This window comes from Lentzea sp. NPDC054927, assembly GCF_053610285.1.
This window is the reverse complement of the sequence record NZ_JBSGXZ010000007.1, coordinates 246,710-293,373: the sequence shown is the minus strand read 5'-3', so window position 1 is coordinate 293,373 and position 46,664 is coordinate 246,710. Positions and strand designations below refer to the sequence as shown.

The 46,664-nt window shown below is 68.8% G+C and carries 38 protein-coding genes and 1 tRNA gene; 29 read left to right on the top strand and 10 right to left on the bottom strand.

What is annotated here, in order from left to right:
* Window positions 1-196: 196 nt before the first annotated feature.
* Entirely contained in the window at window positions 197-2,071 is a 1,875-nt protein-coding gene (locus tag ACWGE0_RS14655; protein WP_452261389.1) for an acyl-CoA dehydrogenase family protein, read from the top strand.
* A gap of 383 nt (window positions 2,072-2,454) precedes the next feature.
* Here the strand turns inward: ACWGE0_RS14655 and ACWGE0_RS14650 are convergent, their stop codons facing one another.
* Window positions 2,455-3,624, bottom strand: a complete 1,170-nt coding sequence (locus ACWGE0_RS14650; RefSeq protein WP_452261388.1) for an ROK family protein — start codon at window positions 3,622-3,624, stop codon at window positions 2,455-2,457.
* A gap of 153 nt (window positions 3,625-3,777) precedes the next feature.
* Between ACWGE0_RS14650 and ACWGE0_RS14645 the strand changes: the two genes are divergently transcribed.
* The gene (locus tag ACWGE0_RS14645) at window positions 3,778-8,004 is read left to right on the top strand and encodes a GH92 family glycosyl hydrolase (protein ID WP_452261387.1); all 4,227 of its coding nucleotides are present in this window, start codon (window positions 3,778-3,780) and stop codon (window positions 8,002-8,004) included.
* Window positions 8,005-8,266: 262 nt separating this feature from the next.
* Here ACWGE0_RS14645 and ACWGE0_RS14640 read toward each other — a convergent pair whose 3' ends face one another.
* On the bottom strand, window positions 8,267-9,175 hold the full coding sequence (locus ACWGE0_RS14640; RefSeq protein WP_452261386.1) for a cation diffusion facilitator family transporter: 909 nt from the start codon (window positions 9,173-9,175) through the stop codon (window positions 8,267-8,269).
* 149 nt (window positions 9,176-9,324) lie between these two features.
* Here ACWGE0_RS14640 and ACWGE0_RS14635 point away from each other — a divergent pair.
* Both ACWGE0_RS14635 and ACWGE0_RS14630 read left to right on the top strand, forming a co-directional pair.
* Window positions 9,325-9,399 (top strand) — tRNA-Arg (locus ACWGE0_RS14635).
* A gap of 474 nt (window positions 9,400-9,873) precedes the next feature.
* On the top strand, window positions 9,874-10,329 hold the full coding sequence (locus ACWGE0_RS14630) for a hypothetical protein (protein ID WP_452261385.1): 456 nt from the start codon (window positions 9,874-9,876) through the stop codon (window positions 10,327-10,329).
* 226 nt (window positions 10,330-10,555) lie between these two features.
* Here the strand turns inward: ACWGE0_RS14630 and ACWGE0_RS14625 are convergent, their stop codons facing one another.
* Complete coding sequence (locus ACWGE0_RS14625; protein ID WP_452261384.1) at window positions 10,556-11,398, bottom strand: alpha/beta fold hydrolase; 843 nt, start codon at window positions 11,396-11,398, stop codon at window positions 10,556-10,558.
* A 24-nt stretch (window positions 11,399-11,422) separates the two neighbouring features.
* Window positions 11,423-12,427 carry an NADP-dependent oxidoreductase gene (locus ACWGE0_RS14620; RefSeq protein ID WP_452261383.1) on the bottom strand — a complete coding sequence of 335 codons (1,005 nt, stop codon included), beginning with the start codon at window positions 12,425-12,427 and terminating at the stop codon, window positions 11,423-11,425.
* A gap of 189 nt (window positions 12,428-12,616) precedes the next feature.
* On the opposite strand from ACWGE0_RS14620, the gene ACWGE0_RS14615 reads away from it, so the two are divergent.
* The 14 genes from ACWGE0_RS14615 (at window position 12,617) to ACWGE0_RS14550 (ending at window position 28,795) form a co-directional block, all read left to right on the top strand.
* Window positions 12,617-13,429, top strand: a complete 813-nt coding sequence (locus ACWGE0_RS14615; RefSeq protein ID WP_452261382.1) for a tetratricopeptide repeat protein — start codon at window positions 12,617-12,619, stop codon at window positions 13,427-13,429.
* 99 nt (window positions 13,430-13,528) lie between these two features.
* Window positions 13,529-16,237 carry a BTAD domain-containing putative transcriptional regulator gene (locus tag ACWGE0_RS14610; protein ID WP_452261381.1) on the top strand — a complete coding sequence of 903 codons (2,709 nt, stop codon included), beginning with the start codon at window positions 13,529-13,531 and terminating at the stop codon, window positions 16,235-16,237.
* Window positions 16,234-18,909, top strand: a complete 2,676-nt coding sequence (locus tag ACWGE0_RS14605) for a BTAD domain-containing putative transcriptional regulator (RefSeq protein ID WP_452261380.1) — start codon at window positions 16,234-16,236, stop codon at window positions 18,907-18,909. Before ACWGE0_RS14610 ends, ACWGE0_RS14605 begins: the two co-directional genes overlap by 4 nt.
* Window positions 18,910-18,980: 71 nt before the next feature.
* Window positions 18,981-20,804, top strand: coding sequence for a type VII secretion-associated protein (locus ACWGE0_RS14600; protein WP_452261379.1), 1,824 nt, complete (start codon window positions 18,981-18,983; stop codon window positions 20,802-20,804).
* Between the two features lie 21 nt (window positions 20,805-20,825).
* Entirely contained in the window at window positions 20,826-21,215 is a 390-nt protein-coding gene (locus tag ACWGE0_RS14595; RefSeq protein WP_452261378.1) for a hypothetical protein, read from the top strand.
* Window positions 21,216-21,363: 148 nt separating this feature from the next.
* Window positions 21,364-21,672, top strand: coding sequence for a WXG100 family type VII secretion target (locus tag ACWGE0_RS14590; protein ID WP_452261377.1), 309 nt, complete (start codon window positions 21,364-21,366; stop codon window positions 21,670-21,672).
* Window positions 21,673-21,738: 66 nt separating this feature from the next.
* Window positions 21,739-22,026 (top strand): WXG100 family type VII secretion target, encoded by a 288-nt coding sequence (locus ACWGE0_RS14585; RefSeq protein WP_452261376.1) that lies wholly within the window; start codon window positions 21,739-21,741, stop codon window positions 22,024-22,026.
* A 263-nt stretch (window positions 22,027-22,289) separates the two neighbouring features.
* Window positions 22,290-22,733 (top strand): 50S ribosomal protein L13, encoded by a 444-nt coding sequence (gene rplM / locus ACWGE0_RS14580; RefSeq protein WP_452261375.1) that lies wholly within the window; start codon window positions 22,290-22,292, stop codon window positions 22,731-22,733.
* A 26-nt stretch (window positions 22,734-22,759) separates the two neighbouring features.
* Window positions 22,760-23,317: a 30S ribosomal protein S9 gene (gene rpsI / locus ACWGE0_RS14575; RefSeq protein WP_452261374.1), complete on the top strand. Its 558-nt coding sequence runs from the start codon at window positions 22,760-22,762 to the stop codon at window positions 23,315-23,317.
* A gap of 110 nt (window positions 23,318-23,427) precedes the next feature.
* On the top strand, window positions 23,428-24,762 hold the full coding sequence (glmM, locus tag ACWGE0_RS14570) for a phosphoglucosamine mutase (protein WP_452261373.1): 1,335 nt from the start codon (window positions 23,428-23,430) through the stop codon (window positions 24,760-24,762).
* Window positions 24,763-24,839: 77 nt separating this feature from the next.
* Complete coding sequence (locus ACWGE0_RS14565; RefSeq protein ID WP_452261372.1) at window positions 24,840-25,151, top strand: hypothetical protein; 312 nt, start codon at window positions 24,840-24,842, stop codon at window positions 25,149-25,151.
* A 147-nt stretch (window positions 25,152-25,298) separates the two neighbouring features.
* Window positions 25,299-25,604, top strand: a complete 306-nt coding sequence (locus tag ACWGE0_RS14560; RefSeq protein WP_452261371.1) for a type VII secretion target — start codon at window positions 25,299-25,301, stop codon at window positions 25,602-25,604.
* Between the two features lie 6 nt (window positions 25,605-25,610).
* The gene (locus tag ACWGE0_RS14555; RefSeq protein WP_452261370.1) at window positions 25,611-28,292 is read left to right on the top strand and encodes a WXG100 family type VII secretion target; all 2,682 of its coding nucleotides are present in this window, start codon (window positions 25,611-25,613) and stop codon (window positions 28,290-28,292) included.
* Window positions 28,289-28,795, top strand: a complete 507-nt coding sequence (locus ACWGE0_RS14550; RefSeq protein WP_452261369.1) for a hypothetical protein — start codon at window positions 28,289-28,291, stop codon at window positions 28,793-28,795. The genes ACWGE0_RS14555 and ACWGE0_RS14550 overlap by 4 nt, the downstream gene beginning before the upstream one ends.
* A gap of 47 nt (window positions 28,796-28,842) precedes the next feature.
* Here ACWGE0_RS14550 and ACWGE0_RS14545 read toward each other — a convergent pair whose 3' ends face one another.
* Both ACWGE0_RS14545 and ACWGE0_RS14540 read right to left on the bottom strand, forming a co-directional pair.
* A complete protein-coding gene (locus tag ACWGE0_RS14545; RefSeq protein WP_452261368.1) occupies window positions 28,843-29,556 on the bottom strand; it encodes a hypothetical protein in 714 nt (237 codons plus the stop codon).
* Window positions 29,557-29,566: 10 nt separating this feature from the next.
* Window positions 29,567-30,394 carry a dienelactone hydrolase family protein gene (locus tag ACWGE0_RS14540; RefSeq protein ID WP_452261367.1) on the bottom strand — a complete coding sequence of 276 codons (828 nt, stop codon included), beginning with the start codon at window positions 30,392-30,394 and terminating at the stop codon, window positions 29,567-29,569.
* Between the two features lie 134 nt (window positions 30,395-30,528).
* Between ACWGE0_RS14540 and glmS the strand changes: the two genes are divergently transcribed.
* Both glmS and ACWGE0_RS14530 read left to right on the top strand, forming a co-directional pair.
* On the top strand, window positions 30,529-32,388 hold the full coding sequence (glmS, locus tag ACWGE0_RS14535) for a glutamine--fructose-6-phosphate transaminase (isomerizing) (protein ID WP_452261366.1): 1,860 nt from the start codon (window positions 30,529-30,531) through the stop codon (window positions 32,386-32,388).
* Window positions 32,389-33,771 (top strand): NAD(P)H-hydrate dehydratase, encoded by a 1,383-nt coding sequence (locus tag ACWGE0_RS14530; protein ID WP_452261365.1) that lies wholly within the window; start codon window positions 32,389-32,391, stop codon window positions 33,769-33,771.
* A gap of 2 nt (window positions 33,772-33,773) precedes the next feature.
* Here ACWGE0_RS14530 and ACWGE0_RS14525 read toward each other — a convergent pair whose 3' ends face one another.
* Entirely contained in the window at window positions 33,774-34,397 is a 624-nt protein-coding gene (locus tag ACWGE0_RS14525) for a maleylpyruvate isomerase N-terminal domain-containing protein (RefSeq protein ID WP_452261364.1), read from the bottom strand.
* A 121-nt stretch (window positions 34,398-34,518) separates the two neighbouring features.
* On the opposite strand from ACWGE0_RS14525, the gene alr reads away from it, so the two are divergent.
* From alr to ACWGE0_RS14505, 4 genes are all read left to right on the top strand, one after another.
* Entirely contained in the window at window positions 34,519-35,604 is a 1,086-nt protein-coding gene (gene alr, locus ACWGE0_RS14520) for an alanine racemase (protein WP_452261363.1), read from the top strand.
* Window positions 35,601-36,698, top strand: coding sequence for an alpha/beta fold hydrolase (locus ACWGE0_RS14515; RefSeq protein ID WP_452261362.1), 1,098 nt, complete (start codon window positions 35,601-35,603; stop codon window positions 36,696-36,698). Before alr ends, ACWGE0_RS14515 begins: the two co-directional genes overlap by 4 nt.
* The gene (tsaE, locus tag ACWGE0_RS14510; RefSeq protein WP_245848330.1) at window positions 36,695-37,156 is read left to right on the top strand and encodes a tRNA (adenosine(37)-N6)-threonylcarbamoyltransferase complex ATPase subunit type 1 TsaE; all 462 of its coding nucleotides are present in this window, start codon (window positions 36,695-36,697) and stop codon (window positions 37,154-37,156) included. Before ACWGE0_RS14515 ends, tsaE begins: the two co-directional genes overlap by 4 nt.
* A gap of 63 nt (window positions 37,157-37,219) precedes the next feature.
* The gene (locus ACWGE0_RS14505) at window positions 37,220-37,561 is read left to right on the top strand and encodes a hypothetical protein (RefSeq protein WP_319967412.1); all 342 of its coding nucleotides are present in this window, start codon (window positions 37,220-37,222) and stop codon (window positions 37,559-37,561) included.
* A 61-nt stretch (window positions 37,562-37,622) separates the two neighbouring features.
* Here the strand turns inward: ACWGE0_RS14505 and ACWGE0_RS14500 are convergent, their stop codons facing one another.
* A complete protein-coding gene (locus tag ACWGE0_RS14500) occupies window positions 37,623-38,972 on the bottom strand; it encodes an acyl-CoA synthetase (RefSeq protein ID WP_452261361.1) in 1,350 nt (449 codons plus the stop codon).
* 129 nt (window positions 38,973-39,101) lie between these two features.
* Between ACWGE0_RS14500 and tsaB the strand changes: the two genes are divergently transcribed.
* From tsaB to tsaD, 3 genes are read left to right on the top strand one after another with little or no spacing between them, the layout of a single operon-like run.
* Window positions 39,102-39,782 carry a tRNA (adenosine(37)-N6)-threonylcarbamoyltransferase complex dimerization subunit type 1 TsaB gene (gene tsaB / locus ACWGE0_RS14495; protein ID WP_452261360.1) on the top strand — a complete coding sequence of 227 codons (681 nt, stop codon included), beginning with the start codon at window positions 39,102-39,104 and terminating at the stop codon, window positions 39,780-39,782.
* Complete coding sequence (rimI, locus tag ACWGE0_RS14490; RefSeq protein ID WP_452261359.1) at window positions 39,779-40,237, top strand: ribosomal protein S18-alanine N-acetyltransferase; 459 nt, start codon at window positions 39,779-39,781, stop codon at window positions 40,235-40,237. The genes tsaB and rimI overlap by 4 nt, the downstream gene beginning before the upstream one ends.
* Window positions 40,230-41,285 (top strand): tRNA (adenosine(37)-N6)-threonylcarbamoyltransferase complex transferase subunit TsaD, encoded by a 1,056-nt coding sequence (gene tsaD / locus ACWGE0_RS14485; protein WP_452261358.1) that lies wholly within the window; start codon window positions 40,230-40,232, stop codon window positions 41,283-41,285. Before rimI ends, tsaD begins: the two co-directional genes overlap by 8 nt.
* Here the strand turns inward: tsaD and ACWGE0_RS14480 are convergent.
* Both ACWGE0_RS14480 and ACWGE0_RS14475 read right to left on the bottom strand, forming a co-directional pair.
* Window positions 41,282-42,805, bottom strand: coding sequence for an alkaline phosphatase D family protein (locus ACWGE0_RS14480; protein WP_452261357.1), 1,524 nt, complete (start codon window positions 42,803-42,805; stop codon window positions 41,282-41,284). The two genes, tsaD and ACWGE0_RS14480, sit on opposite strands and share 4 nt — an antisense overlap.
* 46 nt (window positions 42,806-42,851) lie before the next feature.
* On the bottom strand, window positions 42,852-44,357 hold the full coding sequence (locus ACWGE0_RS14475) for an alkaline phosphatase D family protein (RefSeq protein ID WP_452261356.1): 1,506 nt from the start codon (window positions 44,355-44,357) through the stop codon (window positions 42,852-42,854).
* A 173-nt stretch (window positions 44,358-44,530) separates the two neighbouring features.
* Between ACWGE0_RS14475 and groES the strand changes: the two genes are divergently transcribed.
* Together groES and groL are read left to right on the top strand one after the other, a co-directional pair.
* Window positions 44,531-44,824, top strand: coding sequence for a co-chaperone GroES (gene groES / locus ACWGE0_RS14470; protein WP_030478362.1), 294 nt, complete (start codon window positions 44,531-44,533; stop codon window positions 44,822-44,824).
* 82 nt (window positions 44,825-44,906) lie between these two features.
* A complete protein-coding gene (groL, locus tag ACWGE0_RS14465) occupies window positions 44,907-46,529 on the top strand; it encodes a chaperonin GroEL (protein ID WP_452261355.1) in 1,623 nt (540 codons plus the stop codon).
* The last annotated feature ends 135 nt before the right edge of the window (window positions 46,530-46,664 follow it).

Below are 46,664 nucleotides of genomic sequence, written 5' to 3'. Positions count from 1 at the left end.
CAAGTACCACCAACACAACATCAACAAGCTCACAACTACACCCAACCTGTTCGGCGAACACCGAACAGGTTGGGTGTGGTTACAGGCGGTTCGATCATGGGTTGGTGGTACTTGCAGACGCCGTTTCACCCTCCGAGCAGGTGGACATCCGCCTACCGCTGAGTAACGTAGGTCACACCCCTACTCGGAGGTAACCATGACCGTCGACGAGCGCGCGGCCAGGCAGGTCGCCGAACAAGCACGGGAAACCCGCTGGCAGCGACCGAGCTTCGGCAAAGAGCTCTTCCTCGGTCACTTCCGCATCGACCTCATCCACCCGCACCCGAGTGGCACGCCGGAGGACCGCGAACGCGGTGAGGCGTTCCTCGCGAAGCTCCGCGAGTTCACCGAGTCCCAGATCGACAACACGGTGATCGAACGCGATGCCCAGATCCCAGATGAAGTGCTGAAGGGTCTCAAGGACCTCGGCGCGTTCGGCATGAAGATCAAGCCCGAGTACGGCGGCATCGGCCTCACCCAGGTCTACTACAACAAGGCCCTCATGCTGGTGGGGTCTGCCAGCCCCGCGATCGGCGCGATGTTGTCCGCGCACCAGTCCATCGGCGTGCCCCAGCCGGTCGCGATGTTCGGCAGCCCCGAACAGAAGCAGGAGTTCCTGCCGCGGTGCGCGAAGGGCGAGATCACCGCCTTCCTGCTCACCGAACCGGACGTCGGCAGCGACCCGGCCAGGCTCGGCACCACGGCCGTGCTGGACGGCGACGACTACGTCCTCAACGGCGTGAAGCTCTGGACCACCAACGGAGTCGTGGCCGACCTGCTGGTCGTCATGGCCCAGGTGCCGGACCGGGGCATCACCGCGTTCGTCGTGGAGGCCGGCGCCGAGGGCATCACCGTCGAGAACCGCAACGCGTTCATGGGCCTGAGGGGCCTGGAGAACGGCGTCACGAGGTTCCACAACGTCCGCGTGCCCAAGAAGAACGTGATCGGCAAGGAAGGCGCCGGGCTCAAGATCGCGCTGGCCACCCTCAACACCGGGCGCCTCAGCCTCCCCGCCCTCTGCGCCGGCTCAGCCAAGTGGTGTCTGAAGATCGCCCGCGAGTGGTCCACCGAACGCATCCAGTGGGGCCTTCCGGTCGGCAGGCACGAGGCCATCGCCGGGAAGATCGCCTACATCGCGGCCACGGCGTACGCGCTGGAGGCCGTGCTGGACCTCAGCTCCGAGCTCGCGGACGCGGGCAAGCACGACATCCGCATCGAGGCGGCGCTGGCCAAGCTCTACGCGTCCGAGAAGGCGTGGCTGGTGGCCGACGAACTGGTCCAGGTGCGCGGTGGGCGCGGATACGAGACGGCGGAAAGCCAGGCGGCGCGCGGAGAGCGTGGGATTGCGGCCGAGCAGGTGTTGCGGGATCTCCGGATCAACCGGATCTTCGAGGGCTCGACGGAGATCATGCACCTGCTGATCGCCCGCGAGGCCGTTGACGCGCACCTGTCCGTCGCGGGCGACATCATCGACCCGGACGCGGACCGCCAGCGGAAGATGAAGGCGGCGGCGAAGGCCGGTGGGTTCTACGCCAAGTGGCTGCCGACGCTGGTCGTGGGCAAGGGGCAGAGTCCGGCCGGGTACACGGAGTTCGGGCCGCTCGCCAAGCACCTGCGGTTCGTCGAACGGTCGGCGCGCAAGCTGGCGCGGCAGACGTTCTACGCCATGTCGCGGTGGCAGGGGAAGATGGAGCGCAAGCAGCGGTTCCTCAGCCGGATCGTGGACATCGGGGCCGAGCTGTTCGCGATCAGCGCCGCCTGCGTACGGGCCGCGCAGGACGAGAATCCCAACTCACAGCAGCTGGCCGACGCGTTCGCCAAGCAGGCGCGGGTCCGGGTCGACGAGCTGTTCGAGAAGTTGTGGAAGAACACCGACGACAGCGATCAGGTGCTGGCCAAGCAGGTCATGGACGGCAATTACACGTGGTTGGAGGAGGGCGTGATCGACGCGTCGATCCCCGGGGCGTGGATCGCGGATTCGGCGCATCGCGAGTCGACGGTGACGAACGTCCACCGGCCCACGCCACGCTAGTGGTGTGACCCGGAATGTTGGCGAGGTAGTCCACGCTCAGCAGGGCGCCTCGCGGCACCGCCCCCACGCCCCCGTACAACCAGTACGAGGACGTGGGGGCGGCACCACGACGCACCCGTCTGACCGCGAATTCCCCCGGCAACATTCCGCGCCACACCACTACCCGTTGCTGCACTGGGCAGGCTGATGGTGGTGCGGGCGCGGCACCTGCCCAGTGCACGGCCGGTAGGGGGCTACGTCCCCCGCATCCCCCTACCGACTCCCCTTGCAACGGAAGGACACAACACCCTCCAGGTGGAGGTTCCGGTAACGCTAAGCCACACGTCGCCGTTCACAGATACGACATATGAGTGAATTACCAGGTGAGACACGCTCAACTACTCTCAGAGAGTAACTTCGAAGACCAATTCACGAGCGGCTTCGAGGCCCATCGCGATGGCTCCGGAGAGCACGGCGCCGTCACCCAGTGAGCCGGCCACGATCGGAGGCGCGAGCGGCGTCATCGTGCGCAGCGCAGCCTCCAAAGGGGACAGCAGCAGGTCCACGTTCGACCCGACGCCGCCGCCCAGCACGACCAGTTCCGGATCGATCACCGCGGACACCGACGCCACGAGGAACGCGAGTCGTTCCGCCTCCACCCGCACGACGTCCAACGCCTGCACGTCCCCGGAACGCGCGGCGGAGAACACCTCACGGGCCGAGCGCGCCGACAGTCCACGTTCCCGTGCCAGCGCCACAACGGATTCAGCTGCCGCGGCGTCCTCGAACTGTCCACGTTGGACGTCCGAAGCGGACTTGCCGAACGGCAGGAAGCCGACCTCGCCCGCTGCCCCGTGCGCGCCGCGGAACAGCACGCCGTCGACGACGATCCCCATGCCGACACCGGTGCCGACCGTCGCGCACACGAACACGCGAGCGCCTTGAGCCGCTCCGTACACGTGCTCGCCCAACGCGGCCAGGTTCGCGTCGTTCTCCACGACCATCACCGGCCCGAGCGACGTCTCCAGCCCGTCCAGCACGCCGGCGGACTCCCAGCCCGGCAGGTTGGGCGCGTGCCGCACGACCCGCGAGCGCTGGTCGATCACGCCGGGACTGCCGATCACCTTCACCACGACGTCGGCCAGGGCGAGCCCCGCGTCGGCCACCGTGCGCGACGCCAGCTCGGTCACCGTGCGCACCAGGCCCGCGGCCGAGCGGCCGCGGTTGCGCTCGTCCACGCGGGCCACCACGGACCCGCCCAGGTCGGCCACGGCCGCCCGGATCCGCTCGCGGCCGATGTCCACGCCCAGCACGTAGCCCGCCGCCGGATTCGGCTCGTAGACCACCGCGGAACGGCCGGGACCGGCCGTCGTCCTGCCGATCGGGCGCACCAGCGCGTGGCGTTCGAGATCGACGAGAGCCTGCCCGACCGTCGGCTTGGACAACCCGGTGTCCTTGGCGATCTGCGGGCGCGTGGCGGCACCCAGACGGCGCAACCGATCCAGCACCGCGCGCTGGTTGAGCACGCGCATGCCCGCTGGTGTACCCACCTCTGGCGGCTTGCGGTCGGTCACCGACCGAGTCTAGATCTTGATCGGTGGTCCACGTGCGCAACTGTTGAGAGGACAGGTTCGAAGACAATTTCTGTCGGGTCCCTTGACAACGATGTCACGTGCAGAAACGCTCCCACGCAAATGGGGCAGGTGTAAGGCGGCGGAAGGGTTGCAATGAGGCAACTGGGGAAAAGACGAACCAGAACTCTGTTGAGCGTTGCGATCACTGCGACACTGGCGTGCGGCGTCACCAACGGCTATGCGGCCGCCGCACCAGAGGAGCAAGGCGTGGGCTTTTCGTCGTCCTTTGAGGACGGTCAACCGCAACCCTCGTGGGTCAGCACGGTCGAGACCGACGCGGCGGGGCAGCCGAAGTCGGCGGGCGTGATCGGTTCGAGCGGTACGGGTCTCCCCGGCAACGTCGCCGACAAGGCAACGGTGGCCGCCAACGGGGAGAACGCCCCGAACGAGGGCGTCGACATGATCAACGACGGCAGCGTCAACACCAAGTGGCTGGTCTTCGCCTCCACCGGCTGGGTGACGTTCGACTTCAAGTCCAGCCCGCAGACGATCAAGAAGTACACGCTCTCCTCGGCGAACGACGAGCCGGAGCGCGACCCGAAGGACTGGACGCTGCAGGGCTCGAACGACGGTACGAACTGGACCGTCGTCGACACCCGCACCGGGGAGAACTTCACCGAGCGGTTCCAGACCAAGGTCTACGACATCGCCTCGCCGGCGTCGTACCGGCACTACAAGGTCGACATCACGGCCAACCACGGCACGGGCATCGTGCAGGTGGCCGAGATCGAACTCTCCGACGGCACCACGACACCCCCGGCGCCGAACATGCGCAGCCTCGTCGGCGCCGGCCCCACTGGCGGCTACACGTCCAAGGCGCGGGTCGGCTGGACGGGCCAGAAGGCGTTCCGGGCCCAGGGCAAGCACACGACCGAGGGCCGGGCGTACAGCTACAACAAGGTCTTCGACGTCGACGTGAAGGTCGGGGCCAAGACCGAGCTGTCCTACATGGTCTTCCCGGACTTCGTGACCGACAACCTGAACTACCCGAGCACGTACTCGTCGGTGGACCTCGCGTTCTCCGACGGCACGTACCTGAGCGACCTCAAGGCCGTCGACCAGCACGGCGCGGTGCTGTCGCCGCAGGGCCAGGGCGCGGGCAAGTTCCTGTACGCCAACCAGTGGAACAAGGTGGCGTCGACGATCGGCGCGGTCGCGGCCGGCAAGACGATCAAGCGGATCCTGGTCGCCTACGACGGTCCCAAGGGCCCGACGGAGTTCGGTGCCTGGTTCGACGACATCAGGATCGGCGACGTCGTCACCAAGCAGTACGCGAAGCCGTCGGACTACGTGCTGACCACGCGCGGCACGAACTCGAACGGCTCGTTCTCGCGGGGCAACAACTTCCCGGCGACCGCGGTGCCGCACGGCTTCAACTTCTGGACCCCGATGACCAACGCGGGTTCGCAGAGCTGGCTGTACGAGTACCAGCAGCGCAACAACGCGCAGAACCTGCCGACGCTGCAGGCGTTCACCACGTCCCACGAGCCCAGCCCGTGGATGGGTGACCGCCAGACGTTCCAGGTCATGCCTTCCGACAAGGCGCCGACCCAGGACCGCGCGCTGCGTTCGCTGCCGTTCAAGCACGACAACGAGGTCGCGAAGGCGCACTACTACGGCGTGACCTTCGAGAACGGCATGAAGACCGAGATCGCGCCGACCGACCACGCGGCGGTCTTCCGGTTCACGTTCGCCGACACGGGCGAGAAGAACCTGGTGTTCGACAACGTGAACAACCTCGGCGGGGTCACCCTCGACGCCGCCAACGGTGTCGTGACGGGCTACTCGGACGTCAAGAGCGGACTCTCCACCGGTGCGACCCGCCTGTTCGTCTACGGCAAGGTCGACAAGGCGGTGACCGCGAGCGGCCGGCTGACCGGCGCGGGCCGTGACAACGTCGGCGGTTACTTCTCGTTCGGCGACAAGACCGTCGAGCTGCGCATCGCCACCTCGCTGATCTCGGTCGACCAGGCGAAGTCGAACCTGGAGCAGGAGGTCTCGGCGTCCGACACGTTCGACGCGGTGCGCGACCGTGCACAGGCCGCGTGGGACAAGATCCTCGGCATCATCTCGGTCGAGGGTGCGTCCGAAGAGCAGCTGATCACGTTGTACTCCAACATGTACCGGCTCTACCTGTACCCGAACTCCGGCTACGAGAAGGTCGGCGACAAGATCCAGTACGCGTCCCCGGTGGCGCCCGCGACCGGTCCGAGCACGCCCACGCAGACGGGCGCGAAGATCGTCGACGGCAAGATCTACGTCAACAACGGGTTCTGGGACACGTACCGCACGACCTGGCCCGCCTACTCGCTGTTCACGCCGTCGCAGGCGGGCGAGATGGCAGAGGGCTTCGTCCAGCAGTACAAGAATGGCGGCTGGATCTCGCGCTGGTCCTCCCCCGGTTACGCGGACCTGATGACCGGCACGAGCTCCGACGTGGCGTTCGCGGACGCGTACCTGAAGGGCGTGTCGAACTTCGACATCAAGGCTGCCTACGACGCCGCCGTGAAGAACGCGTCCGTGGTGCCGCCGAGCAACAACGTCGGCCGCAAGGGCATGGACAAGTCGATCTTCCTCGGCTACACCGGCAACGACCAGCTGGACGAGGCGTGGTCGTGGGCCATCGAGGGCTACGTCAACGACTTCGGCATCGCGTCGATGGCGAAGGCGCTGCACGAGAAGACGGGCGAGAAGCGGTACGCGGAGGAGTACGAGTACTTCCTCAACCGCGCCCAGAACTACGTGCTGACGTTCGACAAGCGGATCGAGTTCTTCCAGAACCGCAACGTCGACGGCTCGTGGCGGGTCGAGGACCCGGCGAAGTACAACCCGCAGGACTGGCGCTACGACTACACCGAGACGAACGGCTGGAACATGGCGTTCACGGTGCCGCACGACGGGCAGGGTCTCGCGAACCTGTACGGCGGGCGGGACAAGCTGGCGCAGAAGCTCGACTCGTTCTTCACCCTGCCGGAGACCGCGAAGTTCCCCGGCGGCTACGGCGGCGTGATCCACGAGATGATCGAGGCGCGGGACGTGCGGATGGGCCAGTACGGCCACTCCAACCAGCCGTCGCACCACATCGCCTACATGTACAACTACGCGGGCAAGCCCTCGGGCACCCAGGAGAAGGTGCGCGAGATCCTGTCGCGGCTGTACGTGGGCTCGCAGCAGGGCCAGGGCTACGCCGGTGACGAGGACAACGGCGAGATGTCGGCCTGGTACCTGTTCTCATCGCTGGGCTTCTACCCGTTGCAGATGGGCAAGCCCGCCTACGCGATCGGTTCGCCGCTGTTCACCAAGGCGACCGTGAAGCTGGAGAACGGCAAGAAGCTCGTCATCAACGCGCCGAAGAACAGCGCGAAGAACATCTACGTGCAGGGCGTGAAGGTCAACGGCAAGACGTGGAACAAGACGTCGCTGCCGCACGACGTGCTCGCGGCCGGTGCCACGATCGACTTCGACATGGGCCCGAACCCGTCGAAGTGGGGCACGGGCGTCAACGACGTGCCGGACTCGATCACCACCGGTGACGCGGTCCCCACGCCGCTGCGGGACGTCTCGGCCGGTGTCGCCACCGCTGCTCTGGTGGACAACACCTCCGCGACCTCCGCGACGGTTCGCGCGTTCGACTTCAAGGCGGCGGACGCCAAGGAGAAGGCGGAGTTCTACACGCTGACCAACGCGAAGACCGGCAAGTCCCCGTCGTCCTGGGAGCTGAAGGCCTCCTACGACGGCAAGACGTGGGCGACGGTCGACAAGCGTTCCGGCGAGAACTTCCAGTGGCAGCAGTACACCCGGTCGTTCAAGATCGCCTCGCCGGGCCGCTACAACTTCTACCGGCTGGAGTTCTCGGAGGACGTCGCACTCGCGGAGTTCGAGCTGATGTCGAAGCCGCTGGCAGCTCCCGCCACCACGGTGACGGGCACGGTCAACGGTCCGCTGCAGGTCAAGGGCGTGACCTATGTGGACGGTGCCACGATCAACGGCCCGGTCACGGTCACCCGCGGCGCCACGCTGTACGTCTTCGGCGGCGAGATCAAGGGCCCGATCTCGGCGGCGGACGCGGCGTCCGTGGTGCTGGTCGGCACCAAGGTCGGCGGTCCGGTGACGGTACACGGTTCCGCCACCGAGGTGGCGATCGAGAACACCTCGGTCGGTGGCCCTGTGTCACTGACGTCGAACAAGACCAGGTCAGTGGTGGCCTTCTCCACGGTCGGCGGGCCGTTGTCCTGCACGGGCAACAACCCGGAGCCGTCGAACAACGGCTTCAAGAACGACGTGAAGGGGCCGAAGGCAGGACAGTGCGCTGGTCTGTAATGGCTAACTGATCCCCGGCCGAACCGGAAAGGCCGCGTTCCGTCACGGAGCGCGGCCTTTCCCGTTCACCTGAAAGGATCTATCCCTTTCAGACATACTTCGATGAGATCTTGGCAATTCATCTGCGGTGACTGGGGAGGCGTTTGTGGTGCCGTTCGAACGAGGCCGTGTGTGGGTCACCGTGCCACAACCCCGTCAAGAGGTTGTTCCGTCACGGACGGGTGCCCCGTCCACTAAGGACGGGATCCGCGACCTGCCGGCCTCACCACGAAAGCTCCCGGCACCGCTGCGCTGACGAGCCGCCCTCGACCTGCAACGTCGCGTGCTCGATGTGGTACTTGGTCGCCAGCAACGACTGCGCGGCCTTGAGCACGTTCTCGTGATCGACGTCCTGCGCGGTCGTGAGGTGCGCCGAAGCCACCTCCATGCCGCTCGTGAGCGTCCACACGTGCAGGTCGTGCGCCTCCGTGACACCGGGAATCCGGGTCAGTGCCGCCTGCATCTCCGTCACGTCCAACCGCTCCGGCGCGTGCTGGAACAGGATGTGCAACGCGTTCTTGGCCAGGCTGTACGTCCGCGGCAGCACCCACACGCCGATCAGCACACCCATGATCGGGTCCGCGTACTTCCAGCTGGTCGTGAGCGTGACCAGGGCGGAGATCAGCACGCCCACCGACCCGATGAGGTCGGCCAGCACCTCGAGGTACGCGCCCTTGACGTTGATGCTGTCCTTAGCACCCTCCTTGAGGATGCTGAAGCTGACGAGGTTGGCCACCAGCCCGAGGCTCGCCGCGACGAGCACCGGAAACCCCGGCACCGCGGGCGGATCCTGGAACCGGCCGACCGCCTCGTAGATCACGTAACCGGCCACGCCGAACAGCAGAACGGCGTTGGCCAGCGCCGCCAGCACCTCGGCCCGGTAGAACCCGAACGTCCGGTTCCGGCCGGCCTTGGCCCTGCGCGCCACCATGATCGCGGCCAGCGCCATGCCCACACCCAGCACGTCGGTGAGCATGTGGGCGGCGTCCGAGATCAGCGCGAGGGACGACGTCGCGAACCCGACGATGAACTCGACCACCATGAAGACCGCGCCGATGCCGAACGCGATCCACAGCTTGCCGGCGTGCCGCCCGCTCGCCGACGCCGATCCATGTCCATGACCGTGGCCCATGTCCAGGAACATATAGCGATATGCGCATGAGTGCAATCGGGGGTATTCCTGGTCGACCGTGAAGGTGACGGACACCACCTTGGGCTGTCCGGCTGGGGTACGTGTCAAACCCGGCTCGAACGTGCGCTAGGATCTTCCACGTAGCTACGGCCCCCGTAGCTCAGGGGATAGAGCACCGCCCTCCGGAGGCGGGAGCGCAGGTTCGAATCCTGCCGGGGGCACCAAAGCCGAAGGCGATTCGTGTTCGCGGAAAGCGCGAACCGGGTCGCCTTTGGGCGTTTTCTGGGGGCCGAGCCCCCAGATCCCAGCCGGGGGCAAGCCCCCGGACCCCCGCAGGTGGCTGGGACCGTCTGCGCGTCGCCCTGCCGGGGGCACCACGCAGACCTGCTCACTACGAGCAGAGCGTTGCTTCGGAAGGGCCGCGACCGCCTCGGTTGCGGCCCTTTCTGCTGCTCCGACCGTGTCTCCGGTCAGCGTGATGCGACACACGGCAGTCCTCGTTTCGTAGTCGTAGTGGATCTCTAGCCGAAGCGCCTCGAACAGCGGTCGCGACACCTCGTCGGGCAGCAGGTCGAGGTCGACAGTGGTGTCGGACTTGACGGCCGGAGCGATGCTTCCCGGCCCACTCGCCACCACTGACTGAAGTCAGAAGGGAATGCCGGCACCGAGCGAGGTGATCGTTTGGTATGTATCACCTCATGCAGATGCAGGTGTGGGTCTCGATCCTCTCCCTGATTGGTGTGGTGCTCGGCGGCGGCCTGTCCTATCTGGTCCAGGCCAGCGTGCAGCGCCGCTCCGACCGCACCGATCAGCGTCGGCAGGCCAATGAGCGGGCCGAGGCCCGCCGAGTGGAGCAGCTGGAGTTGTTGCGTCAGTTCATCCGAGTCGCTCAGCAGGCCGAGCGCGCCGCCGAGGATCGGGACGACACGCCTGCGTGGAAGGCGGCCGCACTGGATGTCGTCGATGAGCTGTGGGTCTGCGAGCGGATGATCCACATCCTGTTCATCACACCCCTGCATGAACTGGCTCGTGCATACGTACGCGCCCTCGAGCACGTTCTCTGGCAGGAGCCAGAGGGCGTCTCGATGTGGGACTACCTTCAAGGACCCAAGGTCGCGTTTCTCGCCGCTGCCCGCGAGGAGCTGAACAGCTGAGGCTGATACCGCCAGGCCCACCCGCGCTGAACCGCACCGCAGGCACGTGCACTGGCAGCCAGCGGCAGTTCGCTGTTCACAGCTACCACGACCAACCGGCTGCTCGTCCGCCCTGCGCTCTGGCCAAGTGGCCGGGCCAGCTCGCGCGTTGGCTCACCGCCGAAGCTCTCGACACACCGACGCCGAGGACGCTTGTTGCTTTCGGCGATCGTTCGCCGAGCCGCGGTCACGACGCGAGGAACTCGAGGGCTTCGGCGACGAACTCGTCGTGGTGCTGGAAGATGCCGCCGTGCCCGGCATCGGGGTACAGCGTGAGCCGGGCGTTGGGCAGGCGCCGGGCCAGATCGGCGGAGTTGCTGCTCGGCACCATCCTGTCGTGGTCACCGTTCGCGACGAAGACCGGCTGCTGGACGACCGTCAGGTCGGAGGGTTGCTGGACGCCCCACGCGTGGATCGCTTTGAGCTGGTTGCGGAATGTCGTCACGGAGATCGAGCGGTCCCGGTCGTCCGTTCGCTCCTTCAGCCGGTTCACGAACTGCCGGGCCGCCGCCCTGCCGTTGGCCGTGCTGGTGAAGAACAGGTACTCCTTGGGGTCGTTGAAGGTGAGTGCGGCTTTCAGGCTGTCGAGCAGGGTGACGGAGGTGACCTTGTCGATGCCCTCGCCACCTGCCGGGCCGGTGCCCGCGAGGATCATCCTGCGCACGAGTCGTGGTTCCTGCGCGGCGATCACTTGGGCGACGAAGCCGCCCAGGGAGAAGCCGAAGAGGTCGGCCTGGTCGTGGCCCAGTGCGCGGATGAAGGCGATGGCGTCACGTGCCATGGCGTCCACCGAGCGTGGTGTCCTGCCTTGCGAGGCGCCGACTCCCCGGTTGTCGAAGGTGATCACCCGGTGCCTGGTGGCGATGCCGTCCACGACACGGGGGTCCCAGTTGTCCAGCACGGCGGCCAGGTGGTTCAGGAAGATCACCGGCGTGCCGGTGTCCTGGCCGAGTTGCCGGTAGGCGAACGTCGTCCCACCGACGTCCACGGTCTGCGTCGGCGTGTCCTTGTAGGCGGTGATCACGGTCATGACGGCTCCTTCTCGCACGAGCTCCTACCTGACCTTCACGACGACCTTGCCCTTGGCGCGTCCTGTTTGGACGTACGCCATGGCCTCGTTGGTCGCCTCGAAGGGGAAGACCCGGTCGACGACCGGATCGATGATTCCGGCGTCGATGAGCGAGGTGATCTCGCCCAGCTGCTCCCCGTTCGCCCTCATGAAGAGGAACGAGTAGCTGATCTGGCGGCGCCGGGCGGCTTTCCTGACCCGGTGGCTCAGGACGCGCATCACCGGCCGCAGGATCCAGGGCTTGCCGATCTCCCTGGCGAAGGCCGGGTCCGGCGGGCCGGAGATCGAGACGAGCTTTCCGCCTGGCTTCAGCACGCGCAGTGACTTCTCGAGCGTCTCGTTGTCCAGGCTGTTCAGCACCACGTCGTAGTCGCGCAGGACGGTTTCGAAGTCTTCCTCGCGGTAGTCGATCACGACGTCGGCGCCGAGCCGCTTGACCAGATCGACGTTGGCCGCGCTCGTCGTGGTGGCCACGGTGGCGCCCAGGTGTTTCGCCAGCTGGATCGCGAACGTCCCGACGCCGCCGGCGCCGGCGTGGATGAAGACCTTCTGTCCCTTGCGCAGGTCCGCGATCTCGACCAGCGCCTGCCAGGCGGTCAGGCCTACCAGGGGGACGGCGGCCGCCTCCTCCATGGTGAGCCGCCCCGGCTTCAGCGCCAGGTCGTCCTCGCTGATGGAGATGAGCTCCGCGAAGGTGCCGATCCGGTCCTTGCCCGGTCGCGCGTAGACCTCGTCGCCTGGCTGGAACTTCCGCACGCCGGCCCCGGCCCGGAGCACGACACCGGCGACGTCGTTGCCCAGGACGAACGGCGGGCGGTAGGGCAGGACGAGCTTGAACTCCCCGTCCCTGATCTTGACGTCCAGGGCGTTGACGCCCGCGGCGTGGATCTGGACCAGCACGTCGTGCTCACCCACCCGCGGTTCCGGCACGTCACCGGCCCGAAGGGTGTTGCCGCTCTTGCCGTAGCGGTCGACGATGAACGCCCGCATGTCAGCCGACCATCCGGTTGAGCTTGCGGACGCTCCGGTCGAAGGCCCACGCGGGGGCGACGCGACGAAGCACACTGGCGCGCGCAGCGGTCGAACCCGCGGTGTAGCGCCGCTTCGGCTTCTGATCGGTGGCCGCCGTGACGATCACGCCGGCGGCGGCGTGCGGAGTGGCCCAACCTCAGAGCGATCATGTTCGGGGCGATCAGCCGGGGCTGGCACCGGCTCGCCTGGCAGGTCCCGATGCACCTCCACGGATACCTCAACATCCAGCAGGACCACCGGCACGAGGCCGTCGAGATGTTCGAGGCGGTGCTGGGCTTCGGCACTTCCCGGGAGCAGGTGCTCCTGCAGCTCAAGCTGTCCTCGCTCTACGAGGACGTGGGCCACCTGGATGACGCGTTGCGCACCTTCGAGAACGCCCTGCCGCTCGTGCACGCGGTGGAGGAGCCGTACGTCGCGGCCGCGGTTCTGATCAACGCGGGCCAGCTCTACCAGAAGCTCGGCCGGCCGGACGTCGCCGAGAACGTCACCCGGCAGGCCCTGGCCATCGCTGTCGAGAGCGGCGAGCGCTATCTGGAAGTGGCCTGCCTGATCAACCTCGCTGCCGACCACAACAACCTTGGCCGGCACGCCGAGGCGCTGGAGTGCGCAGAACGGGCTGTCGAAGCAACCGCGTGCCTGGACGAGGAGTACATGACGAACCGGGCGCACGGGATGAGGGCTGCGACCCTCGCTCTGTGCGGGAGGTACGACGAGGCACTGCCGGAACTCCAGGTAGCGCTTGCCAACGCGCGGCGGTTCGGTGACGCCGCGGGCGAAGCCGGGGTGCTGGAAGAGATCGGTCGCGCGCTGGCGGGCCTCGGCCGGAGGGAAGAAGCCGTCGCCGCATGGCAACGCTCGATCGATCTGTGGCGTGAACTCGGTGATGATCGGGCGGAGAGGGCTGCCGGGTTGCTGGCAGCGCTGGAGCAGACGCCGGGTGACAGCGGCCCCCCAGGCTGAAGACCTCGCCGCTGTCGTCCCCGGCTGATGACCACCTTGGCGACTGGCAGTCACACTTCGCTCACACGACGTCCGAAGTGGACGAACCGGAGAGGGCCCATGAACGTCGAGTACCGCGTCCTCGGACCACTGGAGGTGCTGAGCGACGGCGTGCCCGTCGCGCTGCCGGCCGGTCGGGTGCGCGTGCTGCTGGCGACGTTGTTGTTGCGGCCCAACCAGTTCGTGTCCGTCGATGAGCTGGTCGACCGGCTCTGGGACGGCGAACCGCCCACCGTCGACCGCGCCCACAAGACGTTGCAGATGGTCGTGCGGCGGCTGCGGATCGCGCTGGGGGACGCCAACTGCGTGCGCACGGCCACCGGTGGCTATCTGGCCGAGCTCGACCCGGAGCGGCTGGACCTGACCCGGTTCCGGCGTCTCGCCGCCGAGGGCGAGTTCGCGGCTGCCTTGGAGCACTGGCGTGGTGAGGTGGCCTCGAACGTCGGCTCGCCGCACCTGCACCGCGAGGACGTGCCACCGCTCGTCGAGGAACGGCTCGTCGTGCACGGGCGGCGCATCGAGGCCGACCTGGCGCGCGGGCGCGGCGCCGAGCTCGTCGGCGAACTCCGGGAGCTGACTCGGGAACACCCGCTGCGCGAAGGGTTCTGGGCGCAGCTCGTGCAGGCGCTGCACCAGGCGGGCAGGCCGCAGGAGGCGCTCGCGGCGTACGAGCGCATTCGCGATCACCTCGCCGACGAACTGGGTGTGGAGCCCGCACAGCCGTTGCGCGAGTTGCACGAACGGTTGCTCGACCCGGCCTCGCGCGTACCGCGGCAGCTGCCCGTTGCGGCCGCGTACTTCATCGGGCTGGACGCGGAACTGGCCAGGCTGAGCACAGCCGCCACGGGAGGCGCGGCCGTGGTGATCACCGCGGTCGACGGCACCGCGGGCATCGGCAAGAGCGCGCTGGCCGTGCGGTGGGCGCACACGAACTCCGGCCGCTTCCCGGACGGCGGGCTGTACGCCGACCTGCGCGGGTTCGACCCGTCCGCGGCCCCCGCCGATCCGGCCGACGTGCTGGCGGGGTTCCTCGGCGCGTTCGGGGTGTTCGGTGGCAGGGTGCCGGCCGACCTGCCGGAACGCGCTGCGCTCTACCGCAGCGTCGTCGCCGACCGGCGCGTGCTGGTGCTGCTCGACAACGCCCGTGACGTCGAACAGGTCCGCCCGCTGCTGCCGGCCGGTCGGGGCTGCCTGGCCGTGATCACCAGCCGCAACCGCTTCACCGGGCTGGTGGTCCGCGAGGGCGCGGTCCCGGTCACGCTGGACCAGCTGGGCGACGAGGACGCCGTCGCGCTCCTCACCGCCCGGCTCGGCGCCGACCGCGTGGCAGCCGAACCGGACGCCGTCGCCGACCTGGTGGCGTTCTGCGGTGGCCTGCCGCTCGCACTCGCCGTGGCCGCGTCCAGGGCGGCCGACGAGCCTGCGCTCTCCCTGCGCTCGCTCATCGGCGAACTCACCACCGCGGGCGAGGTGATGGGCAGCGTGGAGGCCGTCTTCGCCACGACCTGCGATCAGCTCGACGAGGAGACGGCCCGGCTGTTCCGCTTGCTCGGACGGACGCCCGGCCCGGACATCTCACTGGACGCCGCCACCGCGCTCGACGGCCGCACCGACGTGCGCAGGTCGTTGGAAACGTTGGTGCGCATGCATCTCGCCACCGAACGCACTCCTGGTAGGTACTCGTCCCACGACCTGCTGCGCGCGTACTCGCGTTCGTCGGGCGAGGAAGACCCCGCCGCCGTGCGCCGGCTGATCGAGTTCTACCTGCACTCGGTGGACAGCGCCGATCGACTGCTGCGCAACGGCCGTCCGGAGGTCACCCTGAGCCCGCTCTCGGACGGCGTGCGGCCCATGCTGTTCGACGACCGGGAGACCGCGGCCGGCTGGTGCGAGACCGAGCACGACAACCTGCTGGCCGCCGTCCGGCTCGCCGGCGAACACGGCCTGCACCACCACGCGTGGCAGCTCGCGACTGTCATGTCCGGCTACCTCCACCTGCGGCAACGCCCGTCCGAACGGATCGGGCCGCACCGCCTCGCCCTCGACGCCGCCCGTGCGAGCGGGGACAGGTACGCCGAGGGCATCACCCTGCACTCGCTCGCCAGCGCGCACTTCTCCCTGGGCGACCACGCCGCCGCCCACGCCCGCTACGCCGAGGCGCTGCGGGTGCGCGAGGAGATCGGCCACCTGCACGGCATCGCGGTCACCCTCGACCAGTGGGCCGTCAACCACGCGGTGAGCGGCGACCTCGAGTCGGCGAAGGCCCTGCACGAACGCGCCGTGGACAAGCGCCGCGAGCAGGGTTCGCCCGCCGGCCTGGCCACCGCGTTGAACAACTACTCGATGACGTTGGTGGGCTTGAAGGAGTTCGACGCCGCACTGGCCGCGAACGACGAGGCCCACACCGCCGTCGTGGAAGCCGGGATGATCGGCCTCGCCGCCTCCACTTTGGACACTCGTGGCCAGCTGCACCTGGAGAGCGGCAACGTGGACGAGGCCGTGGCGACGTTCCGCCGGGTACTCGCCCTGCTCGCCGGCCAGCTGCCGGCCGTGGTGAAGGCGGTGACGCTGGCGAACCTCGCTGACGCGCACGTGAGTGGAGGCCGGTCGGGTGAGGCACTGGCCGCGTTGAAGGAGGCGTTGCTCATCCGCGAAAGCCTGGGCCACGAGGCGGTGACGGCGAAGCTGCGCGCCCGCATCACCGAACTCTCCAGGTCTTCGGCAGACTTGCGGGCGAATGCCGCACCCGGCGGGGAAGGGGGACGATGAGCGTCGAGTTCCGCGTGCTCGGCCCCCTCGAAGTGCTGCTCGACGGTGAGCCGGTGACCGTTCCGGCAGGGCGCGGCCGGGTGTTGCTGGCGACGTTGTTGTTGCGCCCCAACCGGTTTGTATCGGTTGACGAGCTGATCGAGCGGGTGTGGGACGGTGAGCCACCGACCGCTGACCGCGCCCACAAGACGTTGCACATGGTCGTCACCCGGCTGCGCAAGTCGCTCGGAGCCGCGAACCGCGTGCGCACCTCCAGCCGCGGCTACCAGGTGGAGATCGGCCAGGACGAGCTGGACCTGCTGCGGTTCCGCGCGCTCGCCGGCTCGAACGACCTCGCCGCCGCAACGGCGTTGTGGCGCGGCCCCGTGCTCGGCAACGTCAAGTCGGACGTCCTGCACCGCGACGACGTACCGCCGTTGCTCGACGAGCGCCTCGCCGTGCTGGAACGGCGGATCGACGCCGATCTCGGCCGGGGACACGCCGCCGCCCTGGTGGCAGAGCTGCGGTCGTTGATCGCCGATCACCCGTTGCGCGAGTCGTTCTGGCGGCAGCTGATGCTGGCGCTCTACCGATCGGGTCAGCAGGCCAAGGCGCTCGCGGCCTACCAGGAGATCCGCGAACGGTTGGTGGACGAGCTCGGCGTCGATCCCGGCCCGGCGCTGCGCGATCTGCACGAGCGCATTCTCCGTGCGGACGTCGGCCACGTGGATCGTCGTGCGGTGCCACGGCAGTTGCCGGCCGGCGTGCACAACTTCGTCGGCCGCGTCGAAGAGCTCTCGCTGCTCGGCAGGGCGAACGGGATCACCGTGCTGCACGGCGCCGGCGGTGTCGGCAAGACGACCCTCGCGCTGCGGTGGTCCCACGAGGTGCGCCAGGACTTCCCGGACGGCGACCTCTACGTGGACCTCAGGGGGTTCGACCGGGAGGCCGAGCCGGTCGATCCCTTCCAGGCCGCGGAGTCCCTGTTGCTGAGCCTCGGTGTGCAGGACGTGCTCTCCACCGAAGAAGCACGATTCGCGTTGCTGCGGACCGAGTTGGCCGGGCGGCGGATGTTGCTCGTCCTGGACAACGCAGCGACGAGCAACCAGGTGCTTCCCATCCTGCCCGGCTCCGCCAGCGTCCGTGTGCTCATCACGAGCCGCAACCAGCTGCGCCCTCTCATCGTGCGGTTCGGCGCGACGAGCGTCGCGTTGCGGCAACTGGACGACGACGAGGCTCACGCCTTGCTGGCCGCGGTGCTCGGGGCCGAGCGGCTCGACGCGGAACCTGAAGCGGTCCGCGAGATCGTCGAGCAGTGCGGTGGGCTTCCGCTCGCGTTGCGCGTCTTCGCGGAGAGGGTGGCGCGGTTCCGGGAGACCCCGCTGCACGAGTTCGCCGCCGAACTGCGCACCGAGCGACTCGACGCGCTGACCGACTTCGAAGACGTCGACGTGCGCGCGGTGTTCTCGTGGTCGTACCGTGCGCTGGACGACGAAGCCGCCCGGATGTTCCGGCTGCTGTCCGTCCATCCGGGAGCCGATCTCGACGTCGGCGCCGCGGCCGCGCTGGCCGGGGTGACCGTCGCGCAGGCACGCCGGCTGTTGGAGCGGCTCGTCGCGGACCACCTCGTGCAGACCCGCTCACCGGGCCGTTACGACCTGCACGACCTGCTGCGCGCGTACGCCACCGAGCTGTGCGGAGACGACGAGACCGCCGAACTGCGGTTGACAGAGTGGTACGTGCACACGCTGGAGAAGGCCGTGCAGCTGCACGGTTACGACCAGGCGATGTCCGCGGGCGAGGTTTCGACAGGTGTTGTCCCGCAGGAGTTCTCCACCCGTTTCGAAGCACTCGCGTGGTGTCACGGCGAGTGGGCCAACCTCCGCGCGGTGATGGACATGGCCATAGTGAGGGGCTGGGACCTGCTGGCCCAGATGATCCCCGTCCACCTGCGCACCCACTACGTCATCGAGAGGACTCGGGATCGAGAGCTCCTCTCGATGTTCGAGGCCGTCCAGGACCTCGGCCCTCCGCAGGCACGCGGGGTGCTCAAGGTGAAGCTCGCTTCGACGTACGTCAACGTCAAGCGCTTCGAGGACGCGCTGCGTGGGTTCGAGGCCGGTCTGCCGCTGGTCCGCGAGGCGGGGGACAAGGTCACCGAGCAGGCAGGCCTGAACAACATGAGCGTCGCGTACCTGTCCCTGGGCCGGGCGGAGGAGTCGCTCGACTGCGTGCGCCGGAGCATCGCGCTGTCGGTGGAGGCGGGGGCACTGCATTCCGAGCACATCGGCAGGGTGAACCTCGTCGGCACGCTCAACAACCTTCGGCGTTACGCCGAGTCGCTCGTGGAGGGAGACCGGATGCGAGCCCTCCTTCACCGAACGGGCGACGAGTACATGGCCGCGCGGTTGAACTCCCTCATCGCGGTCGCCCTGGTCGGCCTCGGCAGGCTCGACGAGGCGCTCGCTCTCTTCGAGCACTGTCTCGAAGAGCTGGAGAGGTTCACCGACGTCCGGTCCCGGATCGCGGTGCTGGACGAGGACCTGGGCCCGCTGCTGTTCAGGCTGGGGCGGCACGACGACGCGCTGCGCGCGTGGGAGCAGGGACTCGAGCTGGCCCGCGCCGCCGGGAACGATCGGGCCCAGTGGCTCGAGGCGAAGCTCGCTCTCGTGCGCGGACCCGGCCCGGAATGACCGACTTCGCCATCCCGGTCGTCCGGGCCGGTCGCATCGGGTAAGCATGTGCCCGGAAGAGGGGAAGGTGCATGAGCCTGCACGTCGCGGTCGACTTCGGCACGTCGAGCACCTGCGTCGCCGTTTCGGCCCACGGCCGGGAGCCGCAGGTCGTCGTGTTCGACGGCCAGCCGCTGGTGCCGTCCGCCGTGTTCGCCGCCGCTGACGGGACGTTGTTCGTCGGTCAGGAGGCAGAGCGTCAGGCCGCGGTCGACCCTGCCCGCTACGAGCCGCACCCGAAGCGTCGCGTCGACGAGGGTGAGTTATTGCTCGGCAACACCGTGCTGCCCGTTGTGGACGTTGTGCGCGCGGTGCTGACACGGGCTGTCGGTGAGGCACGGCGCGTTGGTGGCGGGGCACCAGTCGATCTCCTCGTTCTCACACACCCCGCGGACTGGGGCACGGTCCGCACCCGAGTGCTGCTTCAGGCGGCGCGTGGGCTCGGCCGCGAGCTGGTGCTCGTGCCCGAACCCGTCGCGGCCGCCGTCTTCCACTCCGCGAGCCACTCCATTCCGGACGGTGCCGCGCTCGCCGTGCTCGACCTCGGCGGCGGAACCGTCGACGCGAGCGTGGTGACGCGCACGGGCAAGAGCTTCCGGGTGCTGTCCGCCAAGGGTGATCCGAGCTTCGGCGGCGCGGACGTCGACCAGGCATTGCTGGAGCACGTCGGCGGGCTGGTCGCGGCCAAGGACCCCGAGGCGTGGCGGCAGCTCGTCGAGGGCAGGGAGATGGCCGACCGGCGCAAGCGGCGGGTGCTGCGGCAGGACGTCCGGGGTGCCAAGGAGACGTTGTCCCGGCACGCCTACACCGACGTGCCGATGCCGCCGCCGTTCCCCGACGCGCACGTGACCCGGTCGGACCTGGAGCAGCTGATCACCGCGCCGCTCAGCCGGGCGGCCGCGCTGGTCGGTGCGACCGTCCGCGACTCGGGTCTCGCTCCCCAGCAGCTCGCCGGTGTGTTCCTGGTCGGCGGGTCGAGCCGGATCCCGCTCGTTGCACGGCTGGTGCACGAGCACACCCGCGTGGTGCCGATCAGCATCGACCAGCCGGAGACCGTCGTCGCCCGCGGCGCGCTGCGGGCGGTCAGCCTCGACCCCGAACGGACCGGCGGGGTGGCCCCGCAGGGATCGCTCCAGACGCCGCCGAGGGGCGGTCCGGGTGATGTGACCCACAACCTCCGGGTGACCGACGACACCACCCGCAAGATCACCCGCCGGATCCAGCCGCCGCCCGTCGCGCAGTTCCCGTCGGCGTTCCCCGCGGCACCTCAGCCGCGGAAGAAGAGCAAGACGCCGCTGTTCGTCACGATCGGTGTGGTGGTCGTGCTCGCCGCCGCCGGTGTCGGTGGTTACTTCTGGCTGAACCGCGAGAAAACGCCGCAGCAAACCAATCCGCCGGCCAATCAGATCGCCGTCTACGACTACAGCTTCACCCGTCCGGACGGGTGGGAGCAGACGGGCGGTATTGCGAATGACCGGCAAGTGCTTTTGCAACCGATTGACCGTGCGAATTCCAATAGCAAACAGCCGGACGCGCGCATTGCTGTGCAGGAGCAAACTCTCACCTACAACAGTGATCAGGATCGCGTTCGCGCGCTGACGGAGTTGCGGCAGACGTATCAGGGGCGCAAAGACAAAGGCGACGAGGTGTCCGACTTCACCGACATCACCACATTCGCGGGGAAGTCTGTTGTTCACTATCGCGAAGTGGTCGAGACGACCGGGGTCGACTGGTACATCCAGTTCGTGGGCAAGGTCCAGGTGAGCGTGGGCTGCCAGGCGGCGCCGGCCGCGCAGGATCGCGTCCGCACCGCCTGCGAGCAGGTCGTCAGCTCGCTGCTCATCAAGCCGCAGTAGCTACGTCAGGGGAGTCACCGAATGTCCGCCACCGAGGTCCTCGCCCGGTTCCGCGCCGAGGTCGGCGCCGCCGTCACCCGTGCCCGTCGTGCGTCGGGTGAGATCGGGGAACGCAACGCCAAGCTGCGGGAACGCACCCGTGACCTGGCCAGGCAGGCCCGCGAGCGCAGGGTTGAACCCGGTGCCCAGGCCACCTCTGCCGACGTGCGCGAGACGTCCACGGGGTTCCGCCATGACCGCGGGCTGCCCGTCGAACAGGTGCCGGGCGCCGCCGAACTGACCGCTCCCGCGCCAGTTGAGACGCAACCGGTGGCCACTCTCGGTTCCGCCGCCGTCGCCGGTCCGAGTGGTCAGCTTCCCCGTGTGAGTGACGATGACGAGGACTTTTCGCAGTCGCGAATCCTCTACTGACACCTGGTTTCACCCGGGACCGTTTACTAGCGCAACTACTTCGATCGAAGTCGCGACAGGGTGGAACCGGCGTGGCAAGGTCTCCGTCGTAAGAGGCGTACGAACCAAGAAGTACGAACCTGAAGTTCTCTGAAGGGGGAATCTCCCAATGGCTGGTTACACCGCGACTGCTGAAGAACTTGCGGGACTCGCGAAGCAGATCCTCGACGTCGACGCTTCGACGCAGGGCACGCTGCGCAGTGTTGCGAACACCGTCGAGACCGTGAAGGGCACGTGGCGTGGTTCGGCCGCGACCGCGTTCGGCGCCCTGATGGAGCGCTTCAACGCCGACGCCGCGAAGCTCCAGGAGGCCCTGCGCGGCATCGCCGAGCAGATGGACAAGAGCTCGGTGACCTACGCCCAGCAGGAAGAGGAAGCGACCAACCTCTCCTCTGTCATCTCGAACCGCCTCGGCTGATTCTGCCGGGCTCTTCGCTTCAGCTTTCGCTTCAACCTCACACAAACTTTCAAGGGGAGATTCACAATGTCTGGTGAAGTCAAGGTTCACTTCGCGGAGCTCCAGAACGCCGCGTCGTCGATCAGCAGCTCGGCGCAGCAGGTCCAGCAGCAGCTGGAAGACCTGAAGAGCGCGATCTCCAAGGTCACGGCGAGCTACGAAGGTGCCGCCAAGGAGGCCTACGACGACAAGCAGCGCGCGTGGGACACCGCCGCCGCCGACCTTCAGGCCGTCCTCTCGTCCATCGGTATCGCGGTTCGCGACGCCGCCGAGGCGTACCAGACCGCTGAGCAGGCGAACACCAGCCGCTGGTAGTCATCGCGGCCGGCAAGACCTGCAAGACCTCGCGAGCCCCGGAACCACGTGGTCCGGGGCTCGCGTATGTCCGGAGGTAGGAGCCTTGAAGAGGGGCCGTTTTGGTCCCCGCCCCACCCATCCGGTATCTTCTTACGTTGTTGTGCGGTAGCTGGCGCCCATGTGTGCCGCGCCTGTCTCGGTACCACTGCTTGGTTCGTCCAAGATCGGTCTGGGGCAACCGCCGCAGTGACCCCAGACGCAAGTGACGACGAGGTAGATCCGTGCGCACGTACAGCCCGAAGCCCGGTGAGGTGACCCGCACCTGGCACGTGATCGACGCCCAGGACGTGGTGCTCGGCCGGCTCGCCACCCAGGCCGCGACGCTGCTGCGCGGCAAGCACAAGCCGACTTACGCCCCTCACGTTGACACTGGTGACTTCGTTGTCATCATCAACGCTGACAAGGTGGCGTTGACCGGCGCGAAGCGGGACCAGGCGTTCCAGTACCGCCACTCCGGCTTCCCCGGTGGTCTGCGCAAGCAGTCCTTCGGTGAGCTGCTGGACACGCGTTCGGACCGGCTGGTCGAGAAGGCGATCAAGGGCATGCTGCCCAAGAACCGCCTCGGCCGCCAGATCGCGAACAAGCTCAAGGTCTACAGCGGGCCGAACCACCCGCACGCGGCGCAGCAGCCGCAGACCTTCGAGATCAAGAAGATCGCCCAGTGAGCGACGAGAACACCGAGGAAGTTCCTGTGACCACCCCTGAGAACGAGACCCCTGAGGTCGAGACCCCCGCGGTCGAGGCTGAGGTTGTCGAGGCCGAGGTCGTCGAGGCTGCTCCCGAGGCCGAGGCCGCTGAGGCTGAGGTCGTCGAGGAAGAAGCCTCCGCACCGGTGGTCGTCGCTCCGCAGCTGAACGGCGCCGCGCACCTCGCGCAGACCGTCGGTCGCCGCAAGGAAGCGGTCGTTCGCGTCCGCCTCGTGCCCGGCACCGGCAAGTTCACGCTGAACGGCAAGACGCTCGAGGCGTACTTCCCGAACAAGGTGCACCAGCAGCTCATCCGTGAGCCGCTCGTCACCACGGAGAAGCCCGAGACCTTCGACGTCATCGCGAACCTGCGTGGCGGCGGCATCACCGGCCAGGCCGGTGCGCTGCGTCTCGCCATCGCGCGTGCGCTGATCGCCGTCGACTCCGAGGACCGCCCGGTCCTCAAGAAGGCCGGCTTCCTCACTCGTGACCCGCGGGTCAAGGAGCGCAAGAAGTACGGTCTGAAGAAGGCCCGCAAGGCGCCTCAGTACTCCAAGCGTTGATCTGAGTTACCAGCTGTACCTGCGGGAGCAGCAGTTCACCACGAACTGCTGCTCCCGCAGTGTTTTCCGGGTCTTCCCCGCCGCCTCGCAGTGTCCCTTTCGGAGGTTTCATGGCCCGCCTGTTCGGCACCGACGGTGTGCGTGGTCTCGCCAACGCCGATCTCACCCCTGAGCTCGCGATGTCCGTCGCCGCCGCAGCGGCACGCGTGCTCGCCGAGCACGACCGCTCCCACCGCCCTGTCGCCGTCGTCGGCCGCGACCCGAGGGCGAGCAGCGAGATGCTCGACGCCGCCGTCACCGCGGGCCTCACGTCGGCCGGTGCGGACGTGCTGCGGGTCGGAGCACTGCCCACGCCCGCCGTCGCGTACCTGGTGGCCGCGCTCGGCGCCGACATCGGCGTGATGATCTCCGCGTCGCACAACGCGATGCCGGACAACGGGATCAAGCTCTTCGCCGCGGGCGGCCACAAGCTGCCCGACCAGGTCGAGGACGAGATCGAACAGCACATGGGCACCGGTTTCGACCGTCCCACCGGCGCCTCGATCGGCCGGGTGCGCGACATCCCCGACTCCGAGACCCAGTACGTCGAGCACCTGCTCAAGGTCACGCCGCACCGCCTCGACGGCCTCAAGGTCGTGGTGGACTGCGCGAACGGTGCCGCGTCGGTGGCCGCACCGGACGCCTACCGCCGCGCGGGGGCCGAGGTGATCGCGATCAACGCGAACCCGGACGGCCTCAACATCAACGCCGGCTGTGGCTCGACGCACATCGACGTGGTGGCCGCCGCGGTCCGCGAGCACGGTGCCGACCTCGGCATCGCGCACGACGGCGACGCCGACCGCTGCCTCGCCGTGGACGCCGAGGGCAACCTCATTGACGGCGACCAGATCCTCGCGGTCCTCGCGCTCGCCATGCGCGACGCCGGCGAGCTGTACGAGGACACGCTGGTCGCCACGGTCATGAGCAACCTCGGTCTGCACATCGCCATGAAGGCGGAGAAGATCCAGCTCCGCACCACCGCCGTCGGCGACCGCTACGTGCTGCAGGACCTCAAGGCCGGCGGTTACTCGCTCGGCGGCGAGCAGTCCGGCCACGTGGTGCTGCCCGCGCACGCCACCACCGGCGACGGCCTGCTCACCGCGCTGCGCCTGATGGCCCGCATGGCCGAGACCGGCAAGTCGCTCGCCGACCTCGCGTCGGTGATGCGCCGCCTGCCGCAGGTCCTGATCAACGTGAAGGTCTCCGACAAGGCCGCGGTCGCCAAGGCGTCGTCGGTCAGCGAGGCCGTCGCCGCCGTCGAGGGCGAGCTGGGCGACAGCGGCCGTGTGCTGTTGCGTCCGTCCGGCACCGAGCAGCTCGTGCGGGTGATGGTCGAGGCAACCAGCCACGAACAGGCGGAGTCGGCGGCGCAGCGCCTCGCCGATGTGGTTTCCTCGGTGCACTGACGACCGACCAGGGGCCGGTGACGTGACACGTCCCGGCCCCGGTGTCGGTGAGGCCACCGAGAGGCGAGGACGACGACGTGAAGTTCGGACCGGCGCAGCTGTTGATCGTCTTGTTCGTCCTGGTTCTTGTCGTGCTCGCGGTGGTGATCGTGGTCTTGGTGAAGAACCAGAAGAAGCGGGCCCAGCATCCGCAGCAGTTCCCTCCCGGCCAGGGTTACCCGCCTCCTCCCGGCGGTCACCATCCCCAGCAGGGCCCTCCTCCCGGGCAGCAGTACCCCCAGCAGGGCCCTCCCTCCGGGCAGCCGTACCCGCCGCAGGGTCCCCCGCAAGGCGGGCAGTGGCCCCAGCAACCTCCTGGTCAGCAGCAACCGCCACCCAATCAGTGGTGATCACCGGCGAGTGCCGCCGAATGGCTGTTTACTAAGGCAACCGACATCACAGAGCTCAGGTCAGCGTGTGATCTGAGCTGGCACTGTATGGCGGAACCCCGCTGAGCCGAACTGCGTCAGATCGGGGACAAGGGGAGGCAGGGGAACATGTCTGGCTATCAGGCGAACGCCGGCGAAATGATGTCGTCCGCGACGACCATCCAGGGCATCGCGACCGAGATCGAGAACTACAAGGCCAAGATCAGCGCGAGTGCGGTGACCGAGAAGGACTTCGGCCGCGAGCACACCGGTGGCGGTGCCAAGTACAAGGCCGGCCTGCCGAAGATAGCCGAGGCGATCGGTGCCTACTCGGCGGCGATGAAGGGCCTCTCGGACAAGCTGCGCGAGTCCGCCAACGGCTACGCGTGGCAAGAAGAGGCCAACGCCGCCAAGATGAACAAGCAGGGAAGGTAGTCGCGGATGCCCAGCTGGGAAGAAGTCAAGAAGCTCTGCGACAACCCCGAGGTTCCGCCGGACCAGAAGAAAGCCCTTCTCGAGGCGTACTACACGACCGAGATGGACAAGGACTTCACGGGCACGCACAACGACGAGCTCGAGAGGTACCTCGACGACTACGACGTCTCGTACGGTGACGGCTTCGGCCAGTCGCTGTCGAACTCGATGCCCTGGTCGGACAGCTCGGAAGACCGGCTGAACAACGCCTACGACATCGCGAAGAAGTCGGGCGACGCCGGTCAGAAGAAGATCGACGACCACAACAACGCCAAGAAGTCCGGGCAGAACACGCTCGACCAGTCCGAGCAGCGCGCGGCCGACGGTGGCGCCGGCGTCGGCAACTCGAACTTCCTGCTCGACGCGGGCATGCCCGGCCTCAAGTACTTCGAGAACTTCCTCCCCGTCTACGCGGAGGCGAAGTCGGTCATCGGTGTCGGCGCGAACGTCAACACCGACTACAACAACGTCAAGAAGCTCTACGAAGAGCAGCGCGACATCGACTTCCACAAGATCGACGAGGACATCGTCGAGATGCGGCAGGTCTCCACCGATCTGCGCACGCAGCAGGCCGACTCCGAGAAGTCGATGTCGAAGCTCTGGTCGAGCTGGGACGGCAACGCCGCGGACAACTCCCGTGCCTACGTCGCCGACTTCTCGAAGAAGGGCGCCGCCGTCGCGGACGGCATCAACCACATCGCCGACGCGACCCGCCTGGCGTGCCACACGGTCTCGCAGCTGGTGAACGACAAGGCGAACGCCGTGCTGAACGGCGTGGGCAGCCCGTTCGACATCGCGGGCAAGACCCCGCCGCAGATCCGCGAGGTCGTCCAGGCCGCGGACAGCGAGGACGAGGGCGTGCTCAGGCGCGCGGCCGGTCACGTCGGCATCCAGATCGACGACGAGGCGTGCGACGACGACGTGTGGAAGGGCGAGGTCCGCAAGGGCTGCCGCGAGTGGTTGCAGACCACCTTCCACAAGGACGTCAGCGAGAAGTACAAGAACTTCGAGGACCTCTGCAAGAACACCAAGAAGTCGGTCGACGACGCGTGGAACGCGCTCGGCGCCGAGATGGACAAGATCAACACCAAGCCGTTCGAGCCCGCCAAGGAGGAGAAGCCCGCCGAGAAGCCGGGTGACAAGGGCGGCAGCGACAAGGGCGGCAGTGACAGCGGCGGTGGCACGCCCCCCGGTGGCGGCGGCCCGCCCGGTGGCGGTGGCACGCCCCCCGGCGGTGGCACTCCGGAGATCCCGAAGCCGGAGAACCCGCTCGACAAGAACGGCGACGGCAAGCCGGACGTGCCCGGTGACACCGACGGCGACGGCAAGCCCGACGACCTCGACGGCGACGGCAAGCCGGACAACCAGCAGCCCAAGCCCGAGGAGAACCTCGAGTCCGTCACGGTCAAGGCCGGCGACAACACGATCAAGGTCACGGAGCCCGACTCGAACGGGCACGTGAAGATGACGATCGACACGCCCAAGGGTGACCCGAAGACCTACGACCTGGACTTCAGCAAGAACCCCGAGGCCGCCAAGGCGCTGATGGGCCAGAACGGCACGCAGGCCATCACCGCCATGGCCAACCAGCTCACCGGCACGGCGACGACGCCGGGCTCGCCGGCCCTCGGCACCCCTGGGCCCGCCGGCACCACGCCGACGACCCCCGGCGGCACGGGCATGGGCGCGCCCGGCTCTGAGTCGAACCCGATCCCCGTCGAGGTCGGCGCGGACGGCAAGATCCACATCGAGCAGGACGGCGTCAACTTCACCGCCGAGGTCAACGCCGACACCGGTGAGATCAACCTGACCGCGGACAACGGCGACGGCACCCCCGACCAGATCGGCGTGAGCTTCGGCGAGGACGAGAACCCCGCCGCCGACTCCGGCTCTGGCACCGACAAGGCGGGTGCCGGCTCCGGTGGCATGAGCGGGGATCTGCGTCTCGACGAGCCGCTGACCCTGCCGGAGCAGGACTTCCCGCGGCCCGTGGAGGGCGAGTTCCAGACGATGCCCGCGCCTGCCCAGGGCGAGTTCCAGACCATGCCCGCCCAGGGTGAGCAGGTCTGGACCCAGCCGGGCGAGGTCACTCCGCAGGTGGCCGAGCGCTTCCAGGAGTCGATGGGCCGCAGCTACATCGAGGACAACGGCATCATGCCGAACGTCGGCGAGCCCCGGATCTCCAGCGAGGGCCCGCAGTTCGCGCACGCCGCGGCATCGGACAGCACCATGACGTCCGGTGTCTCGTTCACCGGTGGCGGCGCCAACGGCAGCGAGTCCGTCCTCGGCAGTTCGTCGCCGGCGGACAGCGCGTGGAGCACTCCGTCCCAGTCCAACGAGAACGGCTCGTTCAACACCAACGCCTCGGAGGCCGGTCAGGCCGGCTCCGCGAACCTCCCGTCCATGCAGGACGCCCACGGCCAGCCCGCGTCCGGTGCCCAGTCCGGCGGCATGATGGGCGGCGGGATGATGGGCGGCGGCGGCATGGGTGGAGGTGCCGGCGGCGGTCAGCAGGGCGGCGACACCGAGCGCGGCGCGAGCCAGTGGCGCACCACCGGGTCGCTGTTCGACGAGGACAACAACAACCCGCTCAGCAGTGCCCAGGGCGTGCTCAGCGGTGACGAGGGCAATCGGGGTGGTCAGTGGTGAGTGATCTCGATCTCGCCGCGTTCAAGGCGAAGCTCTCCGGCATCGAGTCGGAGCACTCCACACGCATGGCCGAGGTCAGGCAGAAGTTCGACGAGTCGACCAAGGCCACGCAGGAGAGTCACGACAAGTTCGCCGACCGCAAACAGCGGCTCACCTCGCGGCTCCGCGAGATGGCCCGCAACCAGCGCGGCGAGGGCAAGGACCGCAACAAGGAGCTCTCGTTCGGCCTGGAGGACGAGACCGCCGGTCCGCACGACGACCTCGCCGAGGAGCTCGCGCAGATCGAGAAGGAACGGCAGGCACGCGAGCTGCGCGCCCAGTCCGAGGGCTTCATGCGCGGGCCGAACGACGCTGCCCCGCAGCAGCCCGTGCGGCAGCCTCCGGTGGTCCAGCAGCCGGTGACGCCTCCACCGCCGATCCGCCAGGCTCCGCCGCCCCGGCGGCCGGTGCGGCCGCCCGTCGACGATGACGACGACCTCAGCAACCAGAGCTGGTTGTCCTGAGACGACGAACGCCCCCGGGTCGGACGACCTGGGGGCGTTCTCGTTGGTCAGCGTGGTGGGCCGTAGCCGGGCGGCGGTGGTCCCTGCGGTGGACCCTGCGGCGGGCCGTAACCGGGCGGTGGCGGCTGTTGCTGTTGCTGCTGCCCGTAGCCGGGTGGCGGCCCCTGCTGCGGGAACTGGGGCTGACCGGCCTGTGGGTGGCCGGCGTGCGGGTGGCCGGCCTGCGGGTGACCGAACTGGGGCTGGGCGGCGGGCTTCAACGCGTTGGTGACCGGCGGCAGGATCGCCACCACCCCGACGACGAGCGTGAGCACTGCCGCGATGTAGGTGTCGCTGGTGCCGCTCCACCCGAGCTGGTTGTAGTAGAAGAAGTGGCAGCCGGCGGCCAGGATCCCCAGCAGGACGGCACCGGCGACGAGGAACGCGCCGGGCATCTTGCGCATGACGATCAGCAACGCGCCGAACACCAGCACCGCGGCCGCGAGCAGCTTGAGCACCATGTCGGCGATGCTCAGCGGCGCCAGCAGGTCGCCGTTGCCGCCGGTCGACGCCAGCAGCCGCGCCACGACGTCCGGTTCCGACTGGTGCGGGCGCTTGATGATGATCCGCATGATCCCGAGGATCGCCCAGTACACGGCGACCCCGAACGCGCCCACCGCGACGATGACGGCCATCGCGAAGCTGCCGCCCTTCGGCGGCGGAGGAGGCGGACCCCACTGCTGTTGCGGCTGTTGCTGCTGCCAGCCCTGATTCGGCATCACGCCGAGCAACCTAGCGGCTGCGCAGAGCTTCGCGCTGGAAGATGAGGTTCGCGGCCTTCAGGTCGCTGTCGAGCAGCTCGTCGTAGGTGCGCTCACCGGTCAGCACCCGGAGCAGGAACGCCGTCGCGAACGCGCGCCCGAGCTTGTGCGACCCCCGCTCGGCGCTGCCGTCCAGCATCAGCTCGCTCCAGTGCCTGCCCTCGGTGAACCCGAGGTGTGAAGCTTTGGGCAGCAACCGGAGCTGGACGGGTCCGCCCCAGGCCTGGGCGATCGCCTCGGAGTGCCCGACCGGCGGCGCGATGCGGTCCTCGCCGGCCGCGAGGTGCAGGCCGGGCGCCTTGACGTCGCGTGCGGCGTCCAGAGCGGACGGACGCGTCTCCGTTGCGGCCAAAGTCACAACGGCCCGGATGCGGTCGGAGGCCGATGCCGCGAGCACCGCCGCACCGCCACCCATCGAGTGCCCGGCCAGGGCGAGACGGGCCGGGTCGACGCTGATCTCCCCGGATCCGAGGCGCACGCCGGTGCAGATGTCCAAAGTGGTCAGCAGGTTCGCCGACAGCACGCGCGCCGACAGCAGCGGGCCGCGCTCCACGGCCGGTGCCGCGGCGACCACGCCCCACGACGCCAGGTGCCGCAAAAGCCCGTGGTAGCGGCGAACGGGCTGCATCCAGCCGTGTCCGAACGCGACAGCGGGCAGACCGAGGCCGGACTGCGGGGTGAAGATCACGCCCGGCAGGCCGACGAGCGCGAGGTCGCCGCGCAGCACGGGGTGCGGGCCGGGCCTGCTGAGCTGCTCAAGGGCCTGTTTCGCGGTCAGCGTGATCACGCGGCGAGCCATGTGGTGAACCGTAGTCGATCCTGTCGTGCGCACCACACCTGAGATTGGTCTACACCACATGTGCCCGTGACCTGCGGATACGGGGTGCCCTCACTCATTAGGGTTAGCGGCGTGGTCTAGCTAGTCTGTTTTCCGTGTGCGGAATCGTGGGATACGTGGGTCACCAGTCGGCGCTCGACGTCGTCCTGGACGGGCTGAGGCGTCTCGAGTACCGGGGTTACGACTCGGCAGGCGTCGCGGTCGTCGCAGGCGACGAACTCGCCGTCGAACGCAAGGCAGGCCGGCTGCAGAACCTGGAGACGAGGCTCGACGAGGTGGGCCGCGACAACTTCGCGGGCACCGTCGGCATGGGTCACACGCGGTGGGCGACGCACGGCGCGCCGATCGACCGCAACTCGCACCCGCACCGCGACGCGACGAACCGCGTCGCCGTGGTGCACAACGGCATCATCGAGAACTTCCTCGCGCTGCGCGCCGAGCTCGAAGGTCTCGGCGTCGAGATGGCGTCCGACACCGACACCGAGACGGTCGCGCACCTCGTGGCGTTCGCGTACGGCGAGGGCGACACCAAGGGCGACCTGCCCGCCAGCGTGCGCAAGATCGTGAACCGCCTGGAGGGTGCGTTCACACTCGTCTTCACGCACGCCGACGAGCCCGACACGGTCGTCGCCGCGCGCCGCAACTCCCCGCTGGTCGTCGGCGTGGGCGAGAACGAGTACTTCGTCGCGAGCGACGTCGCCGCGTTCATCGCGCACACCAAGGAAGCCGTCGAGCTGGGCCAGGACCAGATGGTCGTGCTGACCCGCTCCGGTTACGAGGTCACCGACTTCGACGGCGAGGTCGCCGAGGCCAAGCCGTTCACGGTGAACTGGGACCTCAGCGCCGCCGAGAAGGGCGGCCACGAGTACTTCATGCTCAAGGAGATCGAGGAGCAGCCGGAGGCGCTGGCGAACACGCTGCGCGGCCACTTCGCGAACGGCCGGATCGTCCTCGACGAGCAGCGCCTCTCCGACCAGGACCTGCGTGACGTCGACAAGGTCTTCGTCATCGCCTGTGGTTCGGCCTACCACTCCGGTCTCGTCGCGAAGTACGCGATCGAGCACTGGACCCGCCTGCCCGTCGAGGTCGAGCTCGCCTCCGAGTTCCGCTACCGCGACCCGGTGCTCGACCGCGACACGCTCGTCGTCGCCGTGTCGCAGTCCGGCGAGACCGCGGACACGCTGGAGGCCGTGCGCCACGCCCGTGCGCAGAAGGCCCGCGTTCTGGCCGTCTGCAACACGAACGGCGCGCAGATCCCGCGCGAGTCCGACGCCGTCCTCTACACGCACGCGGGTCCAGAGATCGGTGTCGCGTCGACGAAGGCGTTCCTCGCCCAGATCGCCGCGAACTACCTGGTGGGCCTGGCCCTGGCGCAGGCCCGCGGCACCAAGTACCCGGACGAGGTCGCCCGCGAGTTCCACGAGCTGGAGGCCATGCCCGACGCCGTGCAGCGGGTGCTCGGCACGGCCGAGCAGGTTCGCGCGCTCGGCCGTGAGCTGGCCGACTCGAAGGCGGTGCTGTTCCTCGGCCGCCACGTCGGCTACCCGGTGGCTCTCGAAGGCGCGCTCAAGCTCAAGGAGCTCGCCTACATGCACGCCGAGGGCTTCGCGGCCGGCGAGCTCAAGCACGGCCCGATCGCGTTGATCGAGAAGGACCTGCCGGTCGTCGTGGTCATGCCGTCGCCGAAGGGCCGCGCCGTGCTGCACTCGAAGCTGGTGTCGAACATCAGCGAGATCCAGGCCCGCGGCGCCCGCACGATCGTGATCGCCGAGGAGGGCGACGAGACCGTGCGCCCGTTCGCCGACCACCTGATCGAGATCCCGGCCGTCCCGACGCTGCTGCAGCCGCTCATCTCGACCGTGCCGCTGCAGATCCTCGCGGCCGAGATCGCGTCCGCCCGCGGCTACGACGTCGACAAACCTCGCAACCTGGCGAAGTCCGTTACCGTCGAGTGAGTGAGAGGCGTCTGGCACACCGAACGCGTCAAGTCCGCTGAAGAAGAGCTCATGGCGGTAGTTCCGCCGGGCTCGCTGATGCGCAAGGCCGCGTTCGGTGTGGCCACCCACGCCCTCAGGCTCTTGCAGGGCCGCCGCCGCGTCACGTTGCTCGTGGGCGCGGGCAACAACGGCGGCGACGCCCTGTGGGCCGGCTACTTCCTGCGCCGCCGCGGTGTAGCGGTGTCCGCGGTGCTGCTCTCGCCCGACAAGGCGCACGTCGAAGGCCTGGCAGCGTTCCGGCGCGCAGGCGGGCGGATTGTTTCCGAGGTGGGCACGCCGGACCTGGTGATCGACGGCATCGTCGGTCTCTCCGCGCGCGGCCCGCTCCGGCCGGCCGCCGCTGCCCTGGTCTCCACGGTCCGTGTCCCGATTTTGGCTGTGGACCTGCCTTCCGGCATCGACCCGGACACCGGCGAGATCGCCGGGCCACACGTCCAGGCGCACACCACTGTCACGTTCGGCTGCCTCAAACCCGTGCACGCGCTGGCTGACTGCGGCGAGGTGCACCTGGTCGACATCGGTCTGCGTCCAACGGATCCGGACTTCGTGCTGCTGGATCGTGAGGACATCGCCTGGCCGGTGCCGGGACCGAACGACGACAAGTACACCCAGGGCGTCACGGGTGTTGCCGCCGGCAGCGCGACTTATCCAGGCGCCGCCGTGCTTTCCACCGGCGCCGCGGTTCTGGCGACCTCCGGCATGGTCCGTTACGCCGGCCCGGCCGCCGACGCCATCCGGTCGCGCTGGCCCGAGACGATCTGCACGGGTTCGATCACGGACGCCGGCCGCGTCCAGGCCTGGGTCGTCGGCCCCGGCATGGGCACCGGCCCGTCGTCGGCCGAGGTCCTGCGGTTCGTGCTGGACGCCGGGGTGCCGGTGATCGCCGACGCGGACGCCATCACGTTGCTGGCCAATCACCCTGACCTGTGGGACGCCCGCGACCCGGATGCCGCGCTGGTCCTGACGCCGCACGACCGCGAGTTCGAACGCCTGGCGGGCCCGGTCGGCGCGGATCGCGTTGCGGCCGCCCGAAAAGCCGCTCAGCGTTTCAACGCCGTGGTGCTCCTCAAAGGCCATCGGACCGTGGTGGCCGCGCCGGACGGACGGGCGCTGGTCAACTCAGCGACGTCGTCCTGGCCCGCGACGGCCGGTTCGGGTGACGTTCTGTCCGGCATCATCGGCGCGCTGCTGGCCGCCGGCGTGGATCCGTTCCTGGCGGCGGGACACGCGGCGTACGCGCACGTGCTGGCCGCGGAGCTGGCAGCCGATGGCGCGCCGGTGCCGTCGTCGGGGCTGATGGAGGCGATCCCGGACGCGATCCGCGCCGTCCGAGGCCGCTGATCTCAGATGACGGAGAAGCCCGCGGGTAGCTCTCGCCTGCCGGTCAGCGCCAGCAGGACCGGCTGACCGTCGCCGGTGGCCGCGGCTGTACGGGCGGCCAGGGCGGCCGAGTCCGCGAGCGCGTCGATGGGCAGGTCCGCGGAGACGCCGGCCGCCGCGGCGATGTCCATGCCGTGCACGACCAGCTCGAACGTCCTGGTGGGCAGCCAGCGGTCCAGCCGCATGCCGCCGGCCGCCGTGGTGACCAGCGCGTCCGGATCGGCAGCGGAGACGGCGGTGACGGCACGATCGACGAACTGCCGGACCGCAACGGCAGGTTGATCGCGCAGACGTGCGCCCCAGTCCTGGGCGTCCGTGGCCGACATGGCGACAACGGCCTGGTAGATGGCTGGATCGATGGTCTTCGCCAGGGCGTAGTAGCCCTCCGGCGTGGTGATGTCCTCGGAGGTGGCCGGCCGGCCGAGCGCTTCGACGACGTTGACCAGCCCGGCCGAGAGGGTGTGGCCGATCAGGTCGCGCAACGTCCAGTCGCCCAGGCCCGGTCCGGCGAGACGGTCGACGGGCACCGCGCCCATCAGGTCGGCGAAGGCGTGCGCGGTGGCGATGAAGGTGTGCTGGGCTGCCATGTCATCAGCCTGGCAAGGCGCGAACCCCACCGGTCCGCACTTCGCGCTCGGTGAACACCGGCCTGTGTGCGAGTTGCGCCATAGTCCCTGTTCGCGGCTGTCATGGCACGATGAACAGGTTATGGCCCGTTCAGAAGTTGTCGTCGACCTAGGCGCGCTGCGGCACAACGTCGCCCTGCTCGCCGGCCTCGCCCCTGCCTCCGAGACGATGGCCGTCGTCAAGGCGGACGGCTACGGCCACGGCGCGGTCGAGGTGGCCCGCGCGGCGCTCGAAGCCGGCGCGACCTGGCTCGGTTCCTGTTCCACGCAGGAAGCTCTGGCGCTGCGGGTCGCGGGCATCCAGGCCCCGATCCTGGCCTGGCTCGACGCCCCCGACGAGGACCTGGCCGCCGGTCTCGCGGCCGACGTCGACATGTCCGTGGCGTCGCTGTCCGACCTGCGCAGGGTCGAGGCCGCCGCCGAGGAGGCCGACGCGCGGCCGCGGCTCCACCTGAAGATCGACACCGGCCTGAGCCGCAACGGGTGCCAGCCGCACGACTGGCCCGAACTGGTCGAGGCGGCGAAGAAGCACCACGTGGTGGCCATCTGGTCGCACCTCGCCTCCGCGGACGAGATCGGCGACCCGTCCATCGACCTGCAGGCCAAGAGGTTCGACGAGGCCTATGAGGTGGCCAAGAGCTTCGGCCTGAGCCCGAAACGGCACATCGCCAATTCAGCGGCCCTGCTGACCAGGCCGGACCTGCACTTCGACCTCGTCCGGCCCGGCATCGCCATCTACGGGCTGAACCCGGTGCCGACGGACCACGACCTCAGGCCGGTCATGAGTTACCGGTCACACGTGGCGCTCACGAAACGTATCCCCGCAGGTGAGTCGGTCTCCTACGGGATGACATGGACCGCGCAGAAGGACACGACGCTGGCACTGGTGCCGGCCGGGTATGCGGACGGCGTTCCGAGGGCACTCTCCGGCCGGATGGAAGTGCTCCTCGACGGGAAACGCCGCCCGGTGGTGGGGCGTGTCTGCATGGACCAGATCGTCGTGGACTGCGGGAACGACGAGGTCCGCGAGGGTGCGGAAGTTGTCCTGTTCGGCGACGGGCGCCGGGGGGAGCCGACGGCGACGGAGTGGGCGGAGCTGACCGGGACGATCGACTACGAGATCGTCTGCGGGATGTACCGGCCGCGGGTGCGGAGGATCTACACGTGAAGCCGGTGTGGAAGGTCGTCGGGTGGGTCGGTGGCGCGCTGGGTGCGGCCGTCGCCGGTGCCGCCGTGGCGCAGACCGCGAAGGTGTCGCACGAGCGCAAGACCGCGACCGACAGCCTCGCCGACGAGCCGTTAGGTGAACTGCGGCCCGATCGCGAGTCGACGGTGGCGGCGGACGACGGCGTGCCGATCTCCGTCGAGGAGGTCGACCCCGGTGACGGCGGCGAGGCGGACATCACCGTCGTGCTGGTGCACGGGTTCGCGCTCGACCGCCGGTGCTTTCACTTCCAGCGCCGCGACCTCGAAGAGCTGATCGACCCGCGGGTGCACCAGGTGCTCTACGACCAGCGCGGGCACGGCCGGTCCGGCACGTCGACGCCGGAAGGCAGCACCATCGAACAGCTCGCGCACGACCTCGACGCGGTGATCCGCTCGGTCGTGCCGGACGGGCCGCTGGTGCTCGTCGGCCACTCCATGGGCGGCATGACCATCATGGCGCTGGCCGAACAGGTGCCGGAGCTCTTCAAGGAACGGGTGCGCGGGGTCGCGTTGATCGGCACGGCCGCCGGTGCCGTGGGTGGCGCGGGGCTGCCGAAGTCCGTGCTGTCGCGGTACAACCCGGTGACGCTCGGCATCGGCCGGCTCGCCGGCATCCAGCCGGGGCTCGTCGAGTGGGTCCGCAAGGGCACGAAGACCCTGACGTGGAGCGGCATCCGCGCGCTGGCGTTCGGTGACCGCAAGGTGGCACCGTCCCTTGTGGACCTGATGGAGAAGATGATCAACGGGACCACGGTGAAGGTGCTCACCTCGTTCCTGGAGACCCTCGGCACGCACGACCGCTACAAGGCGCTCGCCGGGTTGCGGCACTGCGAGGTGCTGATCCTGAGCGGTGACGCGGACAAGCTGACGCCGTTCTCGCACGCCGAGCGGATGGCCGAGGAGATGCCGCACGCCACTCTCGTCCGGGCCCCCGGTGCCGGGCACATGGTGATGATGGAGCAGGCTGATCTGGTCAACGACCACCTGGTCGCGCTGATCGAACGGTGCGCGGCCGATCGCGGAGAGAGTCGGAAGAAGTGGTGGCGGCGAGCGTGAAGACCGTCGAACTGCCTCTGGTGGAGGACACCGAGGAGTTCGGCCGCAAGCTGGGTGAAGTCGTGCGGGCAGGCGACCTGCTGCTGCTCGCGGGGCCGTTGGGCGCGGGGAAGACCGCGTTCGTGCGCGGACTGGCGCGCGGCCTCGGCGTGCAGGGTCGGGTGTCGTCACCGACGTTCGTCGTGGCGCGCGTCCACGAGCCCGCGGAGGACGGCAGGGGCGTGCGGCTGGTGCACGTCGACGCGTACCGGCTCGGGGGTCACCTGGACGAGTTGGACGATCTTGATCTGGACACGGATCTGGTCGACGCCGTGGTGGCCGTCGAATGGGGCGAGGGCGTCGCGGAACGCCTGAACGAAGATCATCTCCTCATTCGGCTCGAGCGCGGAATCGACGACGTTCGCACAGCTCAGCTGATCCCGCACGGCGAGTGGCGCTCACGTGCCCTGCCTGTGTGACGTTGTCTAACGCATCGGGTGATGTCCATTAAGGACAGAGCGTGACCGGCCGATGAGAATCGCATGATCAAGAAGACGCTTCTCGCGACTGCTGTCATCGGTGGCGCCATGCTGGCTGCCGCGGCCCCCGCTTCCGCCGGTGAGCACGACCACCACGGCGGCATCAGCGTGGCCGACAACCTCTGCGCCGCGCCGTGGCAGTGGAACGGCCCGTTCTCGCTGCTGCACGAGGGCCACGCCCCCGGCTACGCCGCGTGCAACGACAACCACGCCGCTGGTGGCTCGGACATCAGTGTCGCCAACAACGCCTGCCTGCTGCCGTGGCAGTGGAACGGCCCGCTCGAGATCTTCACGGTTGACCACTCGCCGTCCTACGTCGCCTGCAACGGCAACTCGGCTGGCTGATAGCCGGACTTCGCCGGGAATGGCCGAACGAGCCCTTCGGCCATTCCCGGCGTCTGTCTGTTCAGGACAGTTCGCGCTTGAGAACCTTGCCCATCTCGTTGCGCGGCAAGGACTCCAGATAACGCACCACCCGCGGCCTCTTGTGCGGCGACAACAGCTTCGCGACGTGATCGCTCAGGGCTGATGGTTCCGGCGCTTCGCCCGCTGGAACCACCCACGCCACGATCCGCTCGCCCAGGTCGTCGTCCGGCTCGCCCGTCACCGCCACCTCGGCCACCGACGGATGTTCGAGCAGGGCGTTCTCGATCTCGCCCGCGCCGATCTTGTAGCCACCGCTCTTGATCAGGTCCGTGGCCCTGCGCCCGACGATGCGGACGTACCCGTCGGGATCGCGCACCGCCATGTCGCCGGTCCTGAACCACCCGTCCCGAAACGCAGCCTCCGTGGCGTCCGGCCGGTTCAGGTACTCCAGGAACAGGTTCGGCCCGCGCACCTCGATCTCACCGATCGCACCGACGCCGACGTCGTCACCCCGCTCGTCGACCACCCGCACGTCGACGCCGTCCACCGGCAGCCCGACCGCGCCCGGCCGGCGATCGCCGTCGAACCGCACGCTGACGTTCATCAACGTCTCGCTCATCCCGTACCGCTCGACGATGCCCTGCCCGGTGGCCTTGGCGATCCGTTCGTGGTCGCTGGCGGGGAGCGCGGCCGAACCTGACACCAGCAGGCGGGCGGTGCGGAACTGGCTGGCGAGCGTGCTGTCGTTCTCCACCGCCTCGGCGATCCGGTGGTACATCGTCGGAACGCCGAACATCATCGTGCCGCCGGTCGCCAGCTCGTGGCCGATGGCCTCCGGCGAGAACTTCACGTGCCGCACCGATCCGCCGAGCCGCAGCGGGCCGAGGACGCCGATGCCCAGGCCGTGCACGTGGAACAGCGGCAGCCCGTGCACCAGCACGTCGTCGCTCGTCCACTGCCAGGCCTTGGCGAGCGCGTCGATGTTCGACGTGAGGGACCGGCGGGGCAGCACCACACCTTTGGGCGGGCCGGTCGTGCCCGAGGTGTAGATGACCAGCGCGGGTGTCTCGGGGCCGGGCTCGTCGAACGTCCCTGGCTCGCCGAACACGATCGGTTCGTCGCGCAGCACCAGGTCAGGCCGGCTGTCGCCGAGGATGTGCTCGAGTTCGCGCTCGCCGAGCTTGGGGTTGAGCGGCACGATCGCGACGCCCGCGAGCAGACCCGCGACCACCGCGACACAGGTTTCGAGCGTGGAAGTCGCCCAGACGGCAACACGGGTGCGGCCACGCAACCGTTCGGCCAGAGTGCCCGCGGCTTGGTGGAGTTCGGCGTAGGTCAGAGACGCGTCTCCGAAGCGGAGGGCTTCGCGGTCACTCGGTTCAGCGAACATGGGACCCAGCGTGGTACGCGCCGCTGGAGCCCGCATCGGAAGTGTGGGAACGCCCACGCTCACCTGGCCCGTCGCGCCAGGTGTGGTCGCGCGGAAGGTGCGGTTCGCCCCGCGTTACTCTGGACAACTGTGCTAGTGCTCGCCGTCGACACGGCCACCCCCGCAGTGACCGCCGGTGTGGTCGAACTCGTGCCCGACTCCCCGCCGCGCCTGCTCGCGAAGCGGGTGACGCTCAACGCCAAGGCGCACGGCGAGCTGCTCACCCCGCACATCAGCGACGCCCTCGAAGAGGCCGGCCACACGTTCGCCGACCTCGACGCCATCGTCGTGGGCGCGGGTCCCGGCCCGTTCACCGGCCTGCGGGTCGGCCTGGCCACCGCCGCCGCGCTCGGCCAGGCGCTCAACCGGCCGGTCTACCCGGTGGCCACCACCGACGCGATCGCCAAGGACGCGGCCAGCGGTCACCCGCTGCTCGTCGCGACCGACGCCCGGCGCAAAGAGGTCTACTGGGCCGCCTACGACGCCGCCGGCCGCCGCACGGACGGGCCGCACGTCGAACGTCCCCAGGACCTGGCCGAGAAGCTGCCGGCCATGGGCGTGCACCAGGCCACCGGCGAGGGCGCCGAGATCTACGCCGAGATCCTCGGCTTGGAGCTCCTCCAAGCCAAGTACCCGAGCCCGGAAGGCCTGGTCGCCGCCGCGGCCGCCGAGGTGCTCGCCAAGGCTCGTCCCGCCGCGCTCACCCCGCTCTACCTGCGCCGTCCGGACGCGGTCGAGCCCACCGGGCGCAAGCGGGTGACCAGGGCATGACCACCGGCACCGTCACGCTCGGACCTCTGCAGCACGCCGACGTGCCCAAGTGCCACGAGATCGAGCTCGCGCTGTTCCCCGGCGAGGACCCGTGGAGTGAGAACGCGTTCCACAGCGAACTCGACAACGGCAACTACTACATCGGCGCGTACGCGGACGGCGAGCTCATCGGCTACGCCGGGCTCGCCGCCAGTCCGCACGAGGCCAGCGTGCACACGATCGCGGTCATGAAGCACTGGCAGGGCAAGGGCATCGGCAAGACGCTCCTGCGGGACCTGCTGACCCGCGTCGACGAGATCAACGTGCCGGTCTACCTCGAGGTCCGCACGGACAACGAGCCGGCGATCGCCATGTACCTGGCGCACGGTTTCGAGCACCTCGGCCTGCGCCGCCGCTACTACCAGCCGTCGGGTGCCGACGCGTACACGATGGGAAGGCCTGCGCAAAGTGTCTGACCGCCTGATTCTCGGCATCGAGAGCTCGTGCGACGAGACGGGCTTCGGCATCGTCCGGCTCGGCTCCGACGGCTCGCTCGAACTGCTCGCCGACGAGGTCGCCTCCAGCGTCGAGGAACACGCCCGCTTCGGTGGCGTCGTGCCTGAGGTCGCCTCCCGCGCCCACCTCGAGGCGCTGGTCCCGACCCTGCGCCGCGCACTCGACACCGCGAAGGTCGAGCTCTCCCAGATCCACTCCATCGCCGTCACCGCTGGACCGGGTCTCGCCGGTGCACTGCTGGTCGGCGTGTCCGCCGCGAAGGCGTACGCGGCCGCGCTCGGCAAGCCGCTCTACGGCGTGAACCACCTGGCCGGCCACGTCGCCGCGGACACGTTGCAGCACGGCCCGTTGCCGCAGCGCTGCCTCGCGCTGCTGGTGTCCGGCGGCCACTCGCAGCTGCTGCTCGTCGAGGGCGGCCTGGCGAACTCGATCACCGAGATCGGGTCCACTGTGGACGACGCGGCCGGTGAGGCGTACGACAAGGTCGCGCGGCTGCTCGACCTGCCGTACCCCGGCGGCCCGCCCATCGACAAGCTCGCCAAGCAGGGCAACGGGTGCGCGATCGCGTTCCCGCGCGGCCTCACCGGTCCGCGCGACTCGAAGTACGACTTCTCGTTCTCCGGCTTGAAGACCTCGGTCGCCCGCTGGGTCGAGCGCGCCGAACGGGCCGGCGAGGAGATCCCGCTCGCCGACGTCGCCGCGTCGTTCCAGGAGGCCGTCGCGGACGTGCTGACCGCCAAGGCGATCCGGGCGGCGAAGGACCTGAACGTCGACACGCTGGTGATCTCCGGCGGCGTCGCGGCGAACTCGCGCCTGAGCGGTCTGGCCGCCGAACGCTGTGCCGAGGCAGGCATCGAACTGCGCGTGCCGAGGCCACGGCTGTGCACCGACAACGGCGCGATGATCGCGGCGCTCGGCGCCCACCTCGTCGCGGCGGGCGCCAAGCCGTCCCCGATGGACATCAGCACCGTCCCCGGTCTTCCGGTCGGGACCGTGCAGATCCTCTAGACCTTGTTCAGCCCGGGGTTCCGGTCCTCAATCACGAAAGACGCCTTCGTGGTCACCGGAGCTCCGGGCTTCGACACGTAGTCGAGCCCGCGGAAGTCCGCCCGCACCTCACGCGAGGTGAAGCGAGTCCGCACGTACCCGCGCCGGTTGTTGAAGTACTTCACGTGCGGGTTCTCCGCCAGCATCGCCGGAGTCTCCGCGCGGGTCTCCGAACCGTCGCCACCGGACGTGATCGACGTCGACACCAACTCGGTCGCAACGGTCTTCGAAGTCGGGTCGTTCCAGCGTTCCTTGACCTCGGCCGCCCACGCCGCGTGCACGTCGCCGGTGAGCACGACCGTGTTGCGGGTACGAGCAAACCCGGCGGCCACACGGTCGCGGTTCGCGGCGTAGCCGTCCCACGCGTCCATGTTGTTGGTCTCACCGGCACCGGGCGTGAAGTCGAGCTGCGAGAAGAACACCTGCTGCCCCAACACGTCCCAACGCGCGTGCGAGCGCCGCAGTCCGTCGAGCAGCCACTTCTCCTGCTCGGCACCAGTGATCGTGCGCGTCGGCGAAAGCCGTTCGGGACAGGCCTTCAAGCCGTCACCGCACGCCTGGTCGTCGCGGTACTGCCGGGTGTCGAGCATGTGGAAGTTCGCGAGCCCACCCCACTGCAGGCGCCGGTAGAGCTGCAGGTCGATGCCGCTGGGCTTGGACCGGATCGGCATGTTCTCGTAGTAGGCCTGGAACGCCGCCGCCCGACGCGCCAGGAAGTTCGGCTGGGGGATCTGCGGCTTCTCGTAGACCTCGTCCGCCCAGTTGTTGTCGATCTCGTGGTCGTCCCAGACCACCGCCCACGGCGCCACGGCGTGCGCTTCCTGCAGGTCGAGGTCGGTCTTGTACTGCGCGTGCCGCTGCCGGTAGTTCGCCAGCGTCTCGGTCTCCGGGCCCTCGTGGTCGCGCGGGTTGCCGCCCGGTGCCACGTACGCGCCCTTCGTGTACTCGTACTGGTAGTCGCCGAGGTGCAGCACCAGGTCCGGCTGGTCCTCCGCCATCCTGCGATACGCGGTGAAGTAGCCGTGTTCGAACTGCGAGCAGGACGCGAACGCCATCGTGAGCCCGCTGCCCACCGCCCACGGCGCCAACGCCGTCCGGGTGCGGCCGACGCGCGACAGATGACCTTCCGCGGAGAAGCGGTAGAAGTACTCGCGGCCAGGCAGAAGTCCGCGCGCGTCCACGTGCACGCTGTGGCCTTCCTCGGGCCGTGCGTACGCCCTACCGCGGCGGACGACGTGCCGGAACCGTTCGTCCAGGGCGATCTCCCACTTCACCTCGACAGCGCGGGACGGCATGCCGCCCATGCCGTCCTCCGCGAGCGGGGTGGGTGCCAGGCGGGTCCACAGGACCACGCTGTCGTAGGTCGGATCGCCGGAAGCGACCCCCAAAGTGAACGGGTCGGACAACCGATCCGACCCGGCGCCGACGGTGGTGAGCGCAAGTCCCCCGATGAGGAGTGCGCGTCGCGTCACTCGAGTCATGGTGAGACCCTCACGCACCAGGGTGGCTACCAGGTGAACGTTTCCCCTAGAGCCTGTGAAGCCCTGGGAGGCGGTCCTCCACAGCGAACGACGCCTTGGTGCGGACCGGCGAGCCCGGCTTCGTCACGTAGTCCAGCCCGCGGAAGTCCGTGCGCAGCTCATCGGGCGTGAACCTGGTCAACGTGTACCCGCGCCGGTTGTTGAAGTACTTCACGTGCGGGTTCTCTCGCAGCCACAGCGGTGTCTCGGCGTACTCCTCCGAGCCGTCGCCGCCGGCCGTGATCGACGTGGTGACCAGTTCGGTCGCGAGTGTCTTCGACGACGGGTCGTCCCACCGCTGTTTGACCTCCGCGCCCCACGCCGCGTGCACGTCACCGGTGAGCACGATCGCGTTCCGCACGTCCGCGAACCCCGCCACCACCCGGTTCCGGTCGGCCACGTAGCCGTCCCACGCGTCGAGCAGGAACTTGTCGACCTCGCCGGGGATGTAGTCGTACTGCGAGAAGAACACCTGCTGCCCGAGCACGTCCCAGCGCGCCTCGGAGCCGCGGAAGCCGTTGAACAGCCAGTCCTCCTGCGCGGCGCCCAGCATCGTGCGTTCCGGCTCCAGCCGTTCTGGACACAGCTGCAACCCGTCCCCGCAGGCCTGATCGGTCCGGTACTGGCGGGTGTCGAGCATGTGGAACGTCGCCAGCGAGCCCCACCCGATCCGCCGGTACAGCCTTGATGACCTGCGCAAAGGCATGTTCTCGTAGTACGCCTGGATGGCCGCTGCCCGGCGCGCGAGGAAGTTCGGCTGCGGCTTGTCCGGCAGCAGGCCCGCCCAGTTGTTGTCGATCTCGTGGTCGTCCCAGACCACCGCCCACGGCGCGGCGGCGTGCGCGGCCTGCAGGTCGGGGTCGGTCTTGTACTGCGCCTGCCGGCGGCGGTAGGCGGCGAGCGTCGTGGTGGTCGGGCCGTCGACGTGGCGGACGTTGCCCTGCGGCGCGACGTGGATGCCGCTCTCGTACTCGTAGGTGTAGTCGCCGAGGTGCAGGACCAGGTCGGGCTCGTCCTCCGCCAGCCTGCGGTACGCCGTGAAGTAGCCGTGCTCGTACTGGGCGCACGACGCGAAGGCCATCGTCAGCGGTACCTGCAGAGCGTTCGGCTGGGGCGTCGTGCGCGTGCGTCCGGTACGAGAGAGGTGGTTGAGGGCCTTGAAGCGGTAGAAGTATTCGCGGCCGGGCTCCAGTCCGGAGAGCTCCACGTGGACGCTGTGCGCCTCCTCTGGTCGAGCGAGGGTGGAGCCGTGCTGGACCATTCGGGTGAAGCGGTCGTCCGCGGCAACCTGCCAGAGCACCTCGATCGCACGTCCTGGCATGCCACCCAGACCGTCTTCCGCGAGTGGTTCAGGGGCGAGCCGGGTCCACAAGACCACTCCGTCGGGTGTCGGGTCGCCCGAGGCCACACCGAGTGTGAAAGGGTCGGTGAGTCTGGCCGAGGCGGAGACCGAGAACGCTGTGACTCCCGCCACGCCGACGAGCAGCAGCGTACGGCGGGTCAAGGTGGACATGCCTTGAATACGGCTCCCACATGGCAGACGGTTCGGGGCCCTCGTTGAAGCGTTGGCACTCTCGTGGGTAGAGTGCCAACTGCACGGCACCAGCACCGCCCCGACCCCCGCGACGGCGGGGTGGCAGGAGCCGTTAAAAACGATTCTGCCAACGACCCGTGGAGGTCATCCCGGTGAGCGTGAACATCAAGCCGCTCGAGGACAAGATCGTCGTCCAGGCTTCCGAAGCTGAGACGACCACTGCCTCCGGCCTCGTGATTCCGGACACCGCGAAGGAGAAGCCCCAGGAGGGCAAGGTCCTCGCGGTCGGCCCCGGCCGCATCGACGACAAGGGCAACCGCGTCCCGCTGGACGTTGCTGTCGGCGATGTCGTCATCTACTCGAAGTACGGCGGCACCGAGGTCAAGTACAACGGCGAGGAGTACTTGATCCTCTCCGCTCGCGACGTGCTGGCCGTCGTCAACTAGACGCTGGCTGACATGCCTGACGCCCCGGCGCCCCATCCCGGGGCTACCGGGGCGTTTCGCTACCCAGAGAGGCTTTGAGTAAATGCCCAAGCAGATCAGCTTCGACGAGGACGCTCGTCGGGCTCTCGAGCGCGGCGTGAACAAGCTCGCGGACACGGTCAAGGTCACCCTTGGCCCGCGCGGGCGCCACGTCGTCCTCGACAAGAAGTTCGGTGGCCCGACGGTCACCAACGACGGCGTGACCATCGCGCGTGAGATCGAGCTCGACGACCCGTTCGAGAACCTCGGCGCGCAGCTCGCCAAGTCGGTCGCCACCAAGACCAACGACGTCGCGGGTGACGGCACCACCACCGCCACCGTGCTGGCGCAGGCGCTGGTCAAGGAAGGCCTGCGCAACATCGCCGCGGGTGCGAACCCGACCGCGCTCGGCCGTGGCATCCAGGCCGCCTCCGACGCCGTCGTGGACGCGCTCAAGGCCAAGGCCACCCCGGTCAAGGGCCGCGAGAACATCGCGCAGGTCGGCACCGTCTCCTCGCGGGACGAGTCCATCGGCGCGCTGCTCGGCGAGGCCATCGAGCGCGTGGGCGAGGACGGTGTCATCACCGTCGAGGAGTCCTCGACGCTCGCCACCGAGCTCGTCATCACCGAGGGCGTGCAGTTCGACAAGGGCTACGTGTCGACGCACTTCTCGACCGACCTCGAGGCGCAGGAAGCCGTCTACGAAGACGTCCGCATCCTGCTGCACCGCGAGAAGATCTCGGCGCTGGCCGACGTCCTCCCGATCCTCGAGAAGGTCGCGGAGTCCGGCAAGCCGCTGCTGATCGTCGCCGAGGACGTCGAGGGCGAGGCCCTGTCCACCCTGGTGGTCAACGCCGTCCGCAAGACGCTCAAGGTCGTCGCCGTGAAGGCGCCGTTCTTCGGTGACCGCCGCAAGGCGTTCCTGGACGACCTCGCGGTCGTCACCGGCGGCGAGGTGATCTCCTCGGAGATCGGCCTGAAGCTGTCCGAGACCACGCTCGAGCAGCTGGGCTCCGCCCGCCGCGTCGTCGTGACCAAGGACGACACCACGATCGTCGACGGTGGCGGCACCAAGGCCGACATCGCCGGCCGCGCGGAGCAGCTGCGCCGCGAGATCGAGGCCACGGACTCCGACTGGGACCGCGAGAAGCTCCAGGAGCGCCTCGCGAAGCTCTCCGGCGGCATCGCCGTGATCAAGGTCGGCGCCGCCACCGAGACCGAGCTCAAGGAGCGCAAGCACCGCATCGAGGACGCGGTCGCCGCTACCAAGGCCGCGGTCGAGGAGGGCATCGTCCCCGGCGGTGGCTCCGCTCTCGTGCACGGTGCGAAGGTGCTCGACGGCGGCCTCGGCCTGTCCGGTGACGAGGCCACGGGTGTCGCGCTCGTCGCGAAGGCCCTGTCCGCGCCGCTGTTCTGGATCGCCACGAACGCCGGCCTCGAAGGCGCCGTCGTGGTGAACAAGGTCCGCGAGGGCGAGTGGGGCTTCGGCATCAACGCCGCCAAGCTGGAGTTCGGTGACCTGCTCGAGCAGGGCATCATCGACCCGGTCAAGGTCACGCGTTCCGCCGTGGCGAACGCCGCGTCCATCGCGCGCATGGTGCTCACGACCGAGAGCGCCATCGTCGAGAAGAAGGCGGACGAGCCCGCTTCGGCCGGGCACGGCCACGGCCACGGGCACGGCCACTGAGTTTTTGACTCAAAAGAAAAGGGCGGCGCCTTGATGGTGCCGCCCTTTTGCTTTCAAATGAATCGCGAGTTCGTGTCGGGGGGGGGGGGGCCCCCCCGGGCGCCGGACGCCGCGGGGGGGGTGGGCGCTACGGGG

Excerpts from the sequence above, each read along its gene's own strand:
- ACWGE0_RS14655 (WP_452261389.1), top strand. The coding sequence starts at position 197 with ATGACCGTCGACGAGCGCGCGGCCAGGCAGGTCGCCGAACAAGCACGG.
- ACWGE0_RS14645 (WP_452261387.1), top strand. The coding sequence starts at position 3,778 with ATGAGGCAACTGGGGAAAAGACGAACCAGAACTCTGTTGAGCGTTGCG.
- ACWGE0_RS14640 (WP_452261386.1), bottom strand. The coding sequence starts at position 9,175 with ATGGGCCACGGTCATGGACATGGATCGGCGTCGGCGAGCGGGCGGCAC.
- ACWGE0_RS14630 (WP_452261385.1), top strand. The coding sequence starts at position 9,874 with ATGCAGATGCAGGTGTGGGTCTCGATCCTCTCCCTGATTGGTGTGGTG.
- ACWGE0_RS14625 (WP_452261384.1), bottom strand. The coding sequence starts at position 11,398 with ATGACCGTGATCACCGCCTACAAGGACACGCCGACGCAGACCGTGGAC.
- ACWGE0_RS14620 (WP_452261383.1), bottom strand. The coding sequence starts at position 12,427 with ATGCGGGCGTTCATCGTCGACCGCTACGGCAAGAGCGGCAACACCCTT.
- ACWGE0_RS14615 (WP_452261382.1), top strand. The coding sequence starts at position 12,617 with ATGTTCGGGGCGATCAGCCGGGGCTGGCACCGGCTCGCCTGGCAGGTC.
- ACWGE0_RS14610 (WP_452261381.1), top strand. The coding sequence starts at position 13,529 with ATGAACGTCGAGTACCGCGTCCTCGGACCACTGGAGGTGCTGAGCGAC.
- ACWGE0_RS14605 (WP_452261380.1), top strand. The coding sequence starts at position 16,234 with ATGAGCGTCGAGTTCCGCGTGCTCGGCCCCCTCGAAGTGCTGCTCGAC.
- ACWGE0_RS14600 (WP_452261379.1), top strand. The coding sequence starts at position 18,981 with ATGAGCCTGCACGTCGCGGTCGACTTCGGCACGTCGAGCACCTGCGTC.
- ACWGE0_RS14595 (WP_452261378.1), top strand. The coding sequence starts at position 20,826 with ATGTCCGCCACCGAGGTCCTCGCCCGGTTCCGCGCCGAGGTCGGCGCC.
- ACWGE0_RS14590 (WP_452261377.1), top strand. The coding sequence starts at position 21,364 with ATGGCTGGTTACACCGCGACTGCTGAAGAACTTGCGGGACTCGCGAAG.
- ACWGE0_RS14585 (WP_452261376.1), top strand. The coding sequence starts at position 21,739 with ATGTCTGGTGAAGTCAAGGTTCACTTCGCGGAGCTCCAGAACGCCGCG.
- glmM (WP_452261373.1), top strand. The coding sequence starts at position 23,428 with ATGGCCCGCCTGTTCGGCACCGACGGTGTGCGTGGTCTCGCCAACGCC.
- ACWGE0_RS14560 (WP_452261371.1), top strand. The coding sequence starts at position 25,299 with ATGTCTGGCTATCAGGCGAACGCCGGCGAAATGATGTCGTCCGCGACG.
- ACWGE0_RS14555 (WP_452261370.1), top strand. The coding sequence starts at position 25,611 with ATGCCCAGCTGGGAAGAAGTCAAGAAGCTCTGCGACAACCCCGAGGTT.
- ACWGE0_RS14540 (WP_452261367.1), bottom strand. The coding sequence starts at position 30,394 with ATGGCTCGCCGCGTGATCACGCTGACCGCGAAACAGGCCCTTGAGCAG.
- ACWGE0_RS14525 (WP_452261364.1), bottom strand. The coding sequence starts at position 34,397 with ATGGCAGCCCAGCACACCTTCATCGCCACCGCGCACGCCTTCGCCGAC.
- alr (WP_452261363.1), top strand. The coding sequence starts at position 34,519 with ATGGCCCGTTCAGAAGTTGTCGTCGACCTAGGCGCGCTGCGGCACAAC.
- ACWGE0_RS14505 (WP_319967412.1), top strand. The coding sequence starts at position 37,220 with ATGATCAAGAAGACGCTTCTCGCGACTGCTGTCATCGGTGGCGCCATG.
- ACWGE0_RS14500 (WP_452261361.1), bottom strand. The coding sequence starts at position 38,972 with ATGTTCGCTGAACCGAGTGACCGCGAAGCCCTCCGCTTCGGAGACGCG.
- rimI (WP_452261359.1), top strand. The coding sequence starts at position 39,779 with ATGACCACCGGCACCGTCACGCTCGGACCTCTGCAGCACGCCGACGTG.
- ACWGE0_RS14480 (WP_452261357.1), bottom strand. The coding sequence starts at position 42,805 with ATGACTCGAGTGACGCGACGCGCACTCCTCATCGGGGGACTTGCGCTC.
- ACWGE0_RS14475 (WP_452261356.1), bottom strand. The coding sequence starts at position 44,357 with ATGTCCACCTTGACCCGCCGTACGCTGCTGCTCGTCGGCGTGGCGGGA.
- groL (WP_452261355.1), top strand. The coding sequence starts at position 44,907 with ATGCCCAAGCAGATCAGCTTCGACGAGGACGCTCGTCGGGCTCTCGAG.